The organism is Pedobacter quisquiliarum (assembly GCF_014642175.1).
Classification (GTDB): Bacteria; Bacteroidota; Bacteroidia; order Sphingobacteriales; family Sphingobacteriaceae; genus Pedobacter; species Pedobacter quisquiliarum.
Genome location: NZ_BMIL01000012.1, coordinates 57,672 through 107,924 on the forward strand (window position 1 = coordinate 57,672; position 50,253 = coordinate 107,924).

At 43.1% G+C, this 50,253-nt stretch carries 50 protein-coding genes and 5 tRNA genes (1 of these 55 cut by a window edge); 24 read left to right on the top strand and 31 right to left on the bottom strand.

Annotation, left to right across the window (positions count from 1 at the left end; all coding sequences use genetic code 11):
• A protein-coding gene (locus IEW69_RS15665; protein ID WP_188627828.1) for a KUP/HAK/KT family potassium transporter crosses the window boundary here: on the bottom strand, positions 1-15 show its start. 1,938 nt of this gene lie to the left of the window's left edge; the window shows 15 of its 1,953 coding nt (coding positions 1-15); the start codon lies at positions 13-15; the stop codon falls past the left edge of the window.
• A 146-nt stretch (positions 16-161) separates the two neighbouring features.
• On the opposite strand from IEW69_RS15665, the gene IEW69_RS15670 reads away from it, so the two are divergent.
• The 9 genes from IEW69_RS15670 to IEW69_RS15710 are packed head-to-tail and all read left to right on the top strand — an operon-like array spanning position 162 to position 7,115.
• Positions 162-674: a T9SS type A sorting domain-containing protein gene (locus IEW69_RS15670; RefSeq protein ID WP_188627829.1), complete on the top strand. Its 513-nt coding sequence runs from the start codon at positions 162-164 to the stop codon at positions 672-674.
• A gap of 27 nt (positions 675-701) precedes the next feature.
• A complete protein-coding gene (locus IEW69_RS15675; protein WP_188627830.1) occupies positions 702-1,313 on the top strand; it encodes a fumarylacetoacetate hydrolase family protein in 612 nt (203 codons plus the stop codon).
• A gap of 5 nt (positions 1,314-1,318) precedes the next feature.
• Positions 1,319-3,034 carry a M23 family metallopeptidase gene (locus tag IEW69_RS15680; protein ID WP_188627831.1) on the top strand — a complete coding sequence of 572 codons (1,716 nt, stop codon included), beginning with the start codon at positions 1,319-1,321 and terminating at the stop codon, positions 3,032-3,034.
• Positions 3,035-3,039: 5 nt separating this feature from the next.
• The gene (gene bcp, locus IEW69_RS15685) at positions 3,040-3,504 is read left to right on the top strand and encodes a thioredoxin-dependent thiol peroxidase (RefSeq protein WP_188627832.1); all 465 of its coding nucleotides are present in this window, start codon (positions 3,040-3,042) and stop codon (positions 3,502-3,504) included.
• A gap of 54 nt (positions 3,505-3,558) precedes the next feature.
• Complete coding sequence (locus IEW69_RS15690) at positions 3,559-4,404, top strand: transketolase (protein WP_188627833.1); 846 nt, start codon at positions 3,559-3,561, stop codon at positions 4,402-4,404.
• A gap of 11 nt (positions 4,405-4,415) precedes the next feature.
• Positions 4,416-5,372: a transketolase family protein gene (locus IEW69_RS15695; RefSeq protein WP_188627834.1), complete on the top strand. Its 957-nt coding sequence runs from the start codon at positions 4,416-4,418 to the stop codon at positions 5,370-5,372.
• A gap of 3 nt (positions 5,373-5,375) precedes the next feature.
• Positions 5,376-5,936 (top strand): RNA polymerase sigma factor, encoded by a 561-nt coding sequence (locus IEW69_RS15700; RefSeq protein WP_188627835.1) that lies wholly within the window; start codon positions 5,376-5,378, stop codon positions 5,934-5,936.
• A gap of 34 nt (positions 5,937-5,970) precedes the next feature.
• On the top strand, positions 5,971-6,618 hold the full coding sequence (locus IEW69_RS15705; RefSeq protein WP_188627836.1) for a hypothetical protein: 648 nt from the start codon (positions 5,971-5,973) through the stop codon (positions 6,616-6,618).
• Between the two features lie 38 nt (positions 6,619-6,656).
• Positions 6,657-7,115, top strand: a complete 459-nt coding sequence (locus tag IEW69_RS15710) for a hypothetical protein (protein WP_188627837.1) — start codon at positions 6,657-6,659, stop codon at positions 7,113-7,115.
• A gap of 64 nt (positions 7,116-7,179) precedes the next feature.
• Here IEW69_RS15710 and trxA read toward each other — a convergent pair whose 3' ends face one another.
• From trxA to IEW69_RS15725, 3 genes are all read right to left on the bottom strand, one after another.
• On the bottom strand, positions 7,180-7,497 hold the full coding sequence (trxA, locus tag IEW69_RS15715; RefSeq protein WP_188627838.1) for a thioredoxin: 318 nt from the start codon (positions 7,495-7,497) through the stop codon (positions 7,180-7,182).
• Positions 7,498-7,601: 104 nt separating this feature from the next.
• Entirely contained in the window at positions 7,602-12,032 is a 4,431-nt protein-coding gene (gene dnaE / locus IEW69_RS15720) for a DNA polymerase III subunit alpha (protein WP_188627839.1), read from the bottom strand.
• Positions 12,033-12,451: 419 nt separating this feature from the next.
• Positions 12,452-12,934, bottom strand: coding sequence for a lipocalin family protein (locus IEW69_RS15725; RefSeq protein ID WP_188627840.1), 483 nt, complete (start codon positions 12,932-12,934; stop codon positions 12,452-12,454).
• A 217-nt stretch (positions 12,935-13,151) separates the two neighbouring features.
• Here IEW69_RS15725 and IEW69_RS15730 point away from each other — a divergent pair, with 217 nt between their 5' ends.
• Complete coding sequence (locus IEW69_RS15730; protein WP_188627841.1) at positions 13,152-14,090, top strand: malate dehydrogenase; 939 nt, start codon at positions 13,152-13,154, stop codon at positions 14,088-14,090.
• Between the two features lie 4 nt (positions 14,091-14,094).
• Entirely contained in the window at positions 14,095-14,532 is a 438-nt protein-coding gene (locus tag IEW69_RS15735; protein ID WP_188627842.1) for an aspartyl protease family protein, read from the top strand.
• 169 nt (positions 14,533-14,701) lie between these two features.
• Here the strand turns inward: IEW69_RS15735 and IEW69_RS15740 are convergent, their stop codons facing one another.
• The 3 genes from IEW69_RS15740 to IEW69_RS15750 all read right to left on the bottom strand — a co-directional run bounded on the left by IEW69_RS15740 (position 14,702) and on the right by IEW69_RS15750 (position 16,153).
• The gene (locus IEW69_RS15740; RefSeq protein ID WP_188627843.1) at positions 14,702-15,367 is read right to left on the bottom strand and encodes a hypothetical protein; all 666 of its coding nucleotides are present in this window, start codon (positions 15,365-15,367) and stop codon (positions 14,702-14,704) included.
• On the bottom strand, positions 15,364-15,705 hold the full coding sequence (locus tag IEW69_RS15745; RefSeq protein ID WP_188627844.1) for a PadR family transcriptional regulator: 342 nt from the start codon (positions 15,703-15,705) through the stop codon (positions 15,364-15,366). Before IEW69_RS15745 ends, IEW69_RS15740 begins: the two co-directional genes overlap by 4 nt.
• A 151-nt stretch (positions 15,706-15,856) precedes the next feature.
• Positions 15,857-16,153 (bottom strand): hypothetical protein, encoded by a 297-nt coding sequence (locus tag IEW69_RS15750; protein WP_308420597.1) that lies wholly within the window; start codon positions 16,151-16,153, stop codon positions 15,857-15,859.
• Here IEW69_RS15750 and IEW69_RS15755 point away from each other — a divergent pair.
• Positions 16,152-16,424, top strand: a complete 273-nt coding sequence (locus tag IEW69_RS15755; RefSeq protein WP_188627845.1) for a LytR/AlgR family response regulator transcription factor — start codon at positions 16,152-16,154, stop codon at positions 16,422-16,424. The genes IEW69_RS15750 and IEW69_RS15755 overlap by 2 nt on opposite strands.
• Here IEW69_RS15755 and IEW69_RS15760 read toward each other — a convergent pair whose 3' ends face one another.
• Complete coding sequence (locus IEW69_RS15760; RefSeq protein ID WP_188627846.1) at positions 16,425-17,327, bottom strand: ChbG/HpnK family deacetylase; 903 nt, start codon at positions 17,325-17,327, stop codon at positions 16,425-16,427.
• 93 nt (positions 17,328-17,420) lie between these two features.
• A complete protein-coding gene (gene ygiD, locus IEW69_RS15765; protein ID WP_188627847.1) occupies positions 17,421-18,254 on the bottom strand; it encodes a 4,5-DOPA-extradiol-dioxygenase in 834 nt (277 codons plus the stop codon).
• Between the two features lie 361 nt (positions 18,255-18,615).
• Here ygiD and IEW69_RS15770 point away from each other — a divergent pair, with 361 nt between their 5' ends.
• Positions 18,616-19,200, top strand: a complete 585-nt coding sequence (locus tag IEW69_RS15770) for a pentapeptide repeat-containing protein (RefSeq protein ID WP_188627848.1) — start codon at positions 18,616-18,618, stop codon at positions 19,198-19,200.
• Between the two features lie 229 nt (positions 19,201-19,429).
• On the opposite strand, the gene gyrB is transcribed toward IEW69_RS15770, so the two are convergent.
• On the bottom strand, positions 19,430-21,388 hold the full coding sequence (gene gyrB, locus IEW69_RS15775) for a DNA topoisomerase (ATP-hydrolyzing) subunit B (RefSeq protein ID WP_188627849.1): 1,959 nt from the start codon (positions 21,386-21,388) through the stop codon (positions 19,430-19,432).
• Positions 21,389-21,627: 239 nt separating this feature from the next.
• Here gyrB and IEW69_RS15780 point away from each other — a divergent pair, with 239 nt between their 5' ends.
• The gene (locus tag IEW69_RS15780) at positions 21,628-22,230 is read left to right on the top strand and encodes an OmpH/Skp family outer membrane protein (RefSeq protein ID WP_188627850.1); all 603 of its coding nucleotides are present in this window, start codon (positions 21,628-21,630) and stop codon (positions 22,228-22,230) included.
• 85 nt (positions 22,231-22,315) lie between these two features.
• Here IEW69_RS15780 and IEW69_RS15785 read toward each other — a convergent pair whose 3' ends face one another.
• Positions 22,316-22,729, bottom strand: coding sequence for an RNA-binding S4 domain-containing protein (locus tag IEW69_RS15785; protein WP_188627851.1), 414 nt, complete (start codon positions 22,727-22,729; stop codon positions 22,316-22,318).
• 76 nt (positions 22,730-22,805) lie between these two features.
• On the opposite strand from IEW69_RS15785, the gene IEW69_RS15790 reads away from it, so the two are divergent.
• The 6 genes from IEW69_RS15790 (at position 22,806) to miaA (ending at position 28,442) form a co-directional block, all read left to right on the top strand.
• Positions 22,806-23,624, top strand: coding sequence for a 2,3,4,5-tetrahydropyridine-2,6-dicarboxylate N-succinyltransferase (locus IEW69_RS15790; RefSeq protein WP_188627852.1), 819 nt, complete (start codon positions 22,806-22,808; stop codon positions 23,622-23,624).
• On the top strand, positions 23,624-24,742 hold the full coding sequence (locus IEW69_RS15795) for a glycosyltransferase family 4 protein (protein WP_188627853.1): 1,119 nt from the start codon (positions 23,624-23,626) through the stop codon (positions 24,740-24,742). The genes IEW69_RS15790 and IEW69_RS15795 overlap by 1 nt, the downstream gene beginning before the upstream one ends.
• A 27-nt stretch (positions 24,743-24,769) precedes the next feature.
• Entirely contained in the window at positions 24,770-25,336 is a 567-nt protein-coding gene (locus tag IEW69_RS15800; RefSeq protein WP_188627854.1) for an L-threonylcarbamoyladenylate synthase, read from the top strand.
• A 66-nt stretch (positions 25,337-25,402) separates the two neighbouring features.
• Entirely contained in the window at positions 25,403-26,818 is a 1,416-nt protein-coding gene (locus IEW69_RS15805; protein ID WP_188627855.1) for a CCA tRNA nucleotidyltransferase, read from the top strand.
• A 41-nt stretch (positions 26,819-26,859) separates the two neighbouring features.
• Positions 26,860-27,516, top strand: a complete 657-nt coding sequence (locus IEW69_RS15810; RefSeq protein ID WP_188627856.1) for an IS1096 element passenger TnpR family protein — start codon at positions 26,860-26,862, stop codon at positions 27,514-27,516.
• Entirely contained in the window at positions 27,516-28,442 is a 927-nt protein-coding gene (miaA, locus tag IEW69_RS15815) for a tRNA (adenosine(37)-N6)-dimethylallyltransferase MiaA (RefSeq protein ID WP_188627857.1), read from the top strand. Before IEW69_RS15810 ends, miaA begins: the two co-directional genes overlap by 1 nt.
• A gap of 27 nt (positions 28,443-28,469) precedes the next feature.
• On the opposite strand, the gene IEW69_RS15820 is transcribed toward miaA, so the two are convergent.
• The 17 genes from IEW69_RS15820 to IEW69_RS15900 all read right to left on the bottom strand — a co-directional run bounded on the left by IEW69_RS15820 (position 28,470) and on the right by IEW69_RS15900 (position 43,433).
• Positions 28,470-28,781, bottom strand: a complete 312-nt coding sequence (locus IEW69_RS15820) for a DUF3467 domain-containing protein (protein WP_188627858.1) — start codon at positions 28,779-28,781, stop codon at positions 28,470-28,472.
• A 109-nt stretch (positions 28,782-28,890) separates the two neighbouring features.
• On the bottom strand, positions 28,891-33,177 hold the full coding sequence (rpoC, locus tag IEW69_RS15825) for a DNA-directed RNA polymerase subunit beta' (RefSeq protein ID WP_188627859.1): 4,287 nt from the start codon (positions 33,175-33,177) through the stop codon (positions 28,891-28,893).
• 71 nt (positions 33,178-33,248) lie between these two features.
• The gene (gene rpoB / locus IEW69_RS15830) at positions 33,249-37,052 is read right to left on the bottom strand and encodes a DNA-directed RNA polymerase subunit beta (RefSeq protein ID WP_188627860.1); all 3,804 of its coding nucleotides are present in this window, start codon (positions 37,050-37,052) and stop codon (positions 33,249-33,251) included.
• A 152-nt stretch (positions 37,053-37,204) separates the two neighbouring features.
• Entirely contained in the window at positions 37,205-37,579 is a 375-nt protein-coding gene (gene rplL / locus IEW69_RS15835) for a 50S ribosomal protein L7/L12 (RefSeq protein WP_188627861.1), read from the bottom strand.
• A gap of 64 nt (positions 37,580-37,643) precedes the next feature.
• Complete coding sequence (rplJ, locus tag IEW69_RS15840; protein WP_188627862.1) at positions 37,644-38,165, bottom strand: 50S ribosomal protein L10; 522 nt, start codon at positions 38,163-38,165, stop codon at positions 37,644-37,646.
• A gap of 2 nt (positions 38,166-38,167) precedes the next feature.
• On the bottom strand, positions 38,168-38,866 hold the full coding sequence (rplA, locus tag IEW69_RS15845; protein WP_188627863.1) for a 50S ribosomal protein L1: 699 nt from the start codon (positions 38,864-38,866) through the stop codon (positions 38,168-38,170).
• A gap of 23 nt (positions 38,867-38,889) precedes the next feature.
• On the bottom strand, positions 38,890-39,333 hold the full coding sequence (gene rplK, locus IEW69_RS15850) for a 50S ribosomal protein L11 (protein ID WP_188627864.1): 444 nt from the start codon (positions 39,331-39,333) through the stop codon (positions 38,890-38,892).
• Positions 39,334-39,426: 93 nt separating this feature from the next.
• Positions 39,427-39,969 carry a transcription termination/antitermination protein NusG gene (gene nusG / locus IEW69_RS15855; RefSeq protein ID WP_188627865.1) on the bottom strand — a complete coding sequence of 181 codons (543 nt, stop codon included), beginning with the start codon at positions 39,967-39,969 and terminating at the stop codon, positions 39,427-39,429.
• 9 nt (positions 39,970-39,978) lie between these two features.
• Positions 39,979-40,176: a preprotein translocase subunit SecE gene (gene secE / locus IEW69_RS15860; protein WP_188627866.1), complete on the bottom strand. Its 198-nt coding sequence runs from the start codon at positions 40,174-40,176 to the stop codon at positions 39,979-39,981.
• A gap of 14 nt (positions 40,177-40,190) precedes the next feature.
• Positions 40,191-40,261: transfer RNA gene (locus IEW69_RS15865), tRNA-Trp, on the bottom strand.
• 85 nt (positions 40,262-40,346) lie between these two features.
• Positions 40,347-41,534 carry an elongation factor Tu gene (gene tuf, locus IEW69_RS15870; RefSeq protein ID WP_188627867.1) on the bottom strand — a complete coding sequence of 396 codons (1,188 nt, stop codon included), beginning with the start codon at positions 41,532-41,534 and terminating at the stop codon, positions 40,347-40,349.
• Between the two features lie 120 nt (positions 41,535-41,654).
• Positions 41,655-41,726: transfer RNA gene (locus tag IEW69_RS15875), tRNA-Thr, on the bottom strand.
• Between the two features lie 43 nt (positions 41,727-41,769).
• Positions 41,770-41,842: transfer RNA gene (locus IEW69_RS15880), tRNA-Gly, on the bottom strand.
• 7 nt (positions 41,843-41,849) lie between these two features.
• Positions 41,850-41,935, bottom strand: a tRNA-Tyr gene (locus tag IEW69_RS15885).
• A gap of 6 nt (positions 41,936-41,941) precedes the next feature.
• Positions 41,942-42,014, bottom strand: a tRNA-Thr gene (locus IEW69_RS15890).
• Between the two features lie 172 nt (positions 42,015-42,186).
• Positions 42,187-42,534, bottom strand: a complete 348-nt coding sequence (gene hpf / locus IEW69_RS15895) for a ribosome hibernation-promoting factor, HPF/YfiA family (RefSeq protein WP_188627868.1) — start codon at positions 42,532-42,534, stop codon at positions 42,187-42,189.
• 14 nt (positions 42,535-42,548) lie between these two features.
• Entirely contained in the window at positions 42,549-43,433 is an 885-nt protein-coding gene (locus IEW69_RS15900; protein WP_188627869.1) for a tyrosine-type recombinase/integrase, read from the bottom strand.
• Positions 43,434-43,734: 301 nt separating this feature from the next.
• Between IEW69_RS15900 and IEW69_RS15905 the strand changes: the two genes are divergently transcribed.
• Positions 43,735-43,983: a hypothetical protein gene (locus tag IEW69_RS15905; RefSeq protein WP_188627870.1), complete on the top strand. Its 249-nt coding sequence runs from the start codon at positions 43,735-43,737 to the stop codon at positions 43,981-43,983.
• A gap of 174 nt (positions 43,984-44,157) precedes the next feature.
• Here the strand turns inward: IEW69_RS15905 and IEW69_RS15910 are convergent, their stop codons facing one another.
• The 3 genes from IEW69_RS15910 to IEW69_RS15920 form a co-directional block, all read right to left on the bottom strand.
• Entirely contained in the window at positions 44,158-45,726 is a 1,569-nt protein-coding gene (locus IEW69_RS15910) for an ABC transporter permease/substrate-binding protein (protein WP_188627871.1), read from the bottom strand.
• Complete coding sequence (locus IEW69_RS15915) at positions 45,723-46,685, bottom strand: ABC transporter ATP-binding protein (RefSeq protein WP_188627872.1); 963 nt, start codon at positions 46,683-46,685, stop codon at positions 45,723-45,725. The genes IEW69_RS15910 and IEW69_RS15915 overlap by 4 nt, the downstream gene beginning before the upstream one ends.
• 364 nt (positions 46,686-47,049) lie before the next feature.
• The gene (locus IEW69_RS15920; RefSeq protein WP_188627873.1) at positions 47,050-47,625 is read right to left on the bottom strand and encodes an O-methyltransferase; all 576 of its coding nucleotides are present in this window, start codon (positions 47,623-47,625) and stop codon (positions 47,050-47,052) included.
• A 704-nt stretch (positions 47,626-48,329) separates the two neighbouring features.
• On the opposite strand from IEW69_RS15920, the gene IEW69_RS15925 reads away from it, so the two are divergent.
• From IEW69_RS15925 to IEW69_RS15935, 3 genes are read left to right on the top strand one after another with little or no spacing between them, the layout of a single operon-like run.
• On the top strand, positions 48,330-48,767 hold the full coding sequence (locus tag IEW69_RS15925; RefSeq protein WP_188627874.1) for a nuclear transport factor 2 family protein: 438 nt from the start codon (positions 48,330-48,332) through the stop codon (positions 48,765-48,767).
• Positions 48,768-48,771: 4 nt separating this feature from the next.
• Positions 48,772-49,335, top strand: a complete 564-nt coding sequence (locus IEW69_RS15930; protein ID WP_188627875.1) for a TetR/AcrR family transcriptional regulator — start codon at positions 48,772-48,774, stop codon at positions 49,333-49,335.
• 25 nt (positions 49,336-49,360) lie between these two features.
• The gene (locus IEW69_RS15935) at positions 49,361-50,023 is read left to right on the top strand and encodes an NAD-dependent epimerase/dehydratase family protein (protein ID WP_188627876.1); all 663 of its coding nucleotides are present in this window, start codon (positions 49,361-49,363) and stop codon (positions 50,021-50,023) included.
• Positions 50,024-50,253: the final 230 nt, after the last annotated feature.

The window sequence follows — 50,253 nt, forward strand, 5'->3', positions numbered from 1 at the left end:
AGTTGTACTTGACACTGAAGAAAGATTGAAGTAAATTTCGTCGTCAAAAATGCACTTTATTACGATAACAAATGCCTTTATGTTAATTTTTGTTAAAAATCTTCTTTCGAAACATTTCCGCAGGATTTATTGTTTATTTATTTATACTTTTGGCGCTATCGATGGGAAAAAACATAACCAAACCTAAGCTGCTTCAATTCTTTTGCATACTATGCATTGGTATTTTATGCAACGCTAGTGTTTTTGCTCAAAAGTCGGATAGTCTGAACTATTTCAGCAGGTCTAAAAAGACGCCAAAGCCGACTACCATCAAGCCAAACCTACCTTCTTACCGCCCCTTATTTGATGGTTTCACCTTCCTTCCGTACAACAACGTACTGGCAACAAAAGGTGGTGCTCAAAAAAGCGAGAAGAACCTGACCTTTATTAAAGTGTCTCCAAGTACGGTTGATGACCAGATTACGGTTGTCTACAAACTGGAAAGGGAAAGCAACATCTCCATTAAAATCATGGATTTGCTTGGCAATGAAGTGGCCACCCTTGCGACAGAACGTTCTGGCAGTGGCGAACAGACCAAAACCTTTTCTATTGCCAACCGTTTAAGCAGCGGAATCTATTTCGTGCGGATCGTTGCTGGTGCAGAAACGTCAGTAAAACGAATCTCCGTTTTATAATTCTGTTAATCTTTTTTACTTTCGGTCATGAAAATCATCGCTATTGGGCGCAATTATGCTGCGCACGCTAAAGAATTGAACAATCCGCTTCCGAGCGCTCCCGTAATTTTCCTTAAACCCGATACTGCCGTACTTAAGGACAACCGGCCGTTTTACATACCTGAATTTTCTTCAGACATCCACTACGAACTTGAAGTGGTATTGAAAATCTGCAAAGAAGGCAAACACATCCAGGAAAAATTCGCATCCACTTACTATGAAGAGATTGGCTTGGGTATTGATTTTACTGCCCGCGATATCCAGAGTGCGCATAAAGAAAAGGGCCTTCCATGGGAGCTTGCCAAAGCATTCGATAATTCCGCAGCCGTAAGTAACTTCGTTCCGAAGTCATCCGTTTCGAACCTCTATGAACTTCCTTTTGAACTTAAAATCAATCAGGAAACCCGTCAGCAAGGCAACACAAAGAACATGTTGTATTCTTATGAAAGCATCATTGCCTTTGTTTCCAAATACATCACGCTAAAAAAGGGTGATCTGATTTTTACGGGTACACCTGAAGGGGTTGGTCCGGTTCATGCTGGTGACAGGTTAGAAGCCTGGTTAGAAGGGCAACAACTGTTGAATTTTGAAATTAAATAAGCTTGATGTATAGACCGATCCTGTTCCTATTCCTGTATTTTGCACTACTTCCGACTGCTAACAGTCAACTTTTAATCAGCAACAACAAATATCCGCTGGTGGATTTCAGGCCACCGCTGAGCATCAGTCCGCCTGCCCTATCGGGTTCATTTGGCGAACTCAGGTCCAACCACTTCCACTCTGGTATAGACTTGCGTACCAATCAGCGGGAAGGCTTTCCGGTTTACGCCATTGCAGATGGATACATTTCCAGGATCAGAATACAGAGCAGTGGCTTCGGTAACGCCTTATACATCAACCATCCAAATGGCTATACGTCTGTGTATGGCCACTTGCAACGCTATAATGCAAAGCTCTCTGCAAAAGCAAAGGCTGTTCAATACGAAAAGAAGTCGTTCGATATAGACGAGTTTCCCGCCGCAGACCTGATTCCTGTTTACAAAGGTGAGATCATTGCCTATTCCGGAAATACCGGCAGTTCGGGTGGTCCGCATTTACATTTCGAAACTCGCGACACTAAAACAGAAGCGACAATCAATCCGCAGCTTTTCGGCATCGAAGTGCCAGATCAGGTTAAACCTGTTATTTCGGCGATGTATGCTTATCGCCTGGATGGACAGCCTTTTAGTGAGTTTACACCGAAGATTCCGATTCCACTTAGCGGTGCTGCAGGTGCTTACCGCGTGGCAAGTCCGCTGAGCCTTAGTGGCGAAATTGGTTTTGGTATCGTAACCACGGATCGCCACACTGGGTTATCGGGTACAAACGGAGTGTACTCCATTATGCTTGAAATAGACGGCCGACGCGTCTATACCTCGGCGCTTGAACGCTTTTCATTTGAAAACAGCAAGGCTATCAATTCGCATATCGACTATCCGACCTACCTGAATACAAAAAGAAGCATTCAGAAGAGTTTTGTGGACCCTGGTAATCCATTACAGATTTACACCAACCTTGAAAACAGAGGTCGCATTAGCTTTAACGATGGGCTTCTGCACGATCTGAAATACACTGTGACAGATGTTCGTGGTAACACCAGCACCATTACTTTTCAGGTACAAGCTTCAGCTACGCCTTCCACCAGCAGTCCACGACCGATGAAAGGAATCTTGTTCCCATACAATCAGGTTAATGAATTTAAGACGGACAGCGTGTTTGTCCAGATTCAGCCGGGCAACTTATATAACGATCTTGACTTTGTGTACAAAGCTGGCGCGCAGCGTGTAGCCAGAGGGTATTCAGCGGTGCATCAGGTGCATAACCGCCTGACTCCACTACATACCGGCTTTGATTTATGGATTAAGCCTATGGCAGATCTTGGAGAATTGCAGAGCAAGGCGCTTATTGTAAGCACCAGCGGTGCATCGCAAGGCGGTAAGTTTGAGGATGGTTTCGTGAAAGCAAAGCCGAGGACCTTTGGGAGTTTCTACATTGCCGTAGATACGCTACCACCGACGATAACGCCGGTAAACATCTCCGAAGGTAAAAACATGCGGGGCGTAGGCAGAATGACTTTCAAGATCAGAGACAACTTATCAGGCATTAAGAGTTTTAACGGTTACATTGATGGACGCTGGGTTCTAATGGAGTTTGATGCTAAGACCGCAACTTTATCGCACAGTTTTGATGGTACCTTATCAAACGGGAAACATAACTTAGCGCTCATTGTTGTAGACATGAAAGAAAACTCGAAGACACTGACGCTATCATTTTATAAATAAGCATTATGACAGAACTTTCGGCAGGTATGCAGGCACCTGCAATCAATTCCAGAGATCAGGATGGCAACGCCATCAGCTTAGATCAGTTTAGTGGCAAGACCGTGGTTTTGTACTTCTATCCAAAAGATGATACCCCGGGTTGTACGGCAGAGGCATGCGATTTCAGAGACAATCATCAGAATTTAATTGCCAAAGGGATTGTTGTTTTAGGCGTAAGTGTAGATGATGAGCAGTCTCATAAGAAGTTCATCAGCAAGCACAGTTTACCCTTTCCGCTGTTGGCAGATACAGACCACAAGATTGTAAATGACTACGGTGTCTGGGTTGAAAAAAACATGTACGGCAAGAAGTATATGGGTGTAAACCGCAGAACATTCATTATTGATGAAAACGGCTTAATTAAGGATGTAATTAAGAAGGTAGATACTAAAAACGCGTCTGCGCAGGTACTTGAACTACTTTCAGTTTAATTAAATTATTAAGGCTTAAATAATACCTTTACAAATATTAACTTTTCCAGCTAAATGAAACATACAATTAAAGAATTAGAAGATATCGCTTCTCAAGTCAGAAGGGATATTGTAAGAATGGTGCATGGCTGTCAATCAGGTCACCCAGGTGGGTCACTAGGTTGCGCAGATTTCATGACCGCTTTATATTTTGAAGTCATGAACCACAACACCGACTTCAATATGGATGGCAAAGGTGAAGATCTTTTCTTCCTTTCGAACGGACACATTTCCCCGGTTTTCTATAGTGTACTTGCGAGATCAGGCTATTTTGATGTTGCGGAACTTGCCACTTTTAGAAAGCTGAACTCCCGTTTGCAAGGTCACCCAACTACACATGAACATTTACCAGGCATCAGAATCGCATCTGGATCTTTAGGTCAGGGCTTCTCTGTAGCTATTGGTGCGGCTTTAGCTAAGAAGCTGAACAAGGATAGTTCTTTAGTGTATACGTTACATGGTGATGGAGAGTTACAGGAAGGCCAAAACTGGGAGGCCATTATGTTTGCGCCTTTTAACAAGGTTGACAATCTGATTTCTACGATCGACTATAACGGTCAGCAGATTGACGGTCCTACGGAAAAAGTATTGTCCTTAGATAACTTACAGGCGAAGTTCGAAGCCTTCGGATGGCATGTAATTACCTCTGATGGAAATGACATGGATAATATTGTGAAAGCACTACATTATGCGAAGTCGCTTACCGGAAAAGGCAGACCAATCCTGAATTTAATGAGTACACAGATGGGTTATGGTGTGGATTACATGGTTGGCTCACACAAATGGCATGGCACTGCGCCAAACGATGCACAGCTAGAAAGCGCATTGGGTCAAATTTCCAGTTCATTATCCGACTATTAATCAGAATCAACGTGAAAAAGTATACATATACAGAAAAGAAAGACACCAGATCAGGCTTTGGTGCCGGCCTGCATGAAGCAGGAAAACGCAATGAAAACGTAGTTGCTTTATGTGCCGATTTAAAGGGTTCATTGAAAATGGACGACTTTGCAAATGAATTCCCTGACCGTTACATTCAGGTGGGTATTGCGGAAGCAAACATGATTGGTATGGCTGCAGGTTTAACCATCGGCGGCAAAATTCCTTTCACTGGAACTTTTGCAAACTTCTCTACTGGTCGTGTTTATGACCAGATCAGACAGTCCGTAGCTTATTCAAACAAGAACGTTAAAATTTGTGCATCTCACGCAGGATTGACGCTTGGAGAAGATGGTGCAACGCACCAGATTCTGGAAGATATCGGTTTGATGAAAATGCTTCCGGGCATGACTGTAATCAACCCTTGTGATTACAACCAGACTAAAGCGGCTACACTTGCTATTTTAGACTACGAAGGTCCGGTGTACCTACGTTTCGGGCGCCCGAGCGTACCAATCTTTACGCCTGCGGATCAGGACTTCCAGATCGGTAAAGCATGGATGGTGAACGAAGGTAAAGATGTAACGATCATCGCGACTGGCCACATGGTTTGGAAAGCGATTGAAGCTGGTGAGGAACTTGAGAAGCTAGGTATCGATGCGGAAATCATCAACATCCACACGATTAAACCTTTGGATGAAGAAGCGATTCTAAAGTCTGTGCAGAAAACAGGCTGTGTAGTTACCGCTGAAGAGCACAATAAGTTTGGTGGTTTGGGTGAAAGTGTTGCCCGTCTACTGAGCACACAGTTCCCTGCACCGCAGGAGTTCGTTGCTGTTAACGATAGCTTCGGAGAGAGTGGTACGCCAGATGAATTGATGACTAAATACGGCTTAGACACCGTTAACATCGTTGAAGCGGCGCAAGCTGTTTTAAAACGCAAGAAATAATCTATGAAGCAGGTTGAAGACGCAGAGATACTAGAAAAGTTTTCAGTTGAACGAACCAGACAGGAGGCCTTCAGCCTGCTTCTAAATAAATATCAGCAAAAGATCTACTGGCACATCCGCCGCTTGGTCATCAATCATGATGATACGGACGATCTTGTGCAGGACGTGTTTGTGAAGGTCTGGAAGAACCTGGGCAACTTCAGGAGCGACTCCCAGCTCTACACCTGGATCTATCGCATTGCCACAAACGAATCCATTACTTTTCTGAATAAACAAAAACGGCAGAACAATACGCCACTGGATGAAGTATCATCTGAAGTGGTGGAAAGCATGGTTGAGCCCTCCTACTTCAATGGTACGGAGATCCAGCTCAAACTCCAGCGTGCCATCCAGACATTACCCGAAAAGCAGAAGCTGATCTTCAACATGAAGTACTTCGATGATATGAAGTACGAGGAGATTTCTGAGGTACTTGGTACCAGCGTCGGGGCGCTAAAAGCATCATTTCATATTGCGGTAAAGAAAATTGAGACTTTCATGTTAAATGAAGACATCCGTTTTTAAACCTTTTAGGATTAATAGCATCTATATAAGCGAAATGGATAATAATTTAGAACATAATGATTGGAAAGATGAGGCACCGAATCTCTCCCGTTTGCCTAAGGTAAATCCCTTTGCTGTTCCTGAGCAGTATTTTGATAGCTTAAGTGAAAGAATTAGCGCAAGTGTATTTGTTGATGATTTAAAGACAAACGCTGGTGTATATGAACCTTCGGTTCCCGAGGGTTACTTCGAATCGCTACAAGCGGACATTACGGCTAAGATCGCGCTTGAGCAACTGAACCTACCTAAAGAAGATGGCTTTGCTGTACCAGCGGGTTACTTCGAAAAACTAAACCACAAAATTCTTGAGCAGGTTGAACAACCTCAGGCCACTACGCCCAAGGTTAGAAAGCTGTGGCCAAATCGCATGACGAAATATGCCGCAGCGGCTTGTTTAGCGTTGATATCCGGTTTTGCGGTGTACCTGAACCAGGATAGCCTGTTTAAATCATCGGCTCCGCAGCATGCTACGGCTTCTGTAGCTGAAGATCCGATGTTGTGGGACATTGATGAGCAGACCATCATGGATGAAATGGAAAGCGGCACATCAGAGAACAGCACAAATACTTCTGCGACTTCTGCAGAACTTGAAGACTATATTTTGAACCACTATACGCAATATGAAATTGCATCTAACCTGTAAGTGCTGGACTTATGGTGTTAAATAGAAAATTGAATACTATGAAAAATATTTGGATTGCAATGCTACTCTTGTTCATCCCCGCATTGCTTAATGCTCAGGATCGTGGCAACCGCAATGAAGAAATTGAATCTTACAAGATTGCTTACCTCACGCAGAAGCTTGATCTCTCTTCAGGAGAAGCCAAGATCTTCTGGCCAATTTATAACGACTGGCAGAAGGAATTGAGCGCCTTGCGATCGGAGCGAAACAAGAATGTCATTAGCTTCCGCAAAACCGAGGAAATTGAAGCATTGTCGGACAATGAAATTCACGCGCTGATTACCAATGAAATTAACTACAAACAGCGCAACCTGAATATTGAAAAGAAGTACTACAACAGGTTGAAGTCCAGCCTACCGCTGAAGGTGGTTGGAAAGTACTACAGGGCACAGGAAACCTTCAAGAAGGAACTGCTGAACCGCTTTGGCAGGGGAAGAAACCAGCCAAACAAAGAGTAGAGACTATCGGCCATAAAAAAAGCGTTCATTTTCATGAACACTTTTTTTATGTGTATATACTTGATTACAGTTGTTTATCTAACTTTCCTGAAAGTACTGATTTTGGAACTGCACCAACTTGTTTATCTACAACTTCACCGTTTTTGAAGAACAATAAAGCTGGAATATTACGGATACCAAACTTGGTTGAGATCTGAGGATTGTTATCTACGTTAACTTTTCCAACGATTGCTTTTCCTTCGTATTCTTTAGAGATCTCGTCAACAACTGGACCTACCATACGACATGGACCGCACCATTCTGCCCAAAAGTCTACCAACACTGGTTTATCTGAATTTAATACAACTTCCTCGAAGTTTGCATCTGTAATTTCTAAAGCCATAATTTATATTTCTAATTAAGTTTTTCAGTATCCTAAATGGATCATTTTATACAAAGATAATAATCAATACTTATGCCACGGTATGCTTTCAGGGCTTTATGACATTAGTTCAACTTGTAGCTAACACTGTTCAATGCAGTAACCTTTTCGAGGAATGCATTGTTTGGATTTATGCGCAATGATTTTGAAGGTAATTCCAGCACAACATTCTGCTCCCGGTCGTACACAGCGAAGTGTAGCTGGCAGTTTTGCTGTTCCGTGGTGGATTTATTCTCTTCAATGATGCCATCAATGTCGGCCATGATATCTTCGTTGATACCTTCTATCGGGATCTGAATAGTGATGCACTTTGTCAACTTGTCACGTAGTTCCGACAGCAGGTTTATGGAGGTTACTTTGAACTCCCAGTCGCCTTCCTTGCGGAAGCGCTCTCCTACCCGTCCGCGGATCTGAAGGAAGTAGCCTTCAGTCAGAAATTGTTTAAACTTGATGAAGTCGTCACCGAACAACGCCAGTTCGCAGCTTTCATCGTAATCCTCAAACACAAAGGTGCCGAAAGGCTTTCCGGTTTTCGTGATTCGTTGCGCCGCAGCAACAACCAACCCGCCGATAACCAGCTCTTTGTTTTTAAGTGATTCGAATTCTGCGAGTACTTCTTCATTGGTATCGCCGGTCCGGATCTTATTGATTACGGACAAGTGTTTAACACAGTTTTGGCAGAAGTTATTCAGCTCAAAGCGATAGTTGTCTAACGGGTGGCCAGACAAGAAGATTCCAATGGCATCCTTCTCGTATTTAAGTTTATCAATGAGCGTCCACTCTGGAGCCACCGGTAAGCTTGGTTCCAGAATCAGATCTGCGACAGTACCGCCGAATAACGATGATTGCGCAGAGGACTCGTTATTCTGGAAGTCATTCGCATACTTGATGAGCTTCTCGATGCCGTTCATTTTATCGTTTACACCGATGAAGAAGTACTGCGCCCGGTGGTAGCTGAAGCCATCAAAGGCGCCGCTATAGACAAAGCTCTCGTAGGCCTTCTTATTTACCGTACGAGTGTTTGCGCGTTTCGCGAAGTCGTGCACACTCTTGAATGGACCGTTCGTTCTACGCTCTTCTATGATGCTTTCCACAGCTTTCTCCCCTACGCCTTTCACGGCGGATAGTCCAAAGCGCACTTCTCCACGATCGTTAACGGAGAACTTGATGTCCGATTCATTTACATCCGGGCCAAGTACCTGAACGCCCATCTGGCGGCACTCTTCCATGAAGAAGGCGACCTGCTTGATGTCGTTCATGTTATTGGATAGCACTGCGGCCATGTATTCTGCAGGGTAATGCGCTTTTAAGTACGCAGTCTGGTAGGCAATCCAGGCGTAGCAGGTCGAGTGCGACTTGTTGAAGGCGTATGACGCGAAAGCTTCCCAGTCTTTCCAGATTTTTTCAAGCGTCGCTGGCGAGTGCCCCTTCGCTGCAGCTTGCGCCACGAACTTAGGCTTCATCTTGTCAAGCACGTCTTTCTGCTTTTTACCCATCGCTTTACGCAATACGTCGGCTTCACCTTTGGTGAAATCCGCCAGTTTCTGCGACAGCAACATCACTTGCTCCTGGTAAACAGTAATACCATAAGTTTCCTTTAGGTACTCTTCGCAGGCATCAAGGTCATACTTGATTTCTTCTTCACCGTTTTTACGGCGCACGAAACTAGGAATGTACTCCAGAGGTCCCGGGCGGTATAGTGCGTTCATGGCAATTAAGTCACCAAATACGGTTGGCTTAAGTTCCTTCATGTACTTCTGCATGCCGCTGGACTCGTACTGGAAGATACCGACCGTTTCACCCCGCTGGAAAAGCTCATAGGTTTTCACATCGTCAATAGGGAACTGATCGGGATCAAGTTGAATGCCTGTACGTAAACGTACCAGCTTTACCGTGTCCTTGATCAGGGTCAGGGTCTTTAAACCCAGGAAGTCCATTTTGAGCAATCCGGCGCTTTCAACCACCGAGTTGTCGAACTGGGTAACATATAGATTGGAATCCTTAGCTGTAGCTACAGGAACAAAGTTCGTAATATCATCTGGTGTAATGATCACCCCACAGGCGTGAATACCGGTGTTACGCAGTGATCCTTCAAGGATTTTCGCCTGTTGGATGGTCTCCCCGCTCAGGTTTGCACCTGAAGCTACTGCTTTAAGCTCCAGCACCCGCTCGTATTCATCTGCACGCAGCCCGCCTTTTAGGGCGGCTTCGTCCAGGGAGAATATCTTGGCGAGCTTCATATTCGGGATCAGCTTGGCGATCTTGTCCGCTTCAAAAAGCGGCAGATCGAGTACCCGCGCGGTATCCCGGATGGACGACTTAGCAGCCATGGTACCGTATGTGATGATCTGTGCCACCTGGTTCGCACCGTACTTGTTGATTACATAGTCCATGACACGACTTCGGCCTTCATCGTCAAAGTCGATGTCGATATCGGGCATGGACACCCTGTCTGGGTTTAGGAAACGTTCAAAAAGCAGGTCGTACTTGATCGGATCGATGTTGGTGATCCACAAACAGTATGCAACCACGGAGCCTGCTGCAGAACCACGCCCCGGTCCTACGGATACGTCGAGCTTTCTGGCTTCCGCAATGAAATCCTGTACGATCAGGAAGTATCCCGGGTACCCGGTCTTTTCAATGGTTTTTAGTTCAAAGTCGAGTCGCTCGTCAATCTCTGGCGTGATTACGCCGTATCTGCGTTTGGCACCCTCATAAGTAAGGTGTCTGAGGTATTTGTTCTCTCCACGTTTTCCACCGTCGGTGTCATCTTCCGCAACAATAAACTGTTCCGGGATGTCGAATTTAGGTAGTAACACCTCCCGTGCAAGTTTATACGATTCTACTTTATCGGCAATCTCCTGCGTGTGGTAAATGGCCTCCGGCAGATCATTGAAGAGCATTTTCATCTCTTCAGGTGATTTGAAGTAATACTCCTGGTTTGGCAAACCGTAACGGTACCCGCGACCGCGCCCTATTGGTGTCGCTTGTTTCTCCCCATCTTTAACACAGAGTAGAATGTCGTGGGCATTCGCATCCTTTTTATCGATGTAATAGGTGTTGTTTGTTGCAACCACCTTCAAGCCGTGTCTGCGAGCCAACTGAATCAAGGTTCTGTTGGCAATATCTTCATCTTCCTGGGTATGGCGCATAATTTCAATGTAGAAATCATCACCGAACTCCGCTTTCCACCACTCTAATGCGGCTTCAGCCTGATGCTCGCCCAGATTCAGGATTTTACTTGCGATCTCTCCATAAAGGTTGCCGGAGAGTACGATCAGATCATCTTTGTACTGCGAGATTAACGCACGGTCAATCCTTGGTACATAATAGAAACCTTTGGTATACGCTATGGAAGATAACTTTGCCAGATTATGATAGCCATTCTTGTTTTTTGCAAGTAGGACCATCTGGTAGCCATTATCTTTCTTCGATTTGTCAAGGTGATTGTCACATACGAAGAATTCACAGCCAATGATTGGCTTCAGCATTACTTCTGTAGGTTCCTCACCGTTCTCAATGGCAGCATTGTTTTTTGCTTCCGCAGCCTTATTGTGGTTGGCCACCTGACTCACAAAGTGGAAGGCGCCCATCATATTTGCATGGTCGGTCATCGCCACTGCAGGCATCTTATATTTTGCCGCAGCTTTGATCAGGCCAGGGATGTTTATGGTCGATTGTAAAACGGAAAACTGCGTGTGGTTGTGCAGGTGGATGAAGTTCGCATTACTCAGCTCACGTTTATTGTCGTTCAGCGTAGCACGGGAAATCACTTCCGCCGGCTTCTGCAAGCGACGTTTGATTTCCTCAGAAGCTGATTTAAGGTTGATGTGCGTTAGTCCTGCGGACTCGATGACACCCGGATTAGCCTGCTTGAAATTGCGGATGTACTCCTGATCCAGGCCAAGTTCTTCAGGGCGGAACGCATCCGACTTCAGCAACTGCAGGAAACAACGGGATGTCGCCTCCACGTCGGCCGTCGCGTTGTGTGCTTCAGAAAAAGGCACACCGAACAGATAGCTGTGAAGTTCAGTTAAAGTTGGCAGCTTGAACTTTCCACCTCGACCACCAGGGAGTTGAAGCAAGCTGGCCGTAACTTCGGTACAGGTATCCAGCACCGGCATGTCCATGAGCTGGGTTTCCATGCCGAGGCGGTGGAACTCACAGGCCATAACGTTCACGTCGAAGCCAATGTTCTGACCAACGGCAAAGCGCGATTTCGAAAGTGCTATGTTGAACTCCGCCAGTACAGCTTCCAGATCCTCCCCTTGCTCCTCTGCAAGTTCGGTACAGATGCCGTGGATCTTCTCCGCATCGTAAGGGATATTGAAGCCCTTAGGCTTTACAAGAAAACTCTTGTTTTCCAGCAACTTACCCAGATCATCATGCAGCTGCCAGGCCACCTGAATGCAACGCGGCCAATTGTCTGTGTCCGTAACGGGTGCATTATAGTTGCGTGGTAAACCAGTGGTTTCGGTATCGAAGATTAAGTACATAGGTAAGTTAAGAGAATTCTGAGTCGCTCCGTTTAGGGCAGATGTGCAGTAAATACCTTGCGCATTACTACCCGGGTTGGAGGTGCAAAAATACTTAATACCTATTATAAAAGTGGCTAATCTTTGTAAGGTTAAATAGAATTTTACAAACCTCGCGGGTTTTTAAAAGCAAGCTGTTCTCCCTAAATGAGTTCTGTAGATAATGCCGGATTAGGTGACATCAGCACGCCAAGATGGGATAATCTGTTGCGCAGATAAAGTTGAATGATATACTTAGTAAAGCTGTTTATCTACATATTGCCAAACTCAGCTTAGTTAAGCTATTCTAAAGGTGAGCCTGGATTGTTGTGCAAACAACGTTGATATTAAGGATCTATTCCATAAATAAGCTCGAACTGGCTAAGGCCGGAAGGGCAAGCTTAATTCAACTGTTCTTTTGATAAAGTTGGAACGGGATGTTCCTGAGAAATAAGCTTAGCGGTATCATAACCTTTCTGCTTGCAGCGATTGATGATATCATCCAGCAGTTCCTGATCCAGATAAGGCTTTCTGGACATGATGAACAAGAATTTACACTCTGGATGCCCGATAACGGCGTATGAATAATCTTCAGCCAATTCAATGACCCAGTAATCTACTTTAAATGGCCAGAGGAACTGTAATTTGAATTCTGCATTATTGGTGCCCTTTACGACGTACAGCTTAGAGCGAATGTACTTCTGGGTTTGCTCCCCTGCAACTTTAAAGTTGGTAAATACAGCAAAATAGCCGTCCGGATGAATCACGTAGGTCTCTGTAGTCTGTCGCCAGTGCTTATCCATGAAAGTAGATATGGAATATAATGTATACCATTTCCCTGCAAATGACAATATATCTACCCTTTCTACAGGTGTATTTTCCATAACTATATGCTCTATTATTAAGCCCCTAACCTCCGAATGTTAAATCTAGATAAATAACCCCTTAGTATAAATAAAGTTTTAAAAACGATTTTTTAAAGCACCCAAAATTGATACCTTCGATCGGGGTGCCAGGTACGCTTTTTGCCCTACAAACGGGCAAACGGGTCCCTTGCCGGAGGGTTAAAGGACATAAAACTGCTAACTTAATCAAAGAAATATGAAAATAACTGTAGTAGGTGCAGGAGCTGTCGGCGCAACATGCGCAGACAACATCGCCCGCAAGGAACTGGCACAAGAGCTTGTGTTGTTGGACATTAAGGAAGGATTTGCTGAAGGAAAAGCAATCGACATGATGCAAACCGCAGCGCTCCTGGGCTTCGATACCAAAATCACCGGCGTAACCAACGACTACAGCCAGACTGCCGGCTCTGCTGTTGCAGTAATCACCTCTGGTTTACCACGCAAACCGGGCATGACCCGCGAAGAATTAATCGGCATTAATGCGGGCATTGTGAAAGGTGTTGCTGAAAATATCCTTAAATACTCTCCTGACGCGATTATTGTGGTGATCAGCAACCCAATGGATACCATGACTTACCTGGCCTTGAAGTCACTGAACATCCCGAAAACTCAACTTATCGGCATGGGCGGCATTCTGGACAGTGCCAGATTCAAATACTACCTAAGCAAAGCTTTAAACTGCAATTCCAGCGACCTGCAAGGCTTTGTAATTGGCGGCCATGGTGATACCACCATGATTCCACTAACCAGGTATGCAACTTACCAAAGCTTGCCAGTAAGCAACCTGCTTGATGAAGCGACACTCGAGAAAGTTGCTGCAGATACCATGGTTGGCGGTGCGACGCTAACGGGGCTATTGGGTACTTCTGCATGGTACGCGCCAGGTGCTGCAGGTGCGGCGCTGGTAGAAAGCATTGTGCGTGATGAGAAGAAAATCTTTACCTGCTGTGTAGCGCTTGATGGCGAATATGGCCAATCGGACATCTGTCTGGGTGTACCAGTAGTTGTGGGCCGCAATGGATGGGAGTCTATCGTAGACTTCAAACTTACCACAGAAGAGCAAGCTAAATTCGATAAAAGTGCAGATGCTGTGCGCAGCATGAACAACGTACTTACAGAAATGAAACTAATCTAATTGAATGAGAACAATTCGTGTCCCATTAAAACTGATAAACTTACAAGACGACGGTTTCCACCTTTTGGTGGAAATTGTTGTTTTTGGGAAAAAGCACTGGGCGGTGCTGGATACTGGTGCTTCCAGGTCGGTGTTCGACAAGGCGCTTTTAGAGCAGAACATCGCATCGGAAGCTATTGAAACGATAAATCCAGAAGAAGATACAGTAGCAACAACGCTATTCAGTACCTCAAGTACCGCCGTAGCAACACTGCCGAAATTGAAGCTTGGCAAGTTGAAGATTAAGAAGTATCAGGTTGTTGGACTGGACTTGCAGAGTGTGAATGAAGCTTATGAACATCTGGGCCATCCACAAGTAGCAGGGATTATTGGAGGAGACATCCTGATCAAGTACAAAGCAAAGATTAGTTATAAAAGGCTGCGGGTTACGTTCTATAGGTAAATTGTGGAGACATCCTGATTAAGTACGAACTAAGATAGCTTGTTAGCCGCTTGAATTGATTCTCTACGGGTTGAATCCCCAGTTAAAACAGCTAAGCTCTTTAGCACGCTCTCCAGTGGTGATAGCGGTTAACTCAGAATGGCTAAAAAAAACAAGCACTTCATGGCTCTTATCGAAGCTTCAGTTTTAAAGCACTGTTGTACATCTTCATAAAGGCCCGTAAGAATATACTAGAAAAGAAGTATGCAGTCCACATGATGGCTACGAGTATGCCGGGCTCCAGGGCAATCATTGCGTCCCAGGCAAAACAAAGATAGAAAACACAAGTGGCGGTATTCAGCCCGAATAGCGCATTGTATCGGAGCGCGTAATTACTAATAGATGGCTTAGCTTGCCGCCTATCCCGGATGTAAGATTTGTAGACAAACAGCAGCAACGGTATCAGCAAAGCGATCAAGGTGCCAATAATGGTCATAGAAACGATCGCCTCACTGTTCGCTTCGCCGAAATAGAACATTAACCCAAGACTAAGTAGCGAGAGGTTATGTAACACTGCTGGAAACCTAAAGGTGTTCAACATTTCCTGTTTCAGCATCCTGCTGAAGCTTCCATAAAGCCCCTGGCGCGTATTTTCTTCTTCCTCTAAAATCTGCTTCAGCCCACCAAAATCAGTATTGATTACTTCTTCAGCTAAGCTCAGGTGAAAGCTGTCTTGCGCCTCCTGCTCCAATGCGGAAAGCACATGATCATAAACCTCATTATACGTCTCCCGATAGCGCGTTACGGATTTCACGTAGTCTGCTATTTCCTGCTTTTGTATTTCGTTTAAGATCATTGTAGCGCGGGTTTAAGGTTTAACAACAGCTGTAAGCTTTTGATGAATGCTCGGGCTTCCTCCATTTTGTTCAGGGCAGCAGTTTGGCCGTCTGAAGAAAGTTCGTAGTACTTGCGCATCCGACCGTCAACCATTTCAGAACTTGTTTCCACTAATCCCTCCGCCTCCAGCTTGTGCAGTGCAGGGTATAAAGCGCCTTCTTTCAGATTAAAACCTCCATCGGTGATTGCCTTTACTTTCTGGGTGATTTCATAGCCATACATCTTACCATGCTGTTCCAGCAGGTTCAAGAGGATCGTCGATAAGGTGCCCTTAAATAAATCGCTGTTGATTGACATACCCGAATATACAAATAAACAACAATACCTAAAATCTTATGTATAGAAAAGATGATCGCTCACCGTAATCGCCTCCAGTAGAAAGTTAATCTGGACTGGCTCATACATTTTAAGCAGCTCACCTTTGAGCACGGACTCGTACTATGGACAACTACCCCGCTAGAAACCCCTGCACCAACTGCTCCCATTCCTGCTCCAACGAAACGGCAGGCCTTTTTTCTCCAGCCCTGTTGTACCAGTAATCGGCGTTCCATATATCACCTTCTTTCCGGTGCAGATAAGCATGTAAATGTGCCGAACGCTTGTCGCTGCGTTGATCAATCAGGTCGTGTGCAGCTTTCCAATCTCCCCGGCCATCATACCAAAGCGCCTGCAGGTACACGGAGAGATTTTCCGGCATTTCGCCACTACTTAATGTGCTTTTAAACTCCTGTAAGTTCATCATCATGCTCAAATATAGGTTTCATAAGTCCAATTACCACGCAGCAGAACCCCTTGATCAAAAATATCAGCAGGTCTCCATACCCATTTACGAGTACGAGGAAATCTTAAAAGACTACGGTTTTATCCGTTGTCACCAATCGCACCTGGTCAATGTTAGACATATTAAAAGCTGGAAAAGGGAATATGGCGACTTCCTCCTCCTTTATGACGGAACGGAATTGCCCATTTCAAGAGGTAAGAGAGATCGGGTCAGGGAAGTGCTAAACACCATGTAATTACTTGCCTGCCGGCACCGGCTTACTGTTCCGCAAGCCAAACTGCTTAATCAGATCCTGGTAAGTCACCAGTTCAAACCGCTGCCCCACCATATCCCGGAACTCCTTTGAAAGCACCATGTCCAGTTCTGCCTGTCTATGACTGCTTGCATTGCTGCTCATCATGCTGCTGTTCATGTCGTTTATCGCATCCATTTCCGGCGTCGCCTGCGCAATATGCAGGATCACCATATTCGCGGGTGCTGTTGTAGAGAGATTCTGCAGCACGTTCATAAAGGCCTGCTTTTTTGTTGCAACAGGCTCGCCCCACATATCATTATAGCTTTCGCCAAAGTATGTTACCTCGCTTAACGGAGATATCGCCAGCTTGTATTTCTTCGCGAGCCGCTCTGTAAGGCTACGCAATTGTGGGGTGGACAATGCAATGCCCATGTGCGGGTCGATATACGAGATTTGCAGGCCTGACGCCAATGCACGTTCAATCTGCGCACTGAGCTCCCGCTCTACTTCTTCAAGCTTGTATTTGTTCTTTTGAAAAGCGGTGGTAGAAGGCAGAAAATAGCCCAAACCATCTACCAGGCTCGGCACGGCAGACTGCCCTAAAACCGGACCCCACCTGTAGTTCTTCCACTCCGCGGTTAAGGTCAGGTGCACACCCACCGCAACCTTTGGATACTTCTTGAGTACTTCAACCGCCTCCTGGTACCAGGGACAGGCAAACATGACCGAAGCTGAGAAAGGCATGCCTGTTTTCCCAACCTCATTAATAGCGGTGTTCACGGCATGGTTCATACCGATATCATCAAAACGGAGGAGCACTTTAGGTAGCTTACTGGCCGCTTGTTGCGCGAAAACATGCAAACTGCCGGTTAACAGCAGGATTAATAAGAGTTGCTTTTTCATCAGGTTGGTCATGAACATTGGTTAGATCAGCATTACACTACACCTAATATCCATGATTATCCTCGAAGGTTAATGCGGGAAAGGGAAATAAAACTACCCGATCTTCACCGAAGTCATGGTTAAAGATCCCGCAACAGCCTTATCATTGAAGAATGAAACGTCATCACCATGCTGTTTTAAACCCAGGGTATACATTAGCGGCATGTAGTGCTCTGGTGTTGGAATGGCCATCATTGCATCACTTCCAAGAGATTGGTAGTTGAATAATGGCTGATAGTTCTCCTCCATAATTAAGGATTTAAACTTTTCGTTGATGTTTAAGGCCCAATCATAACCATATCCCGGTTCATCCATCCTATCCCATGCCACCATTCTCAGGTTGTGAACCATATTTCCAGAACCCATGATCAGCACCCCTTTCCGGCGCAATGCAGATAATTCTTTCGCCAGTTCAAAATGGTAAGCGGGTCCTTTAGTATAATCAATGCTTAACTGCAATACAGGCACATTCGCCTGCGGATACATGTGCCGAACGACCGTCCAGGCACCATGGTCCAATCCCCAGTCGTGATCCAGCTCCACCTGTGTAGAATGAAACAGCGAAGCAGTTTCTCTCGCCAGACTTGGTAGCCCAGGCGCGGGATAGCGAACATCAAACAAAGCTTGTGGAAATCCACCAAAATCATGGATGGTCTCCGGGAAATCCATTGCAGTGATGCGCGTGCCTTTGGATAACCAATGTGCAGAAATAACCAACACGGCAGCAGGTACAGGCAGCTTGTCGGCCATAGCCTTCCAGCCCCGGGAGAAGTCATTATCCTGAATTCCGTTCATCGGGGATCCATGACCAATAAACAATACCGGCATCAAATATTCCTGCTCGGGTAGTCCGTCACTGAAGGTCTTGAATGATCTTAAACTGTCCATAATCTTTGCTTTTTGTGTTAATACAAAATTACCTAAAAGCATCTGGCGGCGCATTGACCCAGGTTAAGAAATTAGATACCACAGGCACTGATATACAGTTGGAATGCTGAATTACTTAAATTTCCCGAAGGTCCGGATATTGTAAAATATAATAGCAGTGCTGCATCTCACAACTTATACCGATAGGCGGGTACCTCAGCGCTAAGAAAGAGCCGTTTATTTGCGAAGGTCTCTTGACATAGTTAATGAATTTCCCGTGTACACGGTTTTCACACCGTTTCCGTTACATTTGCCGGTGTACACAGAGAAACAGCTCTAAGCCGCGGAACTCTTTTACTCCCCAATTAGACACAGAGATCAGATGACATCAAGAAAAAATAACACGCCAGCTCCAAAGACCTATTACACCGTATTCGAAAGAGTTGATTTTACAAATGAGCCTTTGGAAAGAGCTTACGAATCTGTCGAATTCCGTTCCTGTACTTTCAACGACATCAGCGGCATTGCATTTACGGACTGCCTTTTCGCTTCCTGCAATCTGAGCAATGCACAAGTCGCCAAAGCAAAAGCCCAGGACTTGAGTTTCAGCAATTGCAAGCTCATCGGGATCAACTTTCACCAGATGCTGGACTTCGGCTTTTCACTGCACTTTGAGAGTTGCCTGCTGGACTATGCAAGTTTCGATAAAAAGAAAATGAACAAAAGCACGTTCAACAACTGTAAACTTCATGGCGCAAACTTCAGCAAAGCTGACCTTTCAAAAGCCATTATGAAAGACTGCGACCTGGTAGATGCCATATTTGATGGAACAAACCTCTCCGGCATGGATTTTACAACAAACAGGAACTTCAGCATCGACCCGCAACAAAATTTAATCAAAAAAGCAAGATTTGCAGCGCATAGTTTGGCAGGGCTGCTTACCAAATACGAGATCATTATAGAATAGAAAGGTAGCATACAAGCCAGGCACGCGCAGCCCACAATGTCCCGACCAGGGGTTCACAAGGCATGGGCCCTGTTAACCCCCTGTATGCACCCTGTGGGGGCCCTGTCGGGACCTTGTTATCCCAGCATCTGTCTACACCACATTCTTGCGCTGTCCAGTATCTTTTCCATAAAAAAGCCCTGCAAGTTTTACACCTGCAGGGCTTTTTATGTCAAAGCGAATCTATGAATTAAGCATCAATCTTCGCGTATTTTGCATTTCTTTCAATGAAGTCCCTTCTTGGTGCAACCTCATCACCCATTAGCATGGAGAAGGTACGGTCGCAATCAGCGGCGTTTTCAATGGTCGCTTGCATCAAGGTACGGGTAGCCGGGTTCAAAGTCGTCTCCCAAAGCTGCTCCGCGTTCATCTCACCCAAACCTTTGTAACGTTGAATGTGAACACTTTCCTCTTTACCTGCACCTTTTAAGCGCTGTACAGCGGCATCACGTTGCTGATCATTCCAGCAATATTCCTGCTCCTTACCTTTTTTTACAAGGTATAGTGGTGGCGCAGCGATGTACACGTAACCAGCTTCGATCAATGCTTTCATGTAGCGGAAGAAGAACGTCAGGATCAGCGTGGTAATGTGGGATCCGTCGATGTCCGCATCCGTCATGATCACGATTTTGTGATAGCGAAGTTTGGTCATGTTCAGCGCTTTATCATCCTCTGGCGTACCAATGCTCACGCCTAAAGCGGTGAACATGTTCTTGATCTCGTCATTTTCGTAGATCTTGTGCTCCATGGCTTTCTCCACGTTCAGGATCTTTCCTTTCAATGGAAGGATGGCCTGAAAGTTACGATCACGGCCCTGTTTTGCAGTTCCACCCGCGGAGTCACCCTCCACCAGGTAAAGCTCACACTTTACCGGATCACTATCTGAACAATCGGCAAGCTTTCCTGGCAATCCAGAGCCGCCCATTACAGACTTACGTTGAACCATTTCACGAGCCTTACGGGCAGCAGCACGAGCTGTTGCGGCAAGGATTACTTTGTTGATGATTAAACGGGCTTCCTTAGGATTTTCTTCCAGGTAGTTATTTAAAGCTTCACCAACAGCGATGTCTACAGCACCCATAACCTCGGAGTTACCCAACTTGGTTTTGGTCTGCCCTTCGAACTGTGGTTCTGCAACTTTAACCGAAACGACAGCGGTAAGACCTTCTCTAAAGTCGTCACCGGTAATCTCAATCTTTAAGTTCTTAATCAATCCTGATTTATCAGCATACGCTTTAAGGGTACGGGTTAACCCTCTTCTGAAACCAGCGATATGTGTTCCACCTTCGTGGGTATTAATGTTGTTTACGTAAGAGTGTACGTTCTCCGCATAGCTGTCATTGTACTGAAGCGCAAGTTCAACGGGAATACCGTTTTTCATACCTTCAACATAAATCGGCTCTGCGATTAATGAAGGACGGTTGCCATCAAGGAATTGAACAAACTCCTTCAAGCCACCTGAAGACAGGAACAGCTCTGACAGGAAGTTTCCTTCTTCATCTTCCTCACGTTCGTCTGTAAGCGTTAAGCTGATGCCTTTGTTAAGGAAGCTCAACTCTCTTAAACGTGAAGCAAGGGTATCATAACGATACTCTACCGTTTGCGAGAAGATCTCTGGATCTGGAGAGAAAGTTATTACGGTACCACGCTTTTCAGTTTCACCAACAACTTTTACGTCGTACTGCGGTTTACCTTTTGCGTATTCCTGAACCCATACTTTTCCTTCGCGGTGTACTTCAGCTTTAAGGTGCGTAGACAAGGCGTTCACACAACTTACACCCACACCGTGCAAACCACCAGAAACCTTGTAAGTGTCTTTATCGAATTTACCACCGGCGTGAAGCACGGTCATAACCACCTCTAATGCAGATTTCTTTTCTTTCTGCATCATTCCTGTCGGAATACCACGACCATTATCGGATACGCGGATGGAGTTATCTTTAAGAATATTTACGGTAATGGTGTCTGCATGACCAGCTAAGGCCTCATCAATGGAGTTATCGACAACCTCATACACCAGGTGGTGTAAACCTTTAACACCGGTATCCCCTATATACATCGAAGGGCGCTTACGCACCGCTTCCAATCCTTCTAATACCTGTATATTATCTGCCGAATAATTTGACTTTGGATCTTTTTCTTCGCTCATATTTGTTAGTAATACAATAAGCTTCAAAAATAGCGATTTTAGCCCAATAAGCCGAATATTTGAGCAACTATTTGACTTGATAAGGACTAAAAAAGGCTTAAAAAACGATGTTTCTTAGGATACTAAATTTGAAATTTTATATTTGCTTAAATTTTAAAACCATGCTTAGGTAATGCTTGCTTGTATTTGCTTCCTTTGCAGCACAAATCCAGAAATTTCAAATCAACAATTCAAAATAGATGAACATTAAGACGTTACAATTCGGTAAAGTAGCAGCAGCAGTTGCATTGGTTTCAGTAATGGCAGCTTGTCAGAACAAAGATACCGCTACCACTACCCCAGCAAAAACCACTGAAGCTGGTACCGTAAGCACTAAAGATCAGATTGTATATGTGAACTCCGATTCATTGTTAACCAAATACGATTACTTTAAAGATTTAAAGACCAAATTAGACGGCAAAGCGAAAAGTGCTGAGCAGGATATGGGCGCTAAAACACAGGCTTTCCAACGTGAAGTAGCGCAATACCAGCAACAACAACAAACCATGGCTGCTGATCAGCGTGCATCTACAGAACAAAGACTTGCACGTAAGCAACAAGAGTTGCAGGCTTATCAGCAAAATGCAGGTGCTGCATTGCAGAATGAGCAAGCTACAGAGCAAGAGAAACTTTATGATAAAGTTGCAGACTACCTTAAAGGTTATGCAAAAACTAAAGGTTACAAAATGGTATTAACCTATTCTAAAGGTAACAGCGCTATTTTATTCGCTGATGAATCTTTAGACATCACGTCTGAAGTTATTAAAGGCTTAAACGAAGATTATAAATCAACCAAGAAATAAGCTTTACTTAGCTAACGTTACAATAAAAATGCCCTCCGAGAGGGCATTTTTTATGCAATAAGCTTTTGATTATTACAAGTAAGACTTAGTCGCCGGGGTCCCCTTCTTTTTCAAAGAAGTTGTCTGTATGTTCATCAATTTCCCTTCGATCACGTTTGGTCGGTCTTCCGGCTCCACGATCGCGCTTCATCACAGGCGCATGGAACACTGATTTGTAGGCTATGGTATCCTCTAAAGGTGTAATGTCTTTATACTTGGTAACGGCAATCTTGTACTCCGTACGCTGGTGCAAAAGTTCGAGCACTTCAATAACCTTCTTCTCAATACCTTTTGAAACCTGGTAAATATCACCTGGTTTCACGATCGCGGAAGGCTTCACGTTCTGGCCGTTCTGCTTAACCCGACCTGCACGGCAAGCTTCTGTAGCATTTGTACGTGTTTTAAAGAGCCTGATTGCCCACAAATATTTATCTATTCTCAGTTTTTCCTGTTCAGCCATAAAACAGCAAAATTACATACAAAAAGGCCTGCAATACATAAAATTGATTTATTTTGTCAAAAATTAGATAAAAAACATGATAGCAGATTTAAGAAAGTTGATAGAGGCCGCATGGGAGGACAGATCTTTATTAGAATATAGCGAGTATGCAGAGGCCATTGAAACTGTAATTATGCAGTTAGACAGAGGCGAACTTCGCGTTGCTGAACCAATTATGAATTCATGGGGCATCAACGAATGGGTTAAAAAAGCGGTAATATTATACTTTCCGATCAGAAAGATGCGCGAAATTGAGGTTGGTCCTTTCGTGTTTCATGATAAAATGAAGCTGAAAACCAATTACAAAGAACTTGGTGTTCGCGTAGTACCTCATGGTATTGCACGTTTTGGTGCTTACCTGGCTAAAGGTGTAATCATGATGCCATCTTATGTAAACATCGGTGCTTATGTTGACGAAGGTACAATGGTAGATACCTGGGCTACTGTAGGTTCATGTGCGCAGATCGGTAAAAATGTACACTTAAGCGGTGGCGTTGGTATCGGAGGTGTGTTAGAGCCAATTCAGGCTGCACCGGTTATCATTGAAGATAACGTATTCATCGGTTCAAGAGCAATTGTGGTTGAAGGTGTACGTGTAGAAAGTGAAGCCGTATTAGGTGCTAATGTGGTCCTTACCGCATCTACTAAAATCATCGACGTTACTGGTCCGGAGCCTATAGAATACAAAGGTATTGTGCCAGCACGGTCGGTTGTAATCCCAGGTACCTACGCGAAGAAATTCCCTGCAGGAGAATACCAGGTTCCATGTGCATTGATCATCGGTAAGAGAAAAGAATCTACAGATAAGAAGACATCATTGAATGATGCGTTAAGAGAAAACAACGTAGCTGTTTAATGAAAATCGGATTTGACGGTAAACGAGCGGCCAATAATTTAACCGGCTTAGGTAATTATAGCCGCTCGTTGATATTACAACTGGCAAATTACTTCCCCAATAACGAATATCTTGTCTATGCCCCCAAGGTTAAGGATCATCCCCAGATCACGGCTTTCTTTAAAACCCGTGGCGTAAAGCTAAAACTTGCCTGGAGCAGCTTTCTATGGCGGAGCTTCGGGATATTGAAGCAACTGAAAGCAGACAACATCACGTTGTACCACGGCTTAAGTCAGGAGCTTCCCTTCGGCATTGCCACATCAGGGATTAAGTCCATAGTGACCATCCACGACTTGATCTACATCAGATTTCCTCAATACTTTCCCTTCATAGACCGGCAGATCTACCGTTTCAAAGGGCAATATGCCTGTCGCAAAGCAGATGCGGTGATTGCCATTAGCGAAAGAACCCGTCAGGATCTCATTGAGCTGTTTAAGGTCCCCGCAGAAAAGGTCAGCGTCATTTACCAAAGCTGCGATGACAGCTTCAAGCAGCCTTTCAAACAGGATCGCCTTGCGGAGATTAAAGTGAGATATGCCCTTCCGGAGCAATACATCTTAAATGTAGGCACCATTGAAGAACGGAAGAATCAGCTGCTGCTAATAAAGGCGCTACCTTCTTTACCTGAAGCCTGTAAATTGGTGCTCATCGGGAAACAGCAACCGTATGCGAAAAAGCTACATGCAGAGATCGAGCGCTTGGGTTTACATGCCCGCGTTGTCTTTTTGAAAGACGTCTCCTTCATGGACCTGCCCGGCATTTACCAGTTGGCGAAAGTATTTGTCTACCCTTCTCTATACGAAGGCTTCGGCATCCCCATCATTGAAGCTTTATACTCCGGCGTGCCGGTTATTGCCGCAACAGGCTCCTGCCTGGAAGAAGCTGGCGGCCCAGACAGCATCTATATCAACCCGCAGGACCATACCGCGCTGGCCAATGCAACGAACAAACTCTTGAATGCGCCTGAAAGTTGTCGCAACATGGCTGATCAGGGCCTGAAATTTGTGCAGAAATTTAACAATGAGGTGATCGCTGCACAGCTTATGGCCTTCTATGAAGGCATTGCTTCAAAGCGATAATTCCTTTTCAATTCGTAATTTTGCCAGATGTTTAAAACTGATATCGACAAGTGTCTTGCCGTGTTGAAAGAAGGTGGTGTAATTCTCTATCCTACAGATACGATCTGGGGCTTGGGATGCGATGCCACCAATGAAGCGGCGGTAGAAAAGATCAACCAAATCAAAGGGCGTGCGGCCGACAAAAGTTTCATCATCCTTTTGGATACGGATGCAAAGATCCAGAGTTACGTTTCAGAAGTGCCTGAAGTGGCATACGACCTGATTGAATATGCGGAAACACCGATGACCGTGATCTTTGATAACGCAAAGAACCTGGCTAAAAACGTGATGAATCTGGATGGCAGTGTCGGCATTCGTGTGGTGCGCCATGATTTTACGCAGCAGCTGCTACAGCGGTTCAGAAAGCCGATTGTCTCTACTTCAGCCAACATTTCCGGTGAACCGAGCCCGAAAAACTTTGACATGATCAGTGAAGAAGTGAAATCCCAGGTAGACTATATCGTGGAACACCAGCAGGATGACCGGACGGAAAAGAACCCTTCTACAATCATTAAAATCGGGGCTGGCGGGCAATTTTCCTTTATTAGAAAGTAAGTTTTACTACTTTTGCAAAACTCCGCAGATTGCCTGAATTCAGGGCTAAAGCACGAGGAATACGCTATGGAAGAACATTTAAGGCATCCTGTTTTTAAGTTGCTGGCCAATATTGCCGATAAAAACCAAATTGAAGCTTACGTGATAGGCGGTTTTGTGCGGGATTTACTATTGGAACGCCCCTCTAAAGACATCGATATCGTTGTTTTAGGCAATGGTATTGAATTTGCCGAACTGGCCGCTAAACAGCTTAACGCCAAAGTGAGCGTATTTAAGAACTTCGGTACCGCCATGTTGCGCTACCAGGATCTTGAAATTGAGTTTGTCGGCGCCAGAAAAGAATCCTACCGCGCAGATTCCCGTAAGCCTATCGTGGAAAACGGCACGATCAAAGATGATCAGCTTCGTCGCGATTTCACCATCAATGCCTTAGCGATTTCTTTAAATAAAGCCAATTATGGCGAGCTGGTGGATCCTTTTAATGGTGTTAGTGACTTGCGCGAAAAGATCATTAAGACACCCCTGGAGCCCGAGCTCACGTTTTCCGATGACCCATTACGCATGATGCGGGGCATCCGCTTCGCTTCACAACTTTCCTTTGCCATTGAAGCGCAAACCCTGGAAGCCATCGCTAAACAGAAAAGCCGCATCAGCATCGTTTCTAAAGAAAGGATTACCGATGAGCTGAATAAGATCATCTCTTCCCCGGTTCCATCCGTGGGTTTCAAGTATCTTTTTGATACGGGCTTGCTGCAGCTGATTTTCCCACAAATGGCCAACCTGTACGGCGTTGAGATCATCAACGGCAAAGGTCATAAGGACAATTTCTACCATACCCTTCAGGTGCTGGACAACATCTGCAAAGACACGGACGACCTCTGGCTCCGCTGGGCTGCGATTCTGCATGATATTGCCAAGCCTGCAACCAAGCGTTTTGAAAACGGGCACGGCTGGACATTCCATGGGCATGAGGATAAAGGTGCACGCATGGTGCCGCAGATTTTTGCGCAGCTGAAGCTGCCTTTAAACGAGAAGATGAAATTGGTGCAGAAGCTTGTGCAGCTGCACTTGCGCCCCATCGTACTGGCGCAGGAAGTGGTTACAGATTCCGCCGTTAGGCGCTTACTCTTTGATGCCGGTGACGACATTGAGGGCCTGATGATGCTGTGCAACGCAGATGTAACCACCAAAAACGAATATAAAGTAAAGAAATACCGCAACAACTTTGAGCTGGTGAAGCAAAAGCTTAAGGATGTTGAAGAACGCGATAAGGTGCGCAACTGGCAGCCGCCAATTACGGGTGAAGACATCATGAGCACCTTCGGCATTAAGGCCGGAAAAGAAGTGGGCCTGATTAAAAATGCAATTAGAGAAGCTATTCTTGAGGGTGAAATACCAAATAGCTACGACGAGGCGTTAAAGTTCATGCTTCGCAAAGGCGGTGAATTTGGGCTGAAACCCCTGACAACATTACCTTTATAAATAATAAATTTATTTTTTAATTTTAGTAAGAAAATAGACCAATGGCGATATATAGATTTAAGGTAAGCTTTGAAGATTTTGATGAGGTAGTTCGGGAGATTGATATCAAGTCCAATCAGACTTTTGTAGATCTGCACCTGGCCATTCATCGTTCTACAGGCTATAATCCAGAGAAATCTTCTTCTTTTTATATCAGTACTGATCACTGGATCAAAGGCGATGAAATCGCTTATCTTCCAAATCAACGTAAAGTTGACCGCGGTGTAGCACTTATGGAGAACTCCAAACTGAGCAGCTTCATCGAAGACCCACACCAGAAATTCTATTACATATATAACTTTGATCGCCCCTTCGACTTCCATGTGGAGTTGATCAAAATCATCCTTCAGGCGGATCCGAACGTGGAATACCCTGCGATTATTAAAAAGATCGGTGAGGCACCAAAGATCATCGACAAAAATAACTTCGGACAAGTGGCGGTTTCAAGCAATCCGGTGTCCAGCGACTTCGATTTCCTGAACGAGATGAACTTTGTTCCGGAGGATACAGAAGAGCTGGAAGCAATGGACGGTCGTGGTATTAATGCTGGTGCAGCCAGTGATGATGACGACGATTCGGACGACAGCACAGACACTGACGAGTTCTCAGATGACGAGAACTACGAGGATGAGACGTACGGCGATAAAGAAGATTATTAATGCCAGCTAAGGCATCATCTAAGACACTCATTTCAATTGTTGGTCCAACGGCTGTCGGCAAGACAGCCTTGGCCATTAAAGTGGCGCAGCATCTGCATACGCAGATCATCTCCGCCGACTCCAGGCAGTTTTTCAAGGAAATGGAGATCGGTACTGCGAAGCCTTCCCCGGAAGAACTTGCTGCTGCGCCACATCATTTCATCAGCTCCCACCACATCACGGAACTGTTCTCTACCGGCGACTTTGAAGTACAGGCCATGGCCTTGCTGACCAACCTCTTCGAGGCACATGACCAGGTGGTGCTTGTCGGTGGTTCCGGACTCTATGTGAATGCACTGCTGAACGGCCTGGATGATCTTCCGGCTACGGACCTTTCCATTCGGGCAGCTTTAAACGACGAGTTTCAAGCGGAAGGACTGAACGGCATCAAAGCCAGGCTCGCTGCGCTAGACCCTGAATATTATGCACAGGTAGATCAGTTTAACACCCAACGTGTCATCCGCGGATTGGAGTTTGTGTTGTCTACAGGGAAGAAGCTTTCCTCCTTTCAGAGCAATAGCAAGAAGCCAAGACCATTTAACATCATCAAAATAGGGCTAAATAAAGACCGTCAGCAGCTCTATAACCAGATTAATCAGCGGGTAGATCAAATGATGGACGCCGGTTTACTGGAGGAGGTTAAACGATTGCTACCCCACCGGGAACTGAATGCCTTGAAGACCGTTGGCTATGCAGAGCTGTTCGACTACCTTGATGGCACTTGTGGCTTAGTGGAAGCGGTAAATAAGATTAAACAAAACACGCGACGTTTTGCCAAGCGGCAACTCACCTGGTTCAGGAAAGATGAAGAAATCAAGTGGTTTGCGCCCGAACAAACCACCGAAATCCTGGATTATATCGATCAATACAGATCAGATAACTTATAAAATTATACGGGCTAAGGCATTTAGTGCTTAAGCTTGTGCGGTTGGTCCGCCAAAGCCCATTGGCAAAGCTGGTGGCTCCTGTGTCTTAATTCTGCCGTGTAAAGCCTCATATTTTTCTACATTATCCTGCATGGCCTCTACAAGACGTTTTGCATGCTCTGGCGTAAGGATAATCCTCGATTTAACTCTTGCTTTTGGAACACCGGGCATTACCCTGATGAAGTCTAATACAAACTCCGTATTGGAATGGGTGATGATGGCCAGGTTGGAGAAGATACCTTCTGCAACTTCTTCTGACAATTCTATATTAAGCTGGTTTTCGTTGTTTTGCTCTTCCATAATAACAAAACTACTTTTTTAATGCTACAGGAGGTATAGATTTGGTGATTATTCAAAAAAAAATCCCCCAACATTGCTGAAGGGGGATTTGATATGATTATGCAGGAGCTTATGCTTCTACTTCTTCTTGTTTTGAAGCCAACAACTTGTCGTATTCTTCCTGAGAACCTACAATGATACGCTCGTAGCCACGTACACCAGTACCTGAAGGAATCAGGTGACCAACGATAACGTTTTCTTTCAAGCCTAACATGTGGTCACGTTTACCAGCGATAGCTGCCTCATTCAACACCTTAGTGGTTTCTTGGAAGGAAGCTGCAGAGATGAATGATTTAGTACCAAGGGATGCACGTGTGATACCCTGAAGGATAGAACTTGCAGTAGCAGGTCTTGCATCACGAACGGTGATCTGTTTCATATCCTTACGTTTAAGCTGAGAATTTTCATCTCTTAACTTACGCATAGATAAGATCATACCTGGTTTCACAGTTTCTGAATCACCAGCGTCTACAACTACTTTTTTGTCATAGATCTCGTCATTCTCAATCATGAAGTCCCAACGGTCTACAGAGTTATTTTCTAAGAAAATAGTATCTCCCGGATCTTCGATGTGAACTTTCTGCATCATCTGGTGAACAATAACCTCGAAGTGCTTATCGTTAATTTTCACACCTTGTAAACGGTAAACCTCTTGTACACCATTCACCAGGTATTCCTGTACAGCTGCAGGGCCTTTAATTGCAAGGATGTCAGCAGGTGAAATTGAACCATCAGATAAAGGCATACCCGCTTTGATGAAGTCATTATCCTGAACCAGGATGTGTTTCGACAATGGTACCAGATATTTTTTAACTTCACCATCTTTAGATTCAATGGTGATCTCGCGGTTACCACGTTTCACACCACCTAGAGTTACCACACCATCAATCTCTGTTACTACAGCAGGGTTAGATGGGTTACGTGCTTCGAACAACTCGGTTACACGTGGAAGACCACCCGTAATATCTCGTGTTTTTCCGCTTGTACGTGGTATCTTAACTAAGATCTGACCAGTTTTAACAGCATCACCTTCGTCAATCGCGATGTGCGCTCCTACCGGGATGTTATATGCACGGATCAGTTCACCTTTTTTGTCAACAACTCTTACCGACGGGTTTTTAGTTTTATCCCTGGTGTCGATAATTACTTTTTCACGGTGACCAGTTTGCTCATCTGACTCTTCACGGAAGGTTACACCTTCAACGATTGCATCAAACTCGATTTTACCGGCAAACTCGGAGATAATTACCGCGTTATATGGATCCCATGAACAGATCTTGTCGCCTTTGGTGATTTTCGCACCGTCTTCAACAAATAGGAATGAACCGTAAGGAATGTTGTTGGTCATTAACACTTTACCAGAACCTTCTTCGATAATTTTGAATTCACCTGAACGTCCTAGTACGATTTGTTGTAAACCATCTTCAGTTTCATTCTCAACGGTACGTACGTTTTCAAACTCGATAATACCGTCAAACTTAGCCACAACTTGAGATTCAGCAGCAATGTTTGATGCAGTACCACCGACGTGGAACGTACGAAGTGTAAGCTGTGTACCCGGCTCACCGATAGACTGTGCAGCAATTACACCTACAGCCTCACCTTTTTGAACACGCTTTCCAGAAGCAAGGTTACGACCGTAACACAATGCACAAACACCACGTTTATTCTCGCAGGTTAATACCGAACGAATTTCAACACCATCAATCGGAGACTCTTCGATTGCTTTAGCGATGTCCTCGTCGATATCCTGACCAGCACCTACTAAAAGCTTTCCATCAACTGGGTTGTAAACATCGTGTAGAGAGATACGACCTAAAATTCTGTCGTATAATGGCTCCACGATGTCTTCCTGATCCTTAAGGGCAGTAGTATACCTACCTCTTAAAGTACCACAGTCTTCAGAATTCACGATCATATCCTGCGCAACGTCATGCAGACGACGGGTCAAGTAACCAGCATCAGCTGTTTTCAAGGCCGTATCCGCCAAACCTTTACGCGCACCGTGGGTAGAAATGAAGTATTCTAATACCGAAAGTCCTTCTTTAAAGTTCGAAAGAATCGGGTTTTCAATAATCTCACCACCAGAACCGGATTTTTGAGGCTTCGCCATCAATCCACGCATACCGCAAAGCTGACGAATCTGCTCTTTAGAACCACGGGCTCCGGAATCAAGCATCATGTATACAGAGTTGAAACCTTGCTGATCGCTCGATAACTGCGTCATCACGAATGATGTTAAGCGGTTATTGATACGGGTCCAGATATCAATGATCTGATTGTAACGTTCGTTGTTGGTAATGAATCCCATGTTATAGTTATTCCTTACTTCTTCAACTTCCGCTGATGCCTGTGCTAATAATGTTTGTTTTTCATCAGGAATGTTTACATCCTGAAGGTTAAATGATAGTCCACCACGGAATGCCATTTGGAAACCTAATTCTTTGATATCATCCAAGAATTTAGCTGCACGGGCCATACCGGTAACTTTCACAACATGACCAATGATATCTCTAAGAGATTTCTTAGTCAATAGTTCATTGATGTAACCTACTTCTTCCGGTACCATTTGGTTAAACAATACACGGCCTACAGTAGTGTCGATCAGTTGATTTACAATCGTTCCATCCTCTTGTTTAACATTCGCTTTTACTTTAATGAAAGCATGTAAGTCAATGCGTTTCTCGTTGTAAGCGATGATCACCTCTTCAGATGAATAGAAGATTGAACCTTGTCCTTTAACCACACGCGCTTCATCAGTTTTACGGCCTTTAGTAATGTAGTAAAGACCTAAAACCATATCCTGAGAAGGTACTGTAATCGGGGTACCGTTCGCTGGGTTAAGAATGTTGTGTGCTGCAAGCATCAATACCTGGGCTTCCAAAATAGCTGCATGACCTAAAGGTAAATGCACGGCCATCTGGTCACCGTCAAAATCCGCGTTGAATGCTGTACAAACAAGTGGGTGTAACTGGATCGCCTTTCCTTCAATTAATCTTGGTTGGAAAGCCTGAATACCCAACCTGTGTAACGTAGGTGCACGGTTAAGCAATACAGGGTGACCCTTCAATACGTTTTCAAGAATGTCCCAAACTAATGGATCTTTTCTATCAACAATTTTCTTAGCAGATTTAACGGTCTTAACAATACCGCGTTCAATCATCTTACGAATGATAAACGGTTTGAAAAGCTCAGCTGCCATATCTTTAGGTAAACCACATTCGTGTAATTTAAGGTTTGGACCTACAACAATTACCGAACGCGCAGAGTAATCCACACGTTTACCTAATAAGTTCTGACGGAAACGACCTTGTTTACCTTTCAGGATATCTGAAAGTGATTTCAAGGCACGGTTACCTTCAGTCTTAACTGCGTTTACTTTACGGGAGTTATCGAACAACGAGTCAACAGCTTCCTGTAACATACGTTTTTCGTTACGCAAGATAACCTCAGGTGCTTTAATCTCGATCAAACGCTTTAGACGGTTGTTACGGATAATCACACGACGATATAAATCGTTCAAATCTGAAGTTGCGAAACGACCACCTTCCAAAGGAACCAATGGACGTAACTCAGGCGGGATAACAGGAACAATCTTGATAATCATCCACTCCGGATTATTCTCAATGCGTGTTCTTGCACCACGGAAAGCTTCAACAACCTGAAGACGTTTCAAAGCTTCGTTTTTACGTTGCTGAGAAGTTTCAGTTGCTGCCTGGTGACGAAGGTTGTACGATAAAGTATCTAAATCAATACGCTTCAACAAGTCTTCCAAAGCTTCAGCACCCATCTTAGCGATGAATTTGTTTGGATCCTTGTCATCAAGATATTGATTCTCTTTAGGCAACTTATCTAAGATATCCAGGTATTCTTCCTCAGTAAGGAAGTCCATGTGCTGAATACCTTCTTCTGCCATAAAACCAGGCTGAATTACTACATAACGCTCGTAGTAAATGATCAGGTCTAATCTTTTGGTTGGAAGTCCTAATAAGTAACCGATTTTGTTAGGCAATGAACGGAAGTACCAAATGTGCGCAACAGGAACCACAAGGTTAATGTGACCCATACGCTCTCTTCGTACTTTCTTTTCTGTAACCTCAACACCACAACGGTCACAAACAATACCTTTATAACGGATACGTTTGTACTTACCGCAATGACATTCGTAATCTTTTACCGGACCGAAAATACGCTCGCAGAACAAACCATCACGCTCAGGTTTGTATGTACGATAGTTGATCGTCTCAGGTTTCAAGACCTCACCGCTCGAACGCTCCAAAATAGCCTCAGGCGAGGCCAGGCTAATGGTAATCGAGGTGAAGTTGCTTTTTAATTTATTATCCTTTTTGTAAGACATAGCTTTTTTGAGTTTTAAGTGATAAGCTTAAAATGGTACGCCTCGCAGCGTACCATTCTTTCTTAAAACTTTTAGTCTAACGTAATATCCAAACCTAATCCGCGTAGCTCATGTACCAATACATTAAATGATTCTGGTACACCTGGTGTAGGGAGGTTCTCTCCTTTTACAATTGCTTCATAAGTTTTCGCTCTACCAATAACATCATCCGACTTAACGGTTAAGATCTCTTGTAGAATGTTGGCTGCACCAAATGCTTCCAGTGCCCAAACCTCCATCTCACCAAAACGCTGACCACCGAACTGGGCTTTACCACCCAATGGCTGTTGTGTAATTAGAGAGTATGGTCCGATTGAACGTGCGTGCATCTTATCATCAACCATGTGACCCAATTTCAGCATGTAGATAATACCTACTGTAGTTGGTTGGTCGAAACGCTCACCTGTTAAACCGTTATATAAGTAGGTTCTTCCTGTAGCAGGTACACCAGCTTTGGCAATCCACTCTTCAACCTCATGTAACTTCGCACCATCAAAGATTGGAGTCGCGAATTTCACGCCCAATTCTTTACCAGCCCAAGCCAATACAGTTTCGTAGATCTGTCCAAGGTTCATACGTGAAGGTACACCCAGTGGGTTCAACACGATATCAACCGGTGTTCCGTCTTCAAGGAAAGGCATATCTTCATCACGAACGATACGGGCAACAATACCCTTATTACCGTGACGACCCGCCATCTTATCCCCTACTTTCAATTTACGTTTTTTAGCAACATAAACCTTGGCCATTTGTACAATACCTGATGGCAACTCATCACCAACACTGATGGCGAATTTGTCACGCTTGTATGCACCAAGCTCTTCGTTTACGCGGATACCATAGTTATGGATCAACATTTTGATCTGCTCGTTTTTGTCATCATCAGTAGTCCATTTGTATGGATTGATGTGCGCATACTCCAGATCAGCTAAACTTTTCTGAGTGAACTTCGCTCCTTTAGGGAACAACATTTCCTTGTAAACGTTGAAAACACCTTGTGATGTTTTGCCATTCACAATCTGGAACAATTTGTCTACCAGCTCATTTTTAAGGTTAGTTGTTGCAAGTTCGTATCTCTTGTCTAATTTCTCTATTGCAGATTTCTCTTCCGCTTTAGTGGTTTTCTTAGCTCTGGAGAACAACTTGGTATCAATTACCACACCTTTAATTGATGGAGGTGTTTTCAGTGATGCATCTTTCACATCACCAGCTTTATCTCCAAAAATTGCACGAAGTAATTTCTCTTCCGGAGAAGGATCAGACTCGCCTTTAGGTGTAATCTTACCGATTAGGATGTCACCTTCTTTAACTTCAGCACCGATTCGGATAATACCGTTTTCATCTAAATCTCTGGTTGCTTCTTCAGAAACGTTCGGGATATCTGGTGTTAACTCCTCTTCCCCACGTTTTGTATCACGCACCTCTAATTCAAACTCTTCGATGTGAAGCGAAGTGAAGATATCTTCTCTAACAATACGCTCGTTAATAACGATCGCATCCTCAAAGTTGTAACCTTGCCAAGGCATGAAAGCAACTTTTAGGTTTCTTCCTAATGCCAGCTCACCATTCTCAGTTGCATATCCCTCACAAAGTACCTGACCTTTAACAACACGTTGACCTTTCTTAACGATCGGCTTCAGGTTGATACAGGTATTCTGGTTGGTTTTCTTGAATTTAATTAATCTATAAGTCTTGCTGTCACCTTCAAATGAAACCAAACGATCTGCATCGTTACGCTCATATTTAATGGTGATTTCATTCGCATCAACATACTCTACAACACCATCACCTTCAGCATTGATCAAAGTTCTGGAGTCACGAGCAACGCGACCTTCCAAACCTGTACCAACGATTGGTGCTTCAGGACGTAACAATGGTACGGCCTGACGTTGCATGTTCGATCCCATCAAAGCCCTGTTCGCATCATCATGCTCAAGGAAAGGAATCAAGGAAGCAGCGATCGAAGTAATCTGATTCGGCGCTACGTCCATTAAGTCTAATTTCTCAGGCTCAATAACCGGGAAGTCACCCTCATAACGTGCTTTAACACGAGTGGTGGTGAAGTTACCTTTGTCATCATACTCCGCATTAGCCTGCGCGATGGTTTTACCATCCTCATCCTCTGCTGATAAGTAAATAACAGGCTCATCTACAGAAACAACACCGTCAACAACGCGTTTGTATGGTGTTTCAATGAAACCTAAGTTATTGATTTTCGCGTGAACACACAAAGATGAAATCAAACCAATGTTTGGTCCCTCTGGCGTTTCAATCGTACACAAACGACCGTAGTGCGTATAGTGAACGTCACGAACCTCGAAACCTGCACGCTCACGTGAAAGACCACCTGGACCTAAAGCTGATAAACGACGCTTGTGCGTGATCTCTGCCAATGGGTTAGTCTGGTCCATGAACTGCGACAACTGGTTGGTACCAAAGAATGAGTTAATAACCGACGATAGTGTACGGGCATTAATCAAATCTGTAGGTGTGAAAACCTCATTATCACGGATGTTCATACGTTCGCGGATGGTACGGGCCATACGTGCTAAACCAACACCAAACTGGGCGTACAATTGCTCACCTACGGTACGAACACGACGGTTCGACAAGTGATCAATATCATCCACCTCTTCTTTGGAGTTGATCAATTTGATCAGGTACTTCACAATCGCGATAATATCTGCTTTTGTTAACACCTTCACGTGATCCGGGGTATCCATTTTCAGTTTCCTGTTGATGCGGTAACGACCCACATCACCAAGGTCATAACGTTTGTCTGAGAAGAACAAACGCTCAATGATACCTCTAGCAGTTTCCTCATCAGGTGGTTCTGCGTTACGCAAAGCACGGTAGATGTTTTCAACAGCCTCTTTTTCGGAGTTTGAAGTATCTTTTTGTAAAGTATTATATATGATGGTATAATCAGCCTGGCTGGCGCCGTCTTCTTTAGATAAGATGATTGTTTTTACGCCAGCATCGATGATCATATCGATGTGATCTTCTTCTAAAACAGTATCCCTGTCTAAGATAACTTCGTTACGATCTATTGACACAACCTCACCGGTATCCTCGTCAACAAAATCTTCAACCCATTTTCTAAGAACTCTCGCAGCTAGTTTACGACCAATGTATTTCTTTAAACCAGATTTGCTAACTTTTACTTCATCAGCTAAATCAAATAGTTCTAAGATATCCTTATCAGAGTCATAACCAATAGCACGCAATAAAGTGGTTACCGGGAATTTTTTCTTACGGTCGATGTACGCGTACATAACGTTATTTACGTCAGTAGCAAACTCGATCCATGATCCTTTGAAAGGAATTACACGTGCAGAATAAAGCTTAGTTCCATTTGTGTGACGGCTTTGGCCGAAGAACACACCTGGAGACCTGTGTAACTGTGATACAATTACACGCTCTGCGCCGTTGATAACGAATGTACCCTTGGGGGTCATGTAAGGTATGGTACCTAGGTATACATCCTGAATAATGGTTTCGAAATCTTCGTGCTCCGCATCGTTACAAGAAAGCTTTAACTTAGCCTTCAACGGAACACTATAAGTCAATCCACGGTCGATACACTCAGGTATATCATAACGCGGTGGATCGATAAAATAATCTAAGAACTCAAGAACGAAAATATTTCTTGAATCTGTAATTGGGAAGTTCTCCGCAAAAACCTTAAACAAGCCTTCTGTGTGACGGTTATCTGAGGTAGTTTCGATCTGGAAGAACTCGCGGAACGATTGCAACTGCACATCCAGAAAATCTGGGTAATCTATGATATGCTTACTACGTGCAAAATTTACTCTTTGGTCGACTTTATTTGCCAATGGACTAAAGTTAATTTACTTTAAGAATAAACTATTTGTTTGGTTTGCCGTTATACATTTTCATCAACCAAGCAAAATGAAAAGTTTATAAACAGGTATAGACTCCGACTATTCAGTCGGAGTCTATAATAAAATGTGGTTAAATTAAGTGATTACTTAATTTCAACTACAGCTCCAGCTTCTTCAAGTTGTTTTTTCAACGCTTCAGCTTCGTCTTTAGCAACACCAGCTTTAAGTTCTTTTGGAGCACCATCAACTAAGTCTTTAGCTTCTTTCAAGCCTAGACCAGTTAAGTCTTTTACCAACTTCACAACTGCTAATTTAGCACCACCAGCTTCTTTCAATATTACATCAAAAGTAGTTTTTTCTTCTGCAGCCGGAGCAGCATCAGCAGCAGGTCCTGCAACAGCAACTGCAGCAGCAGCTGGTTCAATACCATACTCGTCTTTCAAGATTTGAGCTAATTCGTTAACTTCTTTAACTGTTAAGTTTACCAATTGCTCAGCAAACGCTTTTAAATCTGCCATTTTTATAGATTTTAAAAATTTACGTAAAATAATTTGTTATAATATGAAACTTATCAGGTGTTTCTTAACCTTCTCTTTCTTGAAGAGTTTTAACAATTCCTGCAATTTTGCCACCGCTTGATTTTAACGCTGAAATAACGTTTTTAGCAGGTGATTGTAATAATCCAACGATGTCTCCGATAAGCTCTTCTCTCGATTTGATGTTTACCAAAGCATCTAAGTGATTATCACCAACGTATACCGATGCATCGATATAAGCTGCTTTTAACACTGGTTTATCAGATCCTTTTCTCAGGGCTTTGATCAGCTTAGCTGGACCATTGCTTTGTTCTGAGAACAATAATGCTGATTGACCTTTTAGTGCTGCAAAGATCTCTGATGCGTCGCCATCTAATCCTTCAATCGCCTTTCTGATTAAAGAGTTTTTAGCTACCTGCATTTCAATCCCGCTCTCAAAACATTTGCGGCGGATATTATTCACTTTTGCAACTGATAATGCTGAAGTATCTGCAATATAGAAATTGCCGTACTGTTGCATTTTAGCTTGCAGAGTTGAAACTAGTTCGTGTTTTTCTTCTCTGTTCATAATTAGATCCCCGCTACTGATTTAGTTTCGATTGCAATTCCAGGACTCATTGTTGAAGAAACATGTATGCTCTTGAAATAAGTTCCTTTTGCAGCAGATGGTTTTAATTTTGAAATTACCTGAAGTACTTCTAAAGCATTTTCATATATTTTCTCTGCTGGGAATGATACTTTTCCTATCGAAGCATGAATGATTCCAGTTTTGTCAACTTTAAAATCAATCTTACCTGCTTTTACCTCATTAACTGCTTTTCCAACTTCATTGGTTACAGTTCCTGATTTAGGGTTTGGCATAAGGTTACGTGGACCTAAAACGCGGCCCAGTTTACCTACTTTTGCCATACACGCAGGAGTAGTGATAATAATGTCAACATCTGTCCATCCACCTTCAATCTTAGACACATATTCATCTAAACCGACGAAATCTGCACCTGCCGCTTTAGCCTCTTCTTCCTTATCAGGATTACAAAGAACTAATACACGTACAGTTTTACCTGTACCATGTGGTAAAGTAGCAATACCACGTACCATTTGATTGGCTTTACGTGGATCTACGCCCAAAGATACATCAATATCTACTGATGCATCAAATTTAGTTGTAGTAATTTCTTTTACCAAAGCAGCCGCATCCTGTAAAGAATACGTTTTACCAGATTCTAGTTTAGCATGTGCCTTTTTTTGATTTTTTGTTAATTTAGCCACTGTTGTAAACTGTTTTTTGTTAATTAATTTGTCCAGGGCGCATCACCGCTAACGGTGATTCCCATACTGCGTGCTGTACCGGCAACCATACTCATTGCCGACTCGATAGTAAATGCATTTAAATCTGACATCTTATCTTCAGCAATCGATCTAACCTGATCCCAAGTCACCGAACCAACTTTTTTACGGTTGGGCTCAGCAGAACCACTCGCTAATTTAGTTGCATCTTTTAACTGGATCGCAACAGGAGGGGTTTTGATGATGAATTCGAAAGACTTGTCAGCATAAACAGTAATTACAACTGGTAATACTTTACCGGGCTTATCTTGGGTCCGAGCATTGAATTGCTTGCAAAACTCCATGATGTTCACACCTTTAGCACCTAACGCAGGTCCTACCGGTGGCGAAGGATTTGCAGCTCCACCCTTGATTTGTAATTTAACAAGCGCACTGACTTCTTTTGCCATTTTCTGTTTTGTTAATTTGAATACTCAATGTTATTAGTTGGAAGCAAGTAACATTTAAGGTTTTTATAATAGAGAAGTAACCCCTTTGGAGGATTACTCTTTTTCTACTTGCATGTAGTTAAGTTCAAGCGGTGTCTTACGACCGAAGATCTTAACCATTACTTTTAGTTTTTTCTTTTCTTCGTTTACTTCTTCAATAACGCCGGTAAATCCGTTAAACGGTCCGTCCATTACTTTAATGTTTTCACCTACATAGTAAGATACACTCATGACCTCACTTTGCTGGCTCATCTCGTCAACCTTACCTAAAATGCGGTTAACTTCTGCCTGGCGCATTGGAACCGGAGTACCATTTTTGTCACCCAGAAATCCGATAACACTATTTACACCTTTTATAACGTGCTCAAGCTCACCATCCAGTTGAGCTTCGACTAACACATATCCAGGGTAGAAGTTACGTTCTTTAGCTATTTTCTTGCCCTCTTTCATTTGGTAGTATTTCTCCATTGGGATCAATACCTGAGGAACTCTTTCAGAAAGACCTAAACGGCTGATTTCAGAATCGATGTACTGTTTTACCTTCTTCTCTTTTCCACTAACAGCCCTAACCACATACCACTTTAACTGATCGTCCATTCTAGCTTATTAATTTGAGAGTGATTTATAAAAAGTATCCAGTACGAATACAGAACCCTTATCCATTGCAAAGATAACGATTGCAATGACTAAAGAGGCAACTAAAACCAACACAGCCGAATTTTGCAATTCGCCCCATGTAGGCCAGGTAACCTTTTGGGTCATTTCTTCATACGATTCTTTTACAAACTGAACTACTTTAGCCATTATTCTATTTTTTGCACGGGAACAAGGATTCGAACCCTGATCAAAGGTTTTGGAGACCTCTATTCTACCATTGAACTATTCCCGTGTTTAAAAAAACTTAGTACTTGAATGAGCCAAATTCCGCCGTATCCAAGTACTAAGCTCTATTTGATATTAGCTTGCGCCAATAATTATTTAACGATTTCAGTTACCTGACCAGCACCTACTGTTCTACCACCTTCACGGATAGCGAAACGTAGACCTTTTTCCATTGCGATTGCGTTGATCAATTTAACATTGATGGTAACGTTATCACCTGGCATAACCATTTCAGTTCCTTCAGCTAGTGAGATCTCACCAGTTACGTCTGTGGTACGGAAATAGAATTGTGGACGGTATTTATTAAAGAATGGTGTGTGACGACCACCTTCAGCTTTTGATAATACATAGATCTCAGCTTTGAAATCTGTGTGAGGTGTTACAGAACCTGGTTTACAGATAACCATACCACGACGGATATCAGTTTTCTCAATACCACGTAACAATAGACCTACGTTATCACCTGCTTCACCATAATCAAGGATCTTACGGAACATCTCAACACCTGTTACAGTTGATTTAAGATTTTCAGCACCCATACCCAAGATCTCAACTGGATCACCAGAGTTGATTACACCACGCTCAATACGACCAGTTGCAACAGTACCACGACCAGTGATCGAGAATACATCTTCAACAGGCATTAAGAATGGAAGGTCAGTCAAACGTGGAGGAATTGGAATGTAGCTATCAACAGCATCCATTAATTCCATGATTTTAGCAACCCATTTCGCGTCACCGTTCAATCCACCTAGTGCAGATCCTTGGATAACTGGAATGTCATCACCTGGGAAGTCATAGAAAGATAATAATTCACGAACTTCCATCTCTACTAATTCTAGTAATTCAGGATCGTCAACCATATCCACTTTGTTCATGAATACTACCAATGAAGGAACACCTACCTGACGAGCCAATAGAATGTGCTCGCGAGTTTGTGGCATCGGACCATCTGTAGCAGCTACAACGATAATAGCACCATCCATTTGCGCCGCACCTGTAACCATGTTTTTCACGTAATCCGCGTGACCTGGACAGTCAACGTGAGCATAGTGACGGTTAGCAGTTGAATACTCAACGTGTGCAGTGTTAATAGTGATACCTCTTTCTTTTTCCTCAGGAGCTGAGTCAATAGAATCAAATGAACGCGCCTCAGATAAACCAGCATCAGATAACACTTTCGTGATAGCTGCTGTTAAGGTTGTTTTACCGTGGTCAACGTGACCGATTGTGCCGATGTTTAAGTGCGGCTTACTGCGGTCAAACTTTTCTTTTGCCATGTTTTTATACTTATTAGTAGGTTAACTTTTATTTTTATTTGTTGTTGTAATTTCAATGCAGAAGACCTTGTTCATGCTGTGTATTATTACAGATTAACAAAGTCTCTTGTTTCTTTTTTGAGCCAAAGATGGGACTTGAACCCACGACCTCTTCCTTACCAAGGAAGTGCTCTACCGCTGAGCTACTTCGGCTTTTAATTCCTTATGTTCTGCCGAACAGCCCATCCAATTTTAGAGCGGAAGACGAGGTTCGAACTCGCGACCTATAGCTTGGAAGGCTATCGCTCTACCAACTGAGCTACTTCCGCTTCTTAATGGTGGGGAGAGAAGGATTCGAACCTTCGAAGTCTTGCGACAACAGAGTTACAGTCTGTCCCATTTGGCCACTCTGGTATCTCCCCGTATTGAGCCTCCTATCGGGATCGAACCAATGACCTACTGATTACAAGTCAGTTGCTCTACCAGCTGAGCTAAGGAGGCTAATACTATAATTTCACAGAACAATCCATTTCTTGTTTTGAAGCGAAACGCTGTCCCTGAAATGGAATGCAAATATACACGCATATTTCAACTGTCCAAAACTTTTTTCAAAAAAAAGATTGGCAGTTTATGTACTGCCAATCCCTTTTTGTCTGCTTGCTAAAATATATCCCTAATACTCAGCAACTTCATATGTCCTTAAAAAATCTTTATGCTCAAAACTTTTTGCACGATTTTTTGCTTTATGCCTGATGATTTGCTTAATCAGTGACTCAACCGACAAATCTGTTGCCTCTTCAAAGGATTTACATTGCGCCTTTGCGAACATGGTTCCACCAGGTACACTGAGTTTAATCTCGCAAATCTTGTTTGCCTCATCTTCCACTTTGGCCAGTTTCAGGTAAACGGCCCCACTCACAATCTGGTCAAAGTACTGGTCCAGCTTATTTGACTTCTTCTGAATAAAGTTTAACAATTTGATGTCTGCATCGAAACGGATTGATTGAATTGTAATCTTCATTTTTTCCTCCTTTGTTACGCCTTTGGATGGGCTTGTTTATAAATTGATTTAAGTCTTTCAATGGAATTGTGGGTATATACCTGCGTGGCAGCCAAACTGGCGTGGCCAAGCAGCTCCTTTATTGCGTTGAGGTCTGCACCCCGGTTCAGCAAACTGGTCGCGTAAGAATGTCTTAAAACATGCGGACTCCGCTTGTCCTGTGTAGACACCAGCGCCAGGTAGTGCTTTACTTTATTATAAACATATTTAGGGTATAGGGCCTCCCCTTTGTCGGTAACGAACAGCGCGGTTGCCTTCGTTTCAAACTGCTGTAGCCTTTTCAGCTCCAGGAAAGCCTCGAGTTGTGCAGAAAGTTGCGGACTGATCGGCACAATTCGCTCCTTGTTCCCTTTACCTAAAACCTTAACGGTATGCTCGTAGAAACTAAAATCCGATTCCTGCAGCCCAATGAGTTCAGACAATCGCATCCCGGTGCCGAAAAACAGCTCCATCATCATCTTGTCCCGAACCGAAGGGAAACTATCATCAAACAGAACGGTAGAATCCAGCAGCTCATCCATTTTGTGGTCATCCACAAACACCGGCAGTTTCTTTGCCACTTTAGGTGCTTTAACCAGCAGCATCGGATTACGGGAGATTTGCCCCTGACGTTGAAGGTATTTGTAAAAGCTGCGCAATGTGGAGAGCTTACGACCAATAGAACTCGCACCTATCCCCTGATCCATCAGGTAAACGATGTATTCGCGTGCATGAAGATGCTGCACCCCTTCAAAGGAGAGCTCATATCTTTCCGTAATGAAATCTTCAAATTGCAGTAGATCCTGTGCATAGGCCGTCTGCGTATGAGCTGAATATTTCTTTTGCTCTGAGATGTACTGTATAAATCGCGCTTTCAACATAATCTCTGATCTCCGAAATCAAGGTACAAATTGCCAGTCAAAGAACAAAGCAAAACCAGGATTAAATGAGGCAGCATCATCAGTCCCTCCAATAATTTACATGATGTAATGATAATCCTACTTTGCCTTAGGAAAACACCAGCGCAGAAGTAATAACCCCGTGATTCTAGAAAATATACTCCGGTACAATTACCTGAAAACCATAAGAAATTTCAGTACGTATATTAAATTATCAGGAAGATAAACGCTTGTGTAAGAACATATTTCCAAATAGCTTGCTTTAAATAAGTTTTTTAGATCAATGACAGATTTTGAATTTACAGCTCTAGCTGAGCAGGACAAGATCAAGGTGTTATCACATGCTTATTATCTTGCGACAAGCGAGGAAGCACCTGCTATGCTCTTTTTGGTAGATCATTTCTTTGTTGAAGTCATTTGTGACATAGATGGGAACCTGCTAACGACAATCACGTACTCTTCAAGTTCAATCCTGCCAGATCAATATTTGGATCTGGTCAACCTAAGTGAAATTGCGAATAGACTTAGATAGCACAAATGATCATGGATTTTCCCTAAATGTTTACTTAACCATGTGAGTAGGCTCAAGAAAAAGCAACTAAGCAAATGCTAGTAAATACTTAAAATTTTTCATGCTAAATCGGGTGTTTTAAAAAATTCTTTGTTCCTCTGTGTTATTTGTTGGCAACCTTCAACTAAGAGAGAATCAATCATTTTTATCTATGTAGTTTTTTAAATCCGTTATGGTTTTTAGCTGAAGGGCTGAGGCATCCTGCTGCCTCATCATTAATGCATAAGTATTATTAAAGCCCATAGGCTTTAGCCAGGTTAACCCATATTTACTACTAAATTCGGTTTGTACATACCGGAAGACATCATCCGGGTCAGAGATGATGCTGTCCACCACCGAAGTAGGTGGTTGAAGAATTACAAGAAAACCAGTTCCTGTGTATTCAGGATACAAATCAATCTGATTGTTCGTAAGCGCATCGAAACAAATCTTTGTTCCGCCAAGACCGGTTTTTGTTTCTACGCTGAAAGCCGTATTTCCTTCGATCAACATCCTGTATATTTCAGTTAGAATATACTGCTCTCCAAATATCTTACAGCCAATCCGAATGGTTGCTTTATTTCCATTTTGAGGGCGCTTATAAAGGCCTTTAGCTTTTAAAAATTCCCTCGCTACCAGCTCTGGAGTACGCTTCAGAATGTCTGTCTGGTAATTAAGATCTGTCATCGCTGAATCCGTAATTTTTCCAGCGATCAGGTTGAGTGTTGCCTCGAGTTCAGGATACTTTTTTAGTAAGTCTGTGCGTACTAATGGAGCAGCGAAATAGGGTGGAAAAATGGTTTTATCGTCCCTAAGGGTTACCAGATCATATGCTTTTAATCTTCCGTCTGTGCTATAGCCCCCAATAACGTCAAGCTTGTTTTCATAAAGTGCTTCATACATCACTGCATCGCTGATCACTACTGAAGATATGTTTAAATTATATCGGGACTTTAGTCCTAGGTAACCGTCAGACCTTCCCATAAACTCCGGCTCAAATCCGGCAAGCAGGTTTGTCCCAGCCGAGGGAATGATATAAAAACCTGAGAGCAGCAATACAGCGATTGGAAGCACCAGCATAGCCTTACCAGTACCCTCCGGTTTTTGCTTCTGAATTTTTCCAAGCAGAAAATCAAATGTTATTGCCAACAGTGCCGCCGGTATCGCTCCTGCTAAAATCATGTTCGTATTGTTAAGTGCGATGCCACCGAAAATAAATTCACCCAGACCACCCCCTGCTATATAGGCTGCAAGTGTGGCAACTCCAACATTGATGACAGTTGCCGTTCGTATTCCGGCAAGTATCACAGGCATCGCCAGTGGAATTTCAACTTTAAACAGAATTTGTTTGTCAGTCATTCCCATTCCTTTTGCTGCATCTCTTATCGCTTCGTCGATTCCTGTAATGCCCGTAAAAGTATTTCTGATGATGGGTAATAAGGCATAAAAGAACAGCACAACAATAGCAGGTACGGTTCCAATACCAAACAATGGAATCATAAAGCCCAGCAGTGCTACACTTGGTATGGTTTGCATGATAGCGGCAATTCCAAGTACTGCAGCCGCAAGATTTCTTTTTCTGGCAATTAGTATTGCTATTGGCGTACCGATGATTACTGCTAAGAGCAGGGAGATAAAGGTCAATCCAATATGGGTGATGGTTTGGTCAAGTATCTTATCCCAGTGCAGCAAAAGGAATTGCCATAGACTTTGTTGTTCGTTCATGCTAAAATTCCTTTAAGCTGTTTAAGTGACCTGAATATGATTTCCAGCGATATCGTTTTTGATTCATTATCCTTTCTCACTAACAAGCGCTGCGGACCTCCTGCGGACAATCTTTGTAAAACCATCCATAAAGTTTCATCTTTATCTGCTTGCCCTGAGGATTTAAGCAAATCAGGTTCAGCACTTTCTAGATAAGGCCAAATGTTTGTTATCCGAAGTGATTTCATCTCCAGGACAGCGCGATCACTACCAAAGAAATCTCGGGAGAAGTCTCCTTCTGGATTAAACAGCAATTCGGCAGGAGTGCCGATTTGCTTTATGCTTCCCCCATCCATAAGGCAAATTTTATCACCAAGTGCACAAGCTTCCTCAATGTCGTGTGTAACCATGACAATAGTCTTGCGTTTTAGCTCATCAAGTCTAAGGAATTCCATTCGGATACTGCTTCTTGTAACAGGATCGAGGGCACCAAATGGTTCATCCATTAACAGAATTGGAGGATTTGCTGCTAATGCTCGTGCAAGTCCAACACGCTGTTGCTGCCCTCCACTGAGCTCACGAGGATATCGATTAGAATAATCCTTTGGATCGAGGTGTAGTTCTACAAGTAGCTCACGAACCCTGGCCTCAATGGTATTCTTCTCCCACCCAAGTAGTTTAGGTACAATGCTTATGTTTTCAGCAACCGTGTAATGGGGAAAAAGGCCGTTATTTTGCAGTACATAACCAATAGATCTGCGGAGCACTTCTGCAGGTAAGGCTAAAGCATTCTGTCCATTAATGAAAACCTCACCCGATGAAGGTTCTATTAAACGGTTGATCATACGTAAAGTAGTTGTCTTGCCAGAGCCGCTGGTACCGAGCAAGACCAATGTCTCTCCTTGTTCAACTTCAAAAGATACATTTTTGACTGCAGCAGTTTGTTGGAAAAACTTGCTTAGATTTTGAACAATGATCATTGTAGATAAATAACAGGCCTTGAAAGAATACGGTATAATATAGTATTGTTTTCGAAATTATCAGCCATCCCTGACGTGGTTGGGGTATGATAACAATAGTACTATTGGATGTCTCCAATTGCTGCAGCAATAGTTTGGTCTATTGGTTTTTGGAATGAAATGCTTGCTGCCGAAAGCGGTAGCACGGGTCAGATACCGGGAGTGTAACGGGGAAAGGGCAATTGGTTTATCATTATTTCCCCGTTATTTGATAGGCTGACTGTTAGAACGATTCTCTTCAAGTATAAGTCTTAAAATAAGAAGTCCCTTATAAAGTTGATGCTTTACTCATTGTCATCTAAAAGCAGCTAACAAGCTTAAGATTTTATTTTTTGCTTGCAATAACAATCCCGGTTGCCCAGCACTGTCTGGTTAGGTTTAAATCTGTTCGTTCATCGAGCAGTTCAAGAAGCCTCATAGCTTTTTCCTGATGCCCATCAGGCCAGTTCGATTGTGGTAACATGTCATCAAGGATATACAGTCCTCCTGGATTAAGCATATCTAGTACCTCGTCCAGCATCAGGTACTTTCCATGCCACGTGTCCGCAAAGATCAAGTCAAACTTACTGTCTTTATTGTTTTGAATCCATTCACCTGCATCCTCCTTAACTAGACTGAGTCGATCGTCTTTCAAGAAATGTTCTGCAATGTTATAGAAAAAAGGATCATTATCTATAGATGTTAATACAGAACTATTATCCATACCTTCTAAGATCCATGCAGTAGATAGTCCGGTTCCAGTACCTAATTCCAAGAATTTGCCTCCTGGCTTCGTGCCAGCTAAGGTTTTCAATAAAGCGCAGGTCTTCGGATCAGACGCCATTGTAAAGCCCGACTGTTTGGTGGCTTGGTCAATAGCAACATAATTGATTGGATAATTTTGAATTAATTCGTCTGTCATTGTTATTTATTGCATTAAAAACTAAATGAGTGCAGGATTGTCAGGGTTGCCGTAAACATTGTTAAAGAAGGTATCTACGTTATGCTGGTCTTGGGGAAAGTTATAGACCTTGTTGATTTTTCCATTTTGGAAACTCCAAAGCAGGCAGGACATCGCTTTCAGATTTTCGCCTTCTGGCCTGTTGCTCCAGTTTAAATGACAGTCAATAACATGTCATCATTTAAACCCATAACAATTGGTTTTGACTGAAAGAAAGAGGTGCTCAGTTGCTTTTAATAATTGAGCACTTCGTCCACTCCTGATTTTTAACCACTTAAAAGATGTTTGCCAGGAATAAACCATTCGATAGAAGGAGATAATACTTTTAATATAAATACTTTTCTTGATTTTGACGTAGAGAATTGTATCCTATGAATATTTGTCTTGTTATTTTCGAATAATTGATAAGTGCATGCCTTCTCTCATTATTTCACCGTTTCTTGATAAAAGCGGCTTTTATAGGCGCTATACCTTTATCCCATAACTTTTGAACTAAAAAACAGTAAATATCATAAGCATTAATTTGGTTATTAAATTGAAACCATTGTTATAATTCGACTTAGCATAAAATTTAAGGTAAACGCTTTGAACCTTTTTATTAGTTATTCCATAAGTTAATTGTACATTTGCGTCGACTGACTAAACAGTCACTTAAATTATAAAATATGGGAACAAAAGAAGTTGCACAAAAATATTTCAATGCAATGGTGGCCGGAAAGTTCGATGAATTGACCAAATTAAAAACGCCTGATTGTGTTTATTGGTTGAGTGGTGATGGATCGTGGGCATTTGGAGGTTACCAATCGTTAGAAAACCAAGCAAAATTATGGGGAACCGTAGCAGAACGGTTTCCGGGGGGAATGGAGATGACACTTAGATCTATCACAGCAGACGAAGAGCGGGCAGCACTTTATGTTCATATCGTAGGAATTAGAAAGGATGGTCGTATTTACAAAAACAATGTGATACTGCTTTTAACCTTCAAGGACGGCTTAATTACCGGGCTTTATGAGTATTTGGATACCATTATGGTTAATGAATTATTCTGTGGCCCGATGGATGATAAAAAAGTAATAGTTAACAACAGTAGGAATGCAATCTGAATCTATGGATAAAAGGGAGAAGCTACTTCAAACAGCATTAGAATTATTTGTAAAACAAGGATTTAATGATACACCAACAAGTAAAATAGCAAAAGAGGCAGGTATAGCAACAGGGACTTTGTTTTATTTTTTTCCGACTAAAGATGAGTTGATTATTTCACTTTACTTGAAACTAAAAGGGCAGGCGACAGAAAGTATAAATGTTGCACTACCAGAAGTTAAATCAACAAAGGAGGTTATCAAAACTTACTATGAACAATCGCTGAAATGGTCGCTTCGTAATCCCAACGAATTTTCATTTCTTGCTCAGTTCTCCAATTCGCCCTATCTAAAAAAAATTGGTGCTGATGAAATTTCGGCTCAGATAGCTCCCGTACTACGACACTTTCGTCTGGCTATCGAGGAACAACAGGTCGTTGATATTGATGTAAATCTATTGTATGCATTGATTAGTAATCAAGTATTTGGTGTAAATCAATTCCTTTCGGCAAATAAATTCACAAAAAAAGAACAGCACAACATCATTCAGGATACATTCTTTATGTTTTGGAAAATGATTGAACGCTGATGAGCAACGTAATAGGAATGAGAAAATGAAAATAATAATTACAGGAGCCACCGGTATGATAGGGGAAGGCATTTTGCTCGCTTCTCTTGCTCATCCCAATATTACTGAGGTATTGATGGTGAACAGAAGAGCTTCTCCATTAAAGCATCCTAAACTTTCTGAATTGATCATAAAAGATTTTACAGATTTAGCCGCATATAGCACTCAATTGACTGGGTACGATGGCTGTTTTTATTGCGCAGGAATAAGTTCCTTTGGAATGAATGAGCAGAAATATAACTTCATCACTTTTTATACCACAATAATGTTTGCAAAGGAACTTGCCCATTTCAATTCGGATATGGTTTTCTTTTACTTATCTGGAGTGTATGCAGATAGTTCGGAAAATGGAAAAATAATGTGGGCAAGGATAAAAGGCAAAACAGAGAACGCATTAAAAGAGCTACATTTTAAAGCCACTTACAGTTTCCGACCAGGTTTTATTATTCCGTTGAAAGCACAAAAAAATGTGAGATTGATTTATAAAGGACTTAACCTGATCTACCCTTTTGTTTTTCCAAATAAAACCTTGACTTATGATGAAATCGGAACTGCATTAATGCGGACGCTGACACTTGGATACAACAAAAATATTTTAGAAATAGAAGATCTAAAATTAATTGCAAGACAATCCAAACGGTACAAATAAACTTTATAACAGCTGAAACTGGCATTATCATTATTTCCTCAATTTTTGATCAGTTAAAAAACGTTGGAATAAAAGTGTCCGCGCTCCTCTCCCATGCATCGACACTTCCCCCGATTATCAAGAACCCATTCCATAAATCAAATGATATATTCTAGTTTTTGATAAGGGAGTGTAACGGGAACTGTGTCATTTAAATTAACGCCTCTCAGAAGCCTCTATTCTCCTGAAGA

What these genes read in the sequence shown, in the direction of transcription:
- IEW69_RS15935 (WP_188627876.1), top strand. Translation starts at nt 49,361, where the DNA reads ATGAAAATAATAATTACAGGAGCCACCGGTATGATAGGGGAAGGCATT.
- IEW69_RS15705 (WP_188627836.1), top strand. Translation starts at nt 5,971, where the DNA reads ATGGATAATAATTTAGAACATAATGATTGGAAAGATGAGGCACCGAAT.
- IEW69_RS15710 (WP_188627837.1), top strand. Translation starts at nt 6,657, where the DNA reads ATGAAAAATATTTGGATTGCAATGCTACTCTTGTTCATCCCCGCATTG.
- secE (WP_188627866.1), bottom strand. Translation starts at nt 40,176, where the DNA reads ATGGCTAAAGTAGTTCAGTTTGTAAAAGAATCGTATGAAGAAATGACC.
- rplK (WP_188627864.1), bottom strand. Translation starts at nt 39,333, where the DNA reads ATGGCAAAAGAAGTCAGTGCGCTTGTTAAATTACAAATCAAGGGTGGA.
- IEW69_RS15795 (WP_188627853.1), top strand. Translation starts at nt 23,624, where the DNA reads ATGAAAATCGGATTTGACGGTAAACGAGCGGCCAATAATTTAACCGGC.
- IEW69_RS15800 (WP_188627854.1), top strand. Translation starts at nt 24,770, where the DNA reads ATGTTTAAAACTGATATCGACAAGTGTCTTGCCGTGTTGAAAGAAGGT.
- tuf (WP_188627867.1), bottom strand. Translation starts at nt 41,534, where the DNA reads ATGGCAAAAGAAAAGTTTGACCGCAGTAAGCCGCACTTAAACATCGGC.
- IEW69_RS15925 (WP_188627874.1), top strand. Translation starts at nt 48,330, where the DNA reads ATGGGAACAAAAGAAGTTGCACAAAAATATTTCAATGCAATGGTGGCC.
- IEW69_RS15680 (WP_188627831.1), top strand. Translation starts at nt 1,319, where the DNA reads ATGTATAGACCGATCCTGTTCCTATTCCTGTATTTTGCACTACTTCCG.
- hpf (WP_188627868.1), bottom strand. Translation starts at nt 42,534, where the DNA reads ATGAAGATTACAATTCAATCAATCCGTTTCGATGCAGACATCAAATTG.
- gyrB (WP_188627849.1), bottom strand. Translation starts at nt 21,388, where the DNA reads ATGAGCGAAGAAAAAGATCCAAAGTCAAATTATTCGGCAGATAATATA.
- rpoC (WP_188627859.1), bottom strand. Translation starts at nt 33,177, where the DNA reads ATGTCTTACAAAAAGGATAATAAATTAAAAAGCAACTTCACCTCGATT.
- IEW69_RS15930 (WP_188627875.1), top strand. Translation starts at nt 48,772, where the DNA reads ATGGATAAAAGGGAGAAGCTACTTCAAACAGCATTAGAATTATTTGTA.
- IEW69_RS15675 (WP_188627830.1), top strand. Translation starts at nt 702, where the DNA reads ATGAAAATCATCGCTATTGGGCGCAATTATGCTGCGCACGCTAAAGAA.
- IEW69_RS15730 (WP_188627841.1), top strand. Translation starts at nt 13,152, where the DNA reads ATGAAAATAACTGTAGTAGGTGCAGGAGCTGTCGGCGCAACATGCGCA.
- IEW69_RS15690 (WP_188627833.1), top strand. Translation starts at nt 3,559, where the DNA reads ATGAAACATACAATTAAAGAATTAGAAGATATCGCTTCTCAAGTCAGA.
- IEW69_RS15770 (WP_188627848.1), top strand. Translation starts at nt 18,616, where the DNA reads ATGACATCAAGAAAAAATAACACGCCAGCTCCAAAGACCTATTACACC.
- bcp (WP_188627832.1), top strand. Translation starts at nt 3,040, where the DNA reads ATGACAGAACTTTCGGCAGGTATGCAGGCACCTGCAATCAATTCCAGA.
- IEW69_RS15670 (WP_188627829.1), top strand. Translation starts at nt 162, where the DNA reads ATGGGAAAAAACATAACCAAACCTAAGCTGCTTCAATTCTTTTGCATA.
- IEW69_RS15900 (WP_188627869.1), bottom strand. Translation starts at nt 43,433, where the DNA reads ATGTTGAAAGCGCGATTTATACAGTACATCTCAGAGCAAAAGAAATAT.
- IEW69_RS15750 (WP_308420597.1), bottom strand. Translation starts at nt 16,153, where the DNA reads ATGATGATGAACTTACAGGAGTTTAAAAGCACATTAAGTAGTGGCGAA.
- IEW69_RS15915 (WP_188627872.1), bottom strand. Translation starts at nt 46,685, where the DNA reads ATGATCATTGTTCAAAATCTAAGCAAGTTTTTCCAACAAACTGCTGCA.
- IEW69_RS15745 (WP_188627844.1), bottom strand. Translation starts at nt 15,705, where the DNA reads ATGTCAATCAACAGCGATTTATTTAAGGGCACCTTATCGACGATCCTC.
- IEW69_RS15905 (WP_188627870.1), top strand. Translation starts at nt 43,735, where the DNA reads ATGACAGATTTTGAATTTACAGCTCTAGCTGAGCAGGACAAGATCAAG.
- IEW69_RS15805 (WP_188627855.1), top strand. Translation starts at nt 25,403, where the DNA reads ATGGAAGAACATTTAAGGCATCCTGTTTTTAAGTTGCTGGCCAATATT.
- IEW69_RS15790 (WP_188627852.1), top strand. Translation starts at nt 22,806, where the DNA reads ATGATAGCAGATTTAAGAAAGTTGATAGAGGCCGCATGGGAGGACAGA.
- rplL (WP_188627861.1), bottom strand. Translation starts at nt 37,579, where the DNA reads ATGGCAGATTTAAAAGCGTTTGCTGAGCAATTGGTAAACTTAACAGTT.
- rplJ (WP_188627862.1), bottom strand. Translation starts at nt 38,165, where the DNA reads ATGAACAGAGAAGAAAAACACGAACTAGTTTCAACTCTGCAAGCTAAA.
- IEW69_RS15740 (WP_188627843.1), bottom strand. Translation starts at nt 15,367, where the DNA reads ATGATCTTAAACGAAATACAAAAGCAGGAAATAGCAGACTACGTGAAA.
- IEW69_RS15780 (WP_188627850.1), top strand. Translation starts at nt 21,628, where the DNA reads ATGAACATTAAGACGTTACAATTCGGTAAAGTAGCAGCAGCAGTTGCA.
- ygiD (WP_188627847.1), bottom strand. Translation starts at nt 18,254, where the DNA reads ATGGACAGTTTAAGATCATTCAAGACCTTCAGTGACGGACTACCCGAG.
- miaA (WP_188627857.1), top strand. Translation starts at nt 27,516, where the DNA reads ATGCCAGCTAAGGCATCATCTAAGACACTCATTTCAATTGTTGGTCCA.
- IEW69_RS15735 (WP_188627842.1), top strand. Translation starts at nt 14,095, where the DNA reads ATGAGAACAATTCGTGTCCCATTAAAACTGATAAACTTACAAGACGAC.
- IEW69_RS15725 (WP_188627840.1), bottom strand. Translation starts at nt 12,934, where the DNA reads ATGGAAAATACACCTGTAGAAAGGGTAGATATATTGTCATTTGCAGGG.
- trxA (WP_188627838.1), bottom strand. Translation starts at nt 7,497, where the DNA reads ATGGCTTTAGAAATTACAGATGCAAACTTCGAGGAAGTTGTATTAAAT.
- IEW69_RS15810 (WP_188627856.1), top strand. Translation starts at nt 26,860, where the DNA reads ATGGCGATATATAGATTTAAGGTAAGCTTTGAAGATTTTGATGAGGTA.
- nusG (WP_188627865.1), bottom strand. Translation starts at nt 39,969, where the DNA reads ATGGACGATCAGTTAAAGTGGTATGTGGTTAGGGCTGTTAGTGGAAAA.
- IEW69_RS15755 (WP_188627845.1), top strand. Translation starts at nt 16,152, where the DNA reads ATGCTCAAATATAGGTTTCATAAGTCCAATTACCACGCAGCAGAACCC.
- IEW69_RS15760 (WP_188627846.1), bottom strand. Translation starts at nt 17,327, where the DNA reads ATGAAAAAGCAACTCTTATTAATCCTGCTGTTAACCGGCAGTTTGCAT.
- IEW69_RS15820 (WP_188627858.1), bottom strand. Translation starts at nt 28,781, where the DNA reads ATGGAAGAGCAAAACAACGAAAACCAGCTTAATATAGAATTGTCAGAA.
- IEW69_RS15920 (WP_188627873.1), bottom strand. Translation starts at nt 47,625, where the DNA reads ATGACAGACGAATTAATTCAAAATTATCCAATCAATTATGTTGCTATT.
- IEW69_RS15785 (WP_188627851.1), bottom strand. Translation starts at nt 22,729, where the DNA reads ATGGCTGAACAGGAAAAACTGAGAATAGATAAATATTTGTGGGCAATC.
- IEW69_RS15700 (WP_188627835.1), top strand. Translation starts at nt 5,376, where the DNA reads ATGAAGCAGGTTGAAGACGCAGAGATACTAGAAAAGTTTTCAGTTGAA.
- dnaE (WP_188627839.1), bottom strand. Translation starts at nt 12,032, where the DNA reads ATGTACTTAATCTTCGATACCGAAACCACTGGTTTACCACGCAACTAT.
- IEW69_RS15910 (WP_188627871.1), bottom strand. Translation starts at nt 45,726, where the DNA reads ATGAACGAACAACAAAGTCTATGGCAATTCCTTTTGCTGCACTGGGAT.